The sequence below is a fragment of the Deltaproteobacteria bacterium genome, from assembly GCA_020848905.1.
Taxonomy (GTDB): domain Bacteria; phylum Myxococcota_A; class Polyangia.
The window spans coordinates 1-57,046 of sequence record JADLHG010000067.1; the positions used below are offsets into that span (position 1 = coordinate 1).

General features: G+C 71.0%; 47 protein-coding genes (1 of these 47 cut by a window edge). 31 read left to right on the plus strand and 16 right to left on the minus strand.

The genetic code is table 11. From position 1 onward, the window contains the following. The first annotated feature begins 231 nt into the window (after positions 1–231). The 3 genes from IT371_28230 to IT371_28240 are packed head-to-tail and all read left to right on the plus strand — an operon-like array spanning position 232 to position 2,506. Positions 232–582, plus strand: a complete 351-nt coding sequence (locus IT371_28230) for an STAS domain-containing protein (GenBank protein MCC6751572.1) — start codon at positions 232–234, stop codon at positions 580–582. Further along, positions 582–1,343 (plus strand): fumarylacetoacetate hydrolase family protein, encoded by a 762-nt coding sequence (locus tag IT371_28235; GenBank protein ID MCC6751573.1) that lies wholly within the window; start codon positions 582–584, stop codon positions 1,341–1,343. Before IT371_28230 ends, IT371_28235 begins: the two co-directional genes overlap by 1 nt. Next, positions 1,340–2,506 carry an LL-diaminopimelate aminotransferase gene (locus IT371_28240; GenBank protein MCC6751574.1) on the plus strand — a complete coding sequence of 389 codons (1,167 nt, stop codon included), beginning with the start codon at positions 1,340–1,342 and terminating at the stop codon, positions 2,504–2,506. The genes IT371_28235 and IT371_28240 overlap by 4 nt, the downstream gene beginning before the upstream one ends. Positions 2,507–2,510: 4 nt before the next feature. On the opposite strand, the gene IT371_28245 is transcribed toward IT371_28240, so the two are convergent. Next, positions 2,511–3,050: a hypothetical protein gene (locus IT371_28245; protein ID MCC6751575.1), complete on the minus strand. Its 540-nt coding sequence runs from the start codon at positions 3,048–3,050 to the stop codon at positions 2,511–2,513. Between the two features lie 508 nt (positions 3,051–3,558). Here IT371_28245 and IT371_28250 point away from each other — a divergent pair. Together IT371_28250 and IT371_28255 are read left to right on the plus strand one after the other, a co-directional pair. Further along, positions 3,559–7,401, plus strand: coding sequence for a protein kinase (locus IT371_28250; protein MCC6751576.1), 3,843 nt, complete (start codon positions 3,559–3,561; stop codon positions 7,399–7,401). A 14-nt stretch (positions 7,402–7,415) separates the two neighbouring features. Then, positions 7,416–8,096: a hypothetical protein gene (locus IT371_28255; GenBank protein MCC6751577.1), complete on the plus strand. Its 681-nt coding sequence runs from the start codon at positions 7,416–7,418 to the stop codon at positions 8,094–8,096. A 106-nt stretch (positions 8,097–8,202) separates the two neighbouring features. On the opposite strand, the gene IT371_28260 is transcribed toward IT371_28255, so the two are convergent. After that, positions 8,203–9,432, minus strand: coding sequence for a hypothetical protein (locus IT371_28260; GenBank protein MCC6751578.1), 1,230 nt, complete (start codon positions 9,430–9,432; stop codon positions 8,203–8,205). A 122-nt stretch (positions 9,433–9,554) separates the two neighbouring features. On the opposite strand from IT371_28260, the gene IT371_28265 reads away from it, so the two are divergent. Beyond that, positions 9,555–12,104, plus strand: a complete 2,550-nt coding sequence (locus IT371_28265; protein MCC6751579.1) for an FHA domain-containing protein — start codon at positions 9,555–9,557, stop codon at positions 12,102–12,104. Between the two features lie 94 nt (positions 12,105–12,198). Here the strand turns inward: IT371_28265 and IT371_28270 are convergent, their stop codons facing one another. Continuing rightward, complete coding sequence (locus IT371_28270) at positions 12,199–12,588, minus strand: response regulator (protein MCC6751580.1); 390 nt, start codon at positions 12,586–12,588, stop codon at positions 12,199–12,201. A 129-nt stretch (positions 12,589–12,717) separates the two neighbouring features. On the opposite strand from IT371_28270, the gene IT371_28275 reads away from it, so the two are divergent. The 9 genes from IT371_28275 to IT371_28315 all read left to right on the plus strand — a co-directional run bounded on the left by IT371_28275 (position 12,718) and on the right by IT371_28315 (position 22,380). Next, the gene (locus tag IT371_28275) at positions 12,718–13,683 is read left to right on the plus strand and encodes a flippase-like domain-containing protein (GenBank protein ID MCC6751581.1); all 966 of its coding nucleotides are present in this window, start codon (positions 12,718–12,720) and stop codon (positions 13,681–13,683) included. Positions 13,684–13,851: 168 nt separating this feature from the next. Continuing rightward, positions 13,852–14,505, plus strand: a complete 654-nt coding sequence (locus IT371_28280; GenBank protein ID MCC6751582.1) for a MotA/TolQ/ExbB proton channel family protein — start codon at positions 13,852–13,854, stop codon at positions 14,503–14,505. Positions 14,506–14,527: 22 nt separating this feature from the next. Beyond that, the gene (locus IT371_28285) at positions 14,528–15,067 is read left to right on the plus strand and encodes a biopolymer transporter ExbD (protein MCC6751583.1); all 540 of its coding nucleotides are present in this window, start codon (positions 14,528–14,530) and stop codon (positions 15,065–15,067) included. Positions 15,068–15,071: 4 nt separating this feature from the next. After that, a complete protein-coding gene (locus tag IT371_28290; protein ID MCC6751584.1) occupies positions 15,072–15,533 on the plus strand; it encodes a biopolymer transporter ExbD in 462 nt (153 codons plus the stop codon). Positions 15,534–15,618: 85 nt separating this feature from the next. Next, on the plus strand, positions 15,619–16,569 hold the full coding sequence (locus tag IT371_28295) for a lamin tail domain-containing protein (GenBank protein ID MCC6751585.1): 951 nt from the start codon (positions 15,619–15,621) through the stop codon (positions 16,567–16,569). 139 nt (positions 16,570–16,708) lie between these two features. Then, positions 16,709–18,268 (plus strand): hypothetical protein, encoded by a 1,560-nt coding sequence (locus tag IT371_28300; protein ID MCC6751586.1) that lies wholly within the window; start codon positions 16,709–16,711, stop codon positions 18,266–18,268. A gap of 9 nt (positions 18,269–18,277) precedes the next feature. Further along, the gene (locus IT371_28305) at positions 18,278–18,967 is read left to right on the plus strand and encodes a class II aldolase/adducin family protein (protein MCC6751587.1); all 690 of its coding nucleotides are present in this window, start codon (positions 18,278–18,280) and stop codon (positions 18,965–18,967) included. Positions 18,968–19,132: 165 nt separating this feature from the next. Further along, complete coding sequence (locus IT371_28310) at positions 19,133–20,806, plus strand: hypothetical protein (GenBank protein MCC6751588.1); 1,674 nt, start codon at positions 19,133–19,135, stop codon at positions 20,804–20,806. Beyond that, positions 20,803–22,380, plus strand: a complete 1,578-nt coding sequence (locus IT371_28315; protein ID MCC6751589.1) for a hypothetical protein — start codon at positions 20,803–20,805, stop codon at positions 22,378–22,380. Before IT371_28310 ends, IT371_28315 begins: the two co-directional genes overlap by 4 nt. A 13-nt stretch (positions 22,381–22,393) precedes the next feature. On the opposite strand, the gene IT371_28320 is transcribed toward IT371_28315, so the two are convergent. The 3 genes from IT371_28320 to IT371_28330 form a co-directional block, all read right to left on the minus strand. Beyond that, positions 22,394–22,603, minus strand: a complete 210-nt coding sequence (locus IT371_28320; GenBank protein ID MCC6751590.1) for a hypothetical protein — start codon at positions 22,601–22,603, stop codon at positions 22,394–22,396. A gap of 290 nt (positions 22,604–22,893) precedes the next feature. After that, positions 22,894–23,274, minus strand: a complete 381-nt coding sequence (locus IT371_28325) for a PIN domain-containing protein (protein MCC6751591.1) — start codon at positions 23,272–23,274, stop codon at positions 22,894–22,896. After that, the gene (locus tag IT371_28330) at positions 23,261–23,521 is read right to left on the minus strand and encodes an AbrB/MazE/SpoVT family DNA-binding domain-containing protein (protein MCC6751592.1); all 261 of its coding nucleotides are present in this window, start codon (positions 23,519–23,521) and stop codon (positions 23,261–23,263) included. The genes IT371_28325 and IT371_28330 overlap by 14 nt, the downstream gene beginning before the upstream one ends. Before the next feature lie 91 nt (positions 23,522–23,612). On the opposite strand from IT371_28330, the gene IT371_28335 reads away from it, so the two are divergent. Further along, on the plus strand, positions 23,613–24,530 hold the full coding sequence (locus IT371_28335) for a M48 family metallopeptidase (GenBank protein MCC6751593.1): 918 nt from the start codon (positions 23,613–23,615) through the stop codon (positions 24,528–24,530). Between the two features lie 67 nt (positions 24,531–24,597). Here IT371_28335 and IT371_28340 read toward each other — a convergent pair whose 3' ends face one another. Beyond that, the gene (locus IT371_28340) at positions 24,598–25,134 is read right to left on the minus strand and encodes a hypothetical protein (GenBank protein ID MCC6751594.1); all 537 of its coding nucleotides are present in this window, start codon (positions 25,132–25,134) and stop codon (positions 24,598–24,600) included. A gap of 207 nt (positions 25,135–25,341) precedes the next feature. Here IT371_28340 and IT371_28345 point away from each other — a divergent pair, with 207 nt between their 5' ends. Next, on the plus strand, positions 25,342–27,102 hold the full coding sequence (locus tag IT371_28345; GenBank protein MCC6751595.1) for a dynamin family protein: 1,761 nt from the start codon (positions 25,342–25,344) through the stop codon (positions 27,100–27,102). Positions 27,103–27,130: 28 nt separating this feature from the next. Here the strand turns inward: IT371_28345 and IT371_28350 are convergent, their stop codons facing one another. Next, on the minus strand, positions 27,131–28,708 hold the full coding sequence (locus IT371_28350; GenBank protein MCC6751596.1) for an MBL fold metallo-hydrolase: 1,578 nt from the start codon (positions 28,706–28,708) through the stop codon (positions 27,131–27,133). Positions 28,709–29,229: 521 nt separating this feature from the next. Between IT371_28350 and IT371_28355 the strand changes: the two genes are divergently transcribed. From IT371_28355 to IT371_28365, 3 genes are all read left to right on the plus strand, one after another. Then, a complete protein-coding gene (locus tag IT371_28355; protein ID MCC6751597.1) occupies positions 29,230–32,094 on the plus strand; it encodes a dynamin family protein in 2,865 nt (954 codons plus the stop codon). A 127-nt stretch (positions 32,095–32,221) separates the two neighbouring features. Next, a complete protein-coding gene (locus IT371_28360; protein ID MCC6751598.1) occupies positions 32,222–34,420 on the plus strand; it encodes a serine/threonine protein kinase in 2,199 nt (732 codons plus the stop codon). A gap of 208 nt (positions 34,421–34,628) precedes the next feature. Beyond that, positions 34,629–35,822: a hypothetical protein gene (locus IT371_28365; protein MCC6751599.1), complete on the plus strand. Its 1,194-nt coding sequence runs from the start codon at positions 34,629–34,631 to the stop codon at positions 35,820–35,822. Positions 35,823–35,837: 15 nt separating this feature from the next. Here the strand turns inward: IT371_28365 and IT371_28370 are convergent, their stop codons facing one another. Together IT371_28370 and IT371_28375 are read right to left on the minus strand one after the other, a co-directional pair. Continuing rightward, complete coding sequence (locus IT371_28370) at positions 35,838–36,596, minus strand: hypothetical protein (GenBank protein MCC6751600.1); 759 nt, start codon at positions 36,594–36,596, stop codon at positions 35,838–35,840. Positions 36,597–36,698: 102 nt separating this feature from the next. Beyond that, positions 36,699–37,433: a hypothetical protein gene (locus IT371_28375; protein ID MCC6751601.1), complete on the minus strand. Its 735-nt coding sequence runs from the start codon at positions 37,431–37,433 to the stop codon at positions 36,699–36,701. Positions 37,434–37,651: 218 nt separating this feature from the next. Here IT371_28375 and IT371_28380 point away from each other — a divergent pair, with 218 nt between their 5' ends. The 4 genes from IT371_28380 to IT371_28395 are packed head-to-tail and all read left to right on the plus strand — an operon-like array spanning position 37,652 to position 40,576. Next, positions 37,652–38,347, plus strand: a complete 696-nt coding sequence (locus IT371_28380; GenBank protein MCC6751602.1) for a hypothetical protein — start codon at positions 37,652–37,654, stop codon at positions 38,345–38,347. Then, the gene (locus IT371_28385) at positions 38,347–39,228 is read left to right on the plus strand and encodes a glycosyltransferase family 2 protein (protein MCC6751603.1); all 882 of its coding nucleotides are present in this window, start codon (positions 38,347–38,349) and stop codon (positions 39,226–39,228) included. Before IT371_28380 ends, IT371_28385 begins: the two co-directional genes overlap by 1 nt. Further along, positions 39,216–39,842 carry a hypothetical protein gene (locus IT371_28390; GenBank protein MCC6751604.1) on the plus strand — a complete coding sequence of 209 codons (627 nt, stop codon included), beginning with the start codon at positions 39,216–39,218 and terminating at the stop codon, positions 39,840–39,842. The genes IT371_28385 and IT371_28390 overlap by 13 nt, the downstream gene beginning before the upstream one ends. After that, positions 39,839–40,576, plus strand: a complete 738-nt coding sequence (locus IT371_28395; protein ID MCC6751605.1) for an SDR family NAD(P)-dependent oxidoreductase — start codon at positions 39,839–39,841, stop codon at positions 40,574–40,576. The genes IT371_28390 and IT371_28395 overlap by 4 nt, the downstream gene beginning before the upstream one ends. Here the strand turns inward: IT371_28395 and IT371_28400 are convergent. The 3 genes from IT371_28400 to IT371_28410 are packed head-to-tail and all read right to left on the minus strand — an operon-like array spanning position 40,557 to position 43,798. After that, positions 40,557–41,285: an ABC transporter ATP-binding protein gene (locus tag IT371_28400; GenBank protein MCC6751606.1), complete on the minus strand. Its 729-nt coding sequence runs from the start codon at positions 41,283–41,285 to the stop codon at positions 40,557–40,559. The genes IT371_28395 and IT371_28400 overlap by 20 nt on opposite strands. Positions 41,286–41,294: 9 nt before the next feature. Beyond that, positions 41,295–42,560 carry an ABC transporter permease gene (locus IT371_28405; protein ID MCC6751607.1) on the minus strand — a complete coding sequence of 422 codons (1,266 nt, stop codon included), beginning with the start codon at positions 42,558–42,560 and terminating at the stop codon, positions 41,295–41,297. Next, complete coding sequence (locus tag IT371_28410; GenBank protein ID MCC6751608.1) at positions 42,557–43,798, minus strand: efflux RND transporter periplasmic adaptor subunit; 1,242 nt, start codon at positions 43,796–43,798, stop codon at positions 42,557–42,559. Before IT371_28410 ends, IT371_28405 begins: the two co-directional genes overlap by 4 nt. A gap of 193 nt (positions 43,799–43,991) precedes the next feature. Here IT371_28410 and IT371_28415 point away from each other — a divergent pair, with 193 nt between their 5' ends. Together IT371_28415 and IT371_28420 are read left to right on the plus strand one after the other, a co-directional pair. Then, a complete protein-coding gene (locus IT371_28415; protein MCC6751609.1) occupies positions 43,992–44,915 on the plus strand; it encodes an NAD(+)/NADH kinase in 924 nt (307 codons plus the stop codon). A 104-nt stretch (positions 44,916–45,019) separates the two neighbouring features. After that, complete coding sequence (locus tag IT371_28420; GenBank protein ID MCC6751610.1) at positions 45,020–45,649, plus strand: response regulator transcription factor; 630 nt, start codon at positions 45,020–45,022, stop codon at positions 45,647–45,649. 47 nt (positions 45,650–45,696) lie between these two features. On the opposite strand, the gene IT371_28425 is transcribed toward IT371_28420, so the two are convergent. Next, positions 45,697–46,209 carry a J domain-containing protein gene (locus tag IT371_28425; protein ID MCC6751611.1) on the minus strand — a complete coding sequence of 171 codons (513 nt, stop codon included), beginning with the start codon at positions 46,207–46,209 and terminating at the stop codon, positions 45,697–45,699. Positions 46,210–46,242: 33 nt separating this feature from the next. Then, complete coding sequence (locus IT371_28430) at positions 46,243–48,150, minus strand: cyclic nucleotide-binding domain-containing protein (protein ID MCC6751612.1); 1,908 nt, start codon at positions 48,148–48,150, stop codon at positions 46,243–46,245. A gap of 253 nt (positions 48,151–48,403) precedes the next feature. On the opposite strand from IT371_28430, the gene IT371_28435 reads away from it, so the two are divergent. The 3 genes from IT371_28435 to IT371_28445 all read left to right on the plus strand — a co-directional run bounded on the left by IT371_28435 (position 48,404) and on the right by IT371_28445 (position 52,575). After that, the gene (locus tag IT371_28435; protein MCC6751613.1) at positions 48,404–50,470 is read left to right on the plus strand and encodes a PEGA domain-containing protein; all 2,067 of its coding nucleotides are present in this window, start codon (positions 48,404–48,406) and stop codon (positions 50,468–50,470) included. Between the two features lie 295 nt (positions 50,471–50,765). Then, complete coding sequence (locus IT371_28440) at positions 50,766–51,545, plus strand: hypothetical protein (protein ID MCC6751614.1); 780 nt, start codon at positions 50,766–50,768, stop codon at positions 51,543–51,545. A 16-nt stretch (positions 51,546–51,561) separates the two neighbouring features. Further along, the gene (locus tag IT371_28445) at positions 51,562–52,575 is read left to right on the plus strand and encodes a hypothetical protein (GenBank protein MCC6751615.1); all 1,014 of its coding nucleotides are present in this window, start codon (positions 51,562–51,564) and stop codon (positions 52,573–52,575) included. 24 nt (positions 52,576–52,599) lie between these two features. Here IT371_28445 and IT371_28450 read toward each other — a convergent pair whose 3' ends face one another. Next, positions 52,600–54,195 carry an Hsp70 family protein gene (locus IT371_28450; protein MCC6751616.1) on the minus strand — a complete coding sequence of 532 codons (1,596 nt, stop codon included), beginning with the start codon at positions 54,193–54,195 and terminating at the stop codon, positions 52,600–52,602. A gap of 113 nt (positions 54,196–54,308) precedes the next feature. On the opposite strand from IT371_28450, the gene IT371_28455 reads away from it, so the two are divergent. Beyond that, positions 54,309–56,342 carry a beta-galactosidase gene (locus IT371_28455; protein MCC6751617.1) on the plus strand — a complete coding sequence of 678 codons (2,034 nt, stop codon included), beginning with the start codon at positions 54,309–54,311 and terminating at the stop codon, positions 56,340–56,342. Further along, positions 56,339–57,046, plus strand: the 5' portion of a protein-coding gene (locus IT371_28460) for a hypothetical protein (GenBank protein MCC6751618.1). It continues 360 nt past the right edge of the window; 708 of the gene's 1,068 nt are visible here — the first part of the coding sequence; its start codon is at positions 56,339–56,341; the stop codon falls past the right edge of the window. Before IT371_28455 ends, IT371_28460 begins: the two co-directional genes overlap by 4 nt.

Consider the following 57,046-nt stretch of genomic DNA (forward strand, 5'->3'; position numbering starts at 1 on the left):
AAAGCGCGTGCGGAAACGTCCCGTGGCCAGCCGAGCATTTCGAGACGCTGTCCTCCGCCTGTAACCCAGGGGGGCGGACATTTTGGCTGAACAGTTAAGGGCGGACAGAATCGCTGACCATTGACACGGGACAAGGCGGTCCTTTACCGGACGGCCGGGGCCGTGTTATCTCGAACGCTACGCCCATCGTGAAGAGCGGCGCGCACGACCTTCCCCTGTGAGGAATTGCCGATGCTCGAGTTTCAGCGCCTTGACCAGGACGGCCTGGTGATCCTCGCGCTCAGCGGACGGCTCGACGCGCTCAGCGCGCCGGATTTCCGTCCCACCATCGACGAGCTGGTGCAGAGCCGCACGATGCGCGTGGTCTTCGATCTCACGGGGCTGCAGCAGATCGACAGCTCGGGGGTGGGGGCCATCGTCTCGCTCTTCAAGCGGCTGCGCATGCTCGGCGGCGAGGTGAAGATCGCCTGCCTCAACGGCCAGCCGCGCGAGATCTTCCGCTTGCTCCGCCTCGACCGGGCCTTCGACCTCTTCGACACGGTGGACGCCGCGAAGGCGCGCTTCGGCAAGCGGGGCGCCTGATGGGCGAGGCGCGGCGCCGCCTCGTGCGCTACCGCGTGCACGGGACGGTGGGACGGGCCGAGCTCTCCTCGGACGGGAGCCTGCGCGTCCTCGAGGGCCCACCTGCGACGAGCCTCGATGAGGTCGCGCTCCTGCCCCCCGTGCTTCCGACCAAGATCGTGGGCATCGGCCTCAACTACCGGGCCCACGCGCAGGAGATGGGCAAGCCGCTGCCGGCCGAGCCGCTGATGTTCCTCAAGCCGCCGAGCGCGCTCGTCGCCTCGGGAGAGCCGATCGTGCGCCCCGCGGGAGACTACGCGCGGGTGGACTACGAAGGCGAGCTCGCGGTGGTGATCGGCCGCCCGGCGCGGCGGGTACGGCGCGAGCAGGCGCTCGAGTTCGTGGCCGGCTACACCTGTCTCAACGACGTGACCGTGCGCGACCTGCAGGTCCGCGACGTGCAGTACACGCGGGCCAAGGGCTTCGACAGCTTCTGCCCCCTCGGACCCTGTCTGGCCGAGGGGCTCGATCCGAGCGACCTGGCCCTCGTGACGCGCGTGGATGGCGTCGTCAGGCAGGCCAGCCGGACCTCGGACCTGATCTTCGACGTGCCGACCCTCATCGAGGCGGTGAGCCGGGTGATGACGCTCCTGCCGGGAGACGTGATCTCGACCGGGACACCTCCTGGGGTGGGGAACCTCGAGCCCGGCCAGACCGTGGAGATCGAGATCGAAGGGATCGGCATCCTGAAAAACCGGGTCATTGCGGAGGAATCACCATGAAGAATCCCGTAGCGGACCGCGTGCGGGAGCTCCCGCCCTATCTGTTCGCCCACATCGACAAGCTCAAGGCCGAGGCGCGCCAGAAGGGGATCGATCTGATCGACTTCGGCATCGGGGACCCGGACCTGCCGACGCCGCCGCACATCATCGAGGCGCTCGCGAGCGCGGCGGCCAAGCCCGAATACCACCGCTATCCATCGTACGAGGGGATGCTGCGCACCCGCGAGGCGGCGGCGCGCTTCTACGCGCGCCGGTTCGCGGTGAAGCTCGATCCGGCGCGTGAGGTGCTGACGCTCATCGGGAGCAAGGAAGGGATCGCGCACTTCCCGCTGGCGACGATCGATCCGGGGGACCTGGCGCTGGTCCCCGACCCGGCCTATCCCGTCTACGCCACGGCGACGCAGTTCGCCGGCGGGCAGGTATACCGCTATGGGCTACTGCCCAGGCAGCAGTTCCTGCCCGATCTGGCCTCGATCCCCGAGGACGTGGCGCGGCGCGCGAAGGTGCTATACGTCAATTACCCGAATAACCCGACGGGCGGCGTGGCCACGCTCGAGGATTATCAGCGTATCCACGACTTCGCCTGCCGCTACGATCTCATCGTGGTATCGGACCTGGCCTATTCGGAGATGTACTTCGAGGACCCGGCGCCCGCGAGCTATCTGCAGGTGCCGGGAGCCATGGAGCGGGGCATCGAGTTCCACTCGCTCTCCAAGACCTACAACATGACCGGCTGGCGCGTGGCCTTCGCGGTGGGGAACGCGACGCTCGTCGGGGCGCTCGGCAAGATCAAGACCAACGTCGACTCGGGGGTCTTCGGCGCGGTGCAGGAGGCGGCCATCGCCGCGCTCGACGGAGATCAGTCGGCGGTGGACGAGATGCGCGGGATCTACCGCGAGCGCCGCAACCTGCTGGCCGAGGGGCTCAGGGCGATGGGGCTCGAGGTGCATCCGCCGCGCGGCACGTTCTATTTCTTCGTCGGGCTGCCGCCGGGGCTGAAGGCCATGGACCTCACCTCGCGCATGCTGACCGAGGCGGGTGTGGTGGCGACCCCGGGGACGGGGTTCGGGCAGCGCGGAGAAGGCTTCATCCGCTTCGCGCTCTGCCAGCCGGCCGCGCGCATCCGCGAGGCTTGCGAGCGGTTGGCGACGATCACGCTCTGAGCCCCTACCGCAGCGTGAAGGGCGGGCTCAAGAGCACCTCCGGCCCGTCGCAGGCGCGCCCCCGAAAGCGATAGAGGCCGGCCGGCGCGGGGACGCAGCGCTCGCAGGCGCACTGCGCGTCTCCGAGGGTCCCGAGCCAGGGCTGCGAGGCGAAGCGGCCGCGCGGCGGGACCACCAAGCACTGCTCGCCGAGGTCGGTCGGCACGAGCACCTTGCTCTTCGGGTCGGGCTTGCAGTCGGGGCGCAGGTAGAGCGCTACGGGGGGCGAGAGCGGGACCCAGCCGCGGCCGGTCCAGCGCTCGACGGTCACGCCGCGCCGGACCCGCTTCGGCAGACCGATATCGTTCTGCACCACGAGCGGCACCGACGAACCGGCCTTGAGCGGCGCCGGCGGTGCGAGGAGGTGCACCCGGGCGAGCGGCGCCACGGCCGAGACTCCGCCCACGCCCACGGCTAGGCCCACGAGCGACGCGCCGAGGCCGAGGAGGACGCGAGGGAGGGAGACGCGAGGGAAGGGGACGCGCGGAGCGGTGCGGTCGGACATCGCTGCATCATACGGCCGGGACCGCGCGTAGCTCCGTCCGAAGCGCGCGCCCGAAAAAAAAAGAGGCCGGTGCAGCGCACCGACCTCTTCACCGGCGGAAGCCGCCTATGTGAGCCACTGCGGGTCCAGGTCCCCATGGTCGGGATGCAGGCCGTACCGACGGGGCTCGCGGCCGTTGCTCGCGAGCTCTGACCGACCCGTGGAGTGGGTTGCCTGTTCCGGGGGCGCGCCGCACCACGCTCGTCGCCTTTCGACGCCATTGCAGCGCGTGTGCCAGCGGTCGGGCGTCCCGGGCGACCGCTCGAGGTCGAGGTTCTCGACGGTTGGAGGCCGTGGGCCCTTCTCGTGCGGCAGCTGCTCCTGCCGCGCGTTCCACTCCCTGGCCGGCGGATCGGCCGTCGACGGGTGTGCGCAGTCGCCGGGCGACGCGCGGATGGGGCTCGCGCGCTCCGCCTCGCTGTGCTGAAATGGTGAATATCGCGGCGATCAGACCGCAAGCGACGGCAGCGTGCAGGACCACGGAGCCGCGGGGACGACCCCCGAGCTCGAATTCAAAGGGACCGACCGCTTCAAGCTCCTCTCCCGCCTGGGAGCAGGGGGCATGGGTGTCGTGTACGCCGCGCACGACCGCGAGCGCAACACCCGCGTGGCTCTCAAGACCCTGCGCAAGATGGCGGGCGACACGCTCTTGCGCTTCAAGAACGAGTTCCGCGCGCTGCAGGACCTGCAGCACCCGAACCTGGTGAGCCTCGGCGAGCTGATCGAGGTGGATGGCCAGTGGCTCCTCACCATGGAGCTCGTGGACGGCGTGAACTTCCTGACCTACGTGCGGAGCGTGCCGCGCGAAGGGGGGCGCACGCACCTATCGTCGGCCATCGCCTGGGGGAGCTCGACGCAGCCCGACCAGGGGCTCGGGGACGCCACCCTGGACGATCACGCCACGCACCTCGACGCCCCCACGGGGTCGATGGGGAGCTGGCCGGTGGACGAGGCGCACATCGGCGCCGAACGCTTCGACGAACAGCGGCTGCGCAGCGGACTCGCCCAGCTGGCGCGCGGCATCTTCGCCCTGCACCGGGCGCAGAAGGTGCATCGGGACATCAAGCCCTCGAACATCCTCGTCACCCGCGAAGGGCGCGTGGTGCTGCTCGACTTCGGGCTGGTGGCGGAGCTCGAGGAGCGCTGGATCGAATCGCGCGTCGTCGGGACCTTCGCGTACATGGCGCCCGAGCAGGCGATGGTCAAGCCGGTGGGTCCTGCTGCCGACTGGTACAGCATGGGCGTGGTCCTCTACGAGACGCTCACCGGGAGGATCCCCTTCGTCGGCGAGCCGGCGGTCCTGTTGCGCAGCAAGCAGCTCCTCGCCCCGGCGCCGCCGCGCGCGCTCTGCCCCGAGGTCCCCGACGACCTCGACGCCCTCTGCGTCGAGCTTCTGGCCATCGACCCCCGGGACAGGCCGCACGGCCCCGAGATCCTGCGCCGCCTGAACGTCGAGGCGGACGTGGATCGCGCGCGCCTCGTCCCCGTGGCGGCGCTGAGCGAATCCTTCTCCGGGCCGCACCACCTCTTCGTCGGACGGCACAGCGAGCTCCACGCGCTCGAGCAGGCGGCGACCGACGCGCGCCGCGGCGCCCCGGTGGTGGCCTGCGTGCAAGGGGAGTCCGGTGTCGGCAAGAGCGCGCTCGTGCGGCACTTCCTCGACCAGCTCCTGGTGAACGTGCCCGGGATGGTGGCGCTCGAGGGGCGCTGCTACGAACGCGAGTCGGTGCCGTACAAGGCCTTCGACCGCGTCGTGGACGGGCTGAGCCGCTTTCTGGCCCGCCTGCCCGAGGCGGAGCTCGCGCCGCTCCTCCCGCCGCACGTGGCGCTGCTGGCCCAGGTCTTCCCGGTACTGGGCAGCGTGGGGCTGATCGGCAAGGCCCCGCGGACCGACGCCGAGGTGCGCGACCCGCAAGAGCTCCGGCAGCGCGTCTTCGTGGCGCTGCGCGAGCTCCTCGTGCGCCTCGCGGCGGCGCGCCCGCTGGTGCTCTCGATCGACGACATGCAGTGGACCGACGCCGATAGCCTCGCGCTCCTCGCGGAGGTGCTCCGGCCTCCCGACGCGCCGGCGCTCCTCCTCCTCGCGACGGTGCGCTCTGAGACCAGCGTGGGAGGCGTGTCGGCGGCGATGCGCCTCTTCGGGGGACTGAAGGCGGATCTCCGGACGGTGCAGCTCTCGGGGCTGCCGCAGGAGGAGGCCGAGGAGCTCGCGTCGCTCTTGCTGCAGAACGTGAGCGGCGGGGCGCAGATCTCCTCCACCGCCATCGCGCACGAGGCGGGGGGGCATCCCCTCTTCATCGACGAGCTCATCCGCCACTCGCGCGAGGGACAGCCTCGGCGGCTGCGGCTGGAAGAGGCGCTCTGGACGCGGATCTGCGAGCTCGAGCCGAGGGTGCGCCAGCTCCTCGAGCTCGTGGCCATCGCCAGCGGTCCTCTGCGTCAGGAGGTGGCCGCTCGGGCCGCCGCGGCCGACCCCCCGGAGCTGATGCGCCTCATCTCGCTTTTGCGCGTGGCGCAGCTCGTGCGCACGAGCGGGATGCGCGCCGGCAGCCGCATCGAGCCCTACCACGACCGCGTGCGCGAATCCGTGGTGGCGAACCTCGATCCCCCCACGCGGCAGTCGTGGCACGGGCGGCTGGCCCTGGCCCTCGAGGCGGACGCTCAGCGCGACGCCGAGACGCTGGCCTTCCACTGGCGCGAGGCGGGCGACGGACCGCGCGCGGCGGATTACGCGGTCGTCGCGGCCAAGCAAGCTACCGAGGCCCTGGCCTTCGACCGGGCCGCGCACCTCTACCGGCAGGCGCTCGAGCTCAAGCCGCACACCGAGGAGGTGGCGCGAGAGCTGCGCCTGCTGATGGCCCACGCCCTCTCGAGCGCGGGGCGAGGTCCGGAGGCGGCCGAGGCCTACCTCGCAGGCGCCGAGGGAACCGCCGAGGACGACGCGATGGACCTCCATCGACGCGCCGCCGAGCAGTACCTCCGGAGCGGGCACATCGACGAGGGGCTGGCGGTGCTCCAGGCGGTGCTCGCGCGCGAGGGGCTGAAGCTGCCGCAGAGCCCGCGCGGGGCGCTGGCCTCGCTCGTCATGCGTCGCGCGCAGCTCCGCTTGCGGGGCCTGTCGTTCGTGGCGCGGCCGGCTGGCGAGCTCTCGAAGCACGACCTCTCGCGCATCGACACCTGCTGGGCCGTCTCGGCCGGGCTCAGCATGGTGGACACCGTGCGCGGCGCAGACTTCCAGACGCGGAGCCTGCTCATGTCCCTCGAGCAGGGAGAGCCCTTTCGCGTGTCGCGGGCGCTCTTCCTCGAGGCCTGTTTCGTGGCCGCGGTGGGAGGGCCGGTGGCCAAGCGGTCGGCGTCGCTGCTCCGGACCGCGAGCGAGATCTCCGCCACGCAGACCGACCCCTACCTGGACGCGATGGTCACCGGCTGCGCCGGCGTGGTGGCCTTTCTCGAGGGACGCTGGCGAGCGGCGCACACGGGGGCCCAGGAAGCGGAGCTCATGCTGCGCGAGCGGTGCACCGACGTGGCCTGGGAGCACGCGAATCTGACGCTCTACTCGCTCTGGTCGCTCTTCTTCCTGGGCGAGATCGGCGAGATGGCGCGGCGCATCCCACGGCAGCGACAGGCGGCGCTCCACCGAGGAGATCTCTACCTCGCGACCAACTTGAGCACGGGGATCTTGAACCTCTACAACCTCGTGCACGACGACGTGGCCACGGCGCGGCGGCAGACCGCCGAGACCTTCGGCCAGTGGTCGCGGCGAGGCTTCCACGTGCAGCACTTCCTCGAGCTCTACTCGCAGGCGCGCGTCGACTTCTACGCCGGGGAGGGACAGGGCGCCTACGCGCGCGTGCAGCAGCACTGGAGCGCCGCCGCGTCGTCGCAGCTCCTGCGGGCCCAGTTCGTGCGGGTGATCATGCACGAGCTCCGGGCCTGCGCGGCGCTCTTTCTGGCCCGCGACGCGGGGGACAAGGGGGAGAAGCTCCTCGCCGCGGCGGAGCGCGACATCAAGCGCATCGCCAAGGAGAAGATGCCCTGGACCGACCCGGTCGCCTCGCTCCTCTCGGGGTGCGCGGAGGCGCTGCGGGGCCATACGGAGAGCGCGGTGGCGCAGTTCCAGACCTCCATCGAACAGGCCGAGGCGGCAGACATGCGCTTCTACGCCATGGCGGCGCGCCACCGCCTCGGACAGGTGGTCCGCGGAGACGAAGGGCGTGCCCTCTGCGGGGGGGCCGAGGAGTGGCTCGCCGCGCAGAAGGTGCAGCAGCCGCGACGCTGGTTCGCGCTCCTCACGCCGGACCTGGACGAATGAGGAGCGCTCGGCGAATGACGATGCGATGCGCCTACGGACTCCTGGCTCTCGTCTGCTGCGGCCTCGCCTGCACGAGCGGCGGCTCGACGACAGATCTCCGGGTCGGCGATGCCGGTCGGGCCCGTGACGCGCGCGGGGCCGAGCAGGGGCCGGACGGCGCGAGCCCGAGCTGCGCTGCCGTGACCCTGGCGTTCACCGGTACCGCCGTCACGATCAGCAAGACGCCCCTCGGGTTCGACGACTCCCTGCGCGGGAGCGCCGTTACCGGGACCCTGGCCTACCGGCCCTGCCTCGCGGACAAGTCGCCCGACGACCCGAGACGGGGCGTCTACGAGCACCAGGGGGGCGGAGCCTTCTCGCTCTCCGTCGGGGGGAAGAGCGTCACCGGTTCGGAGAGCCCGGTGCTGCACGTCGAGGACTATACCGGCGCCGATACCTTTCGCTGGCTCGACGGCCCGCAGCTGGCCGACAAGGACAAGACGCTACGGGTGATGAAGCTCGACGGAGTGCGGGATCCCGCCCTCAAGGTCACGTTCGCCGTCACCGACGGAGCCGGGAGTGCGCTCAGCGGCGACCGCGCGCCGACGAACTTCCCGTACACCGACCTGGCCACGAAGAAGTACCCGCACACCTTCTCGGTGGTGGATGGGGGAGGAACGCTCCTACTGCAGCTCTCCTCGCTCGAGCAGAAGTAGTCCGGCGACGAGACCGGCGCTAGGCGTCCCTTGTGGCGCTGTGAGCACCGGAGCGCAGGCGCGACGCCGCCTGACGGGATGGATCGCGGCCAAGGTGACCGGGCCCTTAGTTACTCATGCACATCTGGAGCTTGGTCTTCGGATCCTGCGCGCAGGTGAGCGGCGACTTGCAGTCGGGGTCGCCCGTGCAGCCGCAGTAGCTCGCCCCCTTGATGCAGGTCTTGCCGTTCGGGCTGCTCGCGCAGTCCGCGGCCCCCTCGCAGAAGCACATGTTCTTGGTGGTGTCGCACTTCGGGCCGAGCGCGCCGGTGTTCGCGGTGCAGTCCTTGGCCTCGAGGCACTGCACGCAGCGGCTCTGGGTCCAGTCCGTCGGGTGGACCTTGCACACCACGGCGAAGCGCTGGATCAGGCAGTTCGAGCTGTCCACGCAGAACCCGTCGGGGGGCAGGGTCACGGTGAGCTTGGCCGTGTCGGCCGCGAGGAACTTGCCGTCGTCTTCCTTGGTGTCCACGTAGAGCCAGCTCTGGCCGTCGTCCTGGCTGAAGCGGTAGGCGATCTGGACCGTCCCCTCGAGCGTCGGCACCACCGAGCCCGTGTAGACGTCGTAGAGGCCGTCGTCCTTGCTGAAGGTGGCCACGGACCAGCGGTAGCTGTGGTCTTGCCCGGGGATCGCCCCGGCCTTGGTGGTGAAACCCACCTCGGCGCGGACCTTGGCGGCGCCGGTCGTGGTATCGGTCACGCCCTTGACGTAGATCTTGCCCTCGAAGGGCTCGCTCTTGAAATCGCGGAAGGCCCGGGCCGAGGAGGTGACCACGCTCCCCTTGAAGTCGTCGCTGGCGGCGGCGGGGACGGTGTACTGGAAGTCCACCGTGTTCGAGGCCGAGCCGCCCAGGCGGAGCTGGATCGTCACCTTCGCCGGCTTGTCGTAGTCCGGCTTGCCGTAGGGGTTCTTCGGCAGGTTGAAGCGCAGCGAGGTGGCCGAGGAGACCTGGACCGTGGTGATGATCTCCTGACCGCCGTCCACGTAGACCGCGATCCCGGCGGCGAAACCCTCGCCGATGGCCGTGACGGGGATCGTCCCGCCGGTGCCGCCGTTCGCGGGGCCGTCGGTGGGGATGAGCTGCGTCACCTTCAGCTTCTTCGGGGGCGGAGCGTCGCTCGCGCGCTGGTCGGCCGTCGTTCCCCGGTCGGCCAGTGCCGCCGCATCGACGGTAGCGCCGCCATCGCCGGTCGCGCCGCCGTCGGCCGTGCCCGGGTCGGTCTTGCTGCAGCCCGCGAGGCAGGCAGCGGCGAGGGCGATCCATCCCCAGCTCTTCTGCGTGACGATATGGTTCATCGGTGTGCTCCTCGGGTTTTCGTTCGCGCGCGCCTTGTAACACGGTCCACGACCCGGTGGGACAAGAAGTGAAAGGTTCCCAATCCTTGTCTGACCCTGGGGGTTGGGCTACCATTTCGCAGATGTCACAGCCCAGTCGCACCGACGGGCGAGACCTGCCGTCTCCCGAGGCGGGAGAGCCTGACGACGATAACGACGGCGTGGGAACGCTGGTCGATCGGCAGATGCTGCGCCGCCTGAGCGGTCCGGGGGGCAAGACGCCCGGGGGCAAGACGCCCGCAGGAGAGCGCGCGGAGGCGGCGGTGGAGGAGCGGCCCACGGGCGAGCACGAACGCACCGGCGACGAGGAGGTCTTCGACCTCGCCGGGGACGACCTCGAGGACGACAGCCTGCCGGGGCGCACGCGGTCGTTCCCCGCGGCGGGAGCGGTGGCCAAGACGAAGGGCCTCGCGCCGCACCTGGTCGAGACGACGCTCGAAGGGAAGAAGGGGACGCCCCGCACGGCACCTTACGCCAGCGCACCGGCCCGGGCCCAGGCCGAGGAGCCCTCCGAGGCGGCTCGCGCTGTGGCGGAGGCGCTGGCCGCGCGCCCGGTGGCCCCCGTGAAGCGACTGCCCCTCCCCGCACGCGAACGCGAGGCCGACGCGCCGGCGCCCGCGCCGCAAGCTCCGCCGCCGCAGGCCCGGAGCAAGCCCGTTTCACGTCCCTTGCCCGAGCCGCTCCGCGCGCCCGCCCCGGAGCGCGACCTGGCGCCCGAGCCCGCGCTCGGCGAGCCCGACGAGGCGGAGGTGGACGAGGAGGAAGGCGCCTCGCTCGAGAGCGCGCCCACCCGGATCGAGCGCGGGGAAGACGTGGGTCTGTTCGACCAGTCGGCGGTGCGCGAGCCCCGACTGGTGATCATCGGCGGCAACAACCGCGGGCGCGAGTTCGTCCTCAAGGCGGGGGACAACAGCCTCGGACGCGGGGTGGATAACGACATCGTCCTCGCCGACATCGCGGTGTCGCGCAAGCACACGCTCGTCTGCTTCGAGGGCGACGAGGTGATCCTGCGCGACCTCGGCAGCGGCAACGGCACGCTGGTGAATGGCAAGCGCGCCGCGACGCAGGTCCTCAAGGAAGGGGACCAGCTCGAGCTCGGCAATACGCTCTTGCGGCTCCACTACCCCCCGGGTGGCGCCGCGCCGTTCCGCGTGGCCGGCGGCGGGGCGGCCGCCTCCGCGCCTTCGACGCCAGGTGCGGCGCGCGACGGGGAGCGCCAGCGGTCGGCCCCCGAGGCGCGACGGGCCCATACCACCCAGACCACGCCGCGCGTTTTCAATCGCACCGTGCTCATCGCGGTGGCCGCGGGGGTGGCGGTCGTGGTGGTGACGCTGGTCGTCGTGCTCGTGGTGAAGCTGCGTCACCGGGATCTGACGACGGCCGCGCGCACGGCGAGTCCCGACGAGCTCGCGGCCCAGCACTTCGCGGACGCGACACGGCAGTTCCGGGCGCGTAACTGGGAGCAGGCGCGCGTGGGGTACCTCAAGGTGCTCGCGGTGGCGCCGGGCTTCGATCAGGCCCGCCGCTACGCCGATCAGGCGGCCGCCGAGGCGCTGGCGCAGGAGGCGCTGCAGCGCGCGCAGACCGCGCTGCGCACGGCGAACTTCACCGCGGCGCGGCAGCAGCTCTCGCGGGTCTCGTCGAGCTCGGCCTACGCCGAGGAGGCGCGCTCGCTCAAGCTCCGCACCGACGAGCAGCAGGTGGACAAGCTCGTGGCCGACGGCCGCGCGCTCGCCGCCGCCGGAAAGAAGCCCGAGGCCCTGGCCAAGCTCGCCGAGGCGCGGCGCATCAGCCCCACGCACGCGAAGGTGCGTGCCGCGCTGGCCGGGCTCGGCGGCGCGGGGGCCGAGGAGCCCGCGCCCTCCGCGGCCACGGTGCCTGTGGCGCGCCGCAGAGGCGACCCCGCCTCGACGCGGAGCGCGAGCAAGGTGAAGCTCGCCGTTCGCGTGGCCCCGGTGACCAAGGTCCGAGGCCCGTCGAGACCGCGAGTGACCGAGGAGGAGCCCGAGGACGGAGGCGCCGGCTCGGCCGCGGCCTCGGGCGGCAAGGTGAAGGCGGCGCTCGCGCTCTACAAGAAGGCGCAATGGGGGCCGGCCTACCAGGCGCTCAAGGACGCGGCGCAGGGGCAGAAGGGGAAGAAGCGGAGCGCGGTGGAGGCGCTGGCCGAGACGGTGCGGCGCGTGGGGCAGGTCATGATGCGCGCGCAGAGCGCCCTCGGACAGGACCCCTCTCAGGCGGTGAAGTACCTGCAGGAGGCGCAGCTCCTCGACCGCAAGATCCAGAAGGGGATGCACCAGGGGACGATCAAGGCGCAGCTCGGGCGCGTCGCGGCAGCGCAGGCCAGCGCCGCGCTGGCGCGAGGTCAGTACCCCGCGGCGTACGCGGCGGTGAAGACGGCACGGCAGGCGGGCTCTCACGACCCGTCGCTCGGCAAGGTGCTCAAGGCCCTCGAGCAGCGCGCGGGAGAGCTCGTGGCGAAGGGGCTCTCCCTCAAAGGGAGCAAGCCCGGCGAGGCGCGGCAGCTCTGGGCGCAGGTTCTGCGCATGGTGCCCGCGTCGCACGCGGCCTACCAGAAGGCCTACTCGCTCCTCAACAGCTCGGGGCCTGGGCACCAGGACGAGGACGAAGACTGAAGGCTCCTCGCGCGCGCCTCGCCGGGCGGGCGTCTCGCGGCCCATGCGACCATGTTTGATCCTAGAAGCTGATTAGCGACTACGCGGCGGGGACCTACTTCGCGCGGCTCGCGAGGACCGACTTGATCTTCGCCTCGAGGTCGGCGAATTCGAAGGGCTTGTCGACGTACTCGTCGGCACCGTAGAGCGGCGAGGTCATCTCGTTGATCTTCTCGCCGATGGCCGTGAGCATCACGATGCCGATGTTCTTGAAGCGGGCGTCGTGGCGCAGCTCGCGCGCCACCTCCCAGCCGTTCTTCCCGGGCATCATCACGTCCAGGACCACGAGGTCCGGGAAGTGCTCCCGCACCGCTTCGAGCGTCTCTTCACCGTCGGTGGCCTCCAGCACCTTGTAACCCGCTCGCTTGAGGCGGATGCAGAGCAGCGACAAGATCTCGGGGTCGTCGTCAGCGACGAGCACTACCGGCTTCTGTGCCTCGGACATGCACGACCTTCCTCAGGCTAGGAGATGGAACCTCGTTCGAAGCTAGGGGAGAGGCCGCCTGACTGTCAAGCTCCTTGACATGCCGAGCGTTTCCGTCGATAGGTGGCACGCGAAGGAACCGCGCGATCGATGAAGAAGCTCCTCCGCCGTCTGCTCCTCGGGATCATCCTCGGGGTCGGGGTCTACGCCGGGCTCGCGGTCTACCTCGGGGTGCGGGACCTCGCCGCCTCGCTCGCCACCTTCGCCCTCTGGCGGCTGCTCCCCGTGCTCGCGCTGACCTTCACGAACTACCTCCTGCGCTACGCCAAGTGGTCGCTCTACCTGCGCGTGCTCGACCTGCGCGTGCCGCCCGCCATCAACCTGACCATCTTCCTCGGCGGTCTCAGCATGGTGGTCACCCCCGGGAAGATCGGCGAGCTCCTCAAGGCGTACCTCTTGCGGACCGCCTCCGGGGTGCCGATGACGCGGAGCGCGCCGATCGTGATGGCCGAGCGCATCACGGACCTCGTGGCGCTGGTGCTCCTCATGCTGACGGGCTTCTTCACCTTCCGCGTCGGGCAGACGGCGCTGCTCCTCGTCGCGACGATGGTCCTCGTCTTCCTCGCGGTCGTGAGCTCCCGTCGCCTCTCGCTCGCCCTTTTGCGCCAGCTCGCCCGCCTCCCCGGGCTGAAGGGCGTCGCGCCGAAGCTCGAGGAGTTCTACCAGGCGACCTGGGCCCTCTTTCGCCCGCTCCCGCTCCTCGTGGCGTCGCTCCTCTCCGTCGTGGCCTGGTTCTGCGAGTGCCTGGGCTTCTTCCTCATCCTGGGCGGCTTTCCGTCGGTGACCGTGCCGCTGCTCGTCGCGACCTTCATCTACAGCGCGACCACGCTCGGAGGCTTGCCCACCCCCGGAGGGCTCGGACTCACCGACGGGGGCATGACCGCGCTCCTCGGCTACACCTCGGGGCTGAAGCCCGCCACCGCCGGGGCCGCGACGCTCCTCATCCGCCTGTGCACGCTCTGGTTCGCCGTGCTGGTCGGCGTGCTGGCGCTCCTCGTCTTTCGCAAGCGCGTGGGGCTCGCCGACGAGGCCGCAGACGAGCTCGCCCGCCGCTGACCTCCCCCTACCTTGCCCGACGGGCCCTCCCCCGCCTCGTCCGACGGGCCCTCTGCTTGCGACGGCACTCGGGCCGTGCGAGAATCATCGAACCGAAAGCACGACCGTGAGCTCGCGGAGCTAGACCCCGGCCTGGCGCTAGCGTCGCGAGCGACGAGGAGATCTCGAATGGACAATATCATCGGAACTTTTCACGAGGGTGGGGTCTTCATGTACCTCATCCTCGGCATCTCGCTCTTCGGCATCGGGCTGACGATCAACAAGTCGTACCTCTACTGGATCAAGTACCGCATCTCCGAGGAGGAGCTGACGAAGGCCATCGTCAAGCAGGTCGAGGCCAACAACTACTCTCGCGCCATTCAGTACTGCAACGGCCGCGTGCACCCGCTGACCACGATCCTCAAGTCGGGGCTCATTCGCGCCAACAAGGCCGAGAAGGACATCCGTCGGGCCATCGAAGTGACCGCGAGCGAGGTCATCCCGAAGTTCCGTCGCGGCGTGCCGGCTCTGCCGCACCTCTCGAACATCTCCACCATGCTCGGGCTGCTCGGTACGATTCGCGGTCTTATCATCGCCTTCGCCGGTATGGCCGGCGGCGACGCGGTCAAGCGCCAGGACGCCCTCTCCACCGGTATCGCGCTCGCCTTCAGCGCCACCTTCTTCGCCCTCGCGGTGGCCGTGTCGCTGGTCTTCTTCTACGTGATCCTCAACTCCAAGCAGAACAAGATGATGGCCAAGATGGAGCACGCCACGAACACGATCGTGGACGCCATCGTGGAGAAGAACAAGAAGCTCGCCGCGCAGCAGCAGCGGGCGAGCTAGGGCGGCCGAGGGACACGACCGCATGTTCGGCTCGCATCACGGCGGATTGGGTGGAGGTCACCTCGAGGAGGAGCGGGACATCCACATCAACATCACGCCGATGATCGACGTGCTCATCAGCTTGCTCTTCTTCCTCCTCATCAGCTTCGGCGCCGTGATCATCGCCCTCATCAACGCCACCGTCCCGGTGCAGAGCGAGGGCTCGGCCGAGCCGCAGACGGGCAAGGTCAAGATCACGATGGGGCTGTCGATCACCAAGAAGGAGATCGTCGCTTCCGCCAGCCACGACCGTCTCTCCGAGGCGGAGCTGGCCAAGCTCAAGAAGACCTTCCCGGCCACCAAGGACGGCTACGACTACAAGGCTCTCAACGAGTACCTCTACACGGTGAAGCGGCAGTACCAGGAGTCGGAGAACGTGATCATCACTCCCGACCCGGAGATCGACTACGACACGCTGGTCCAGGTGATGGACGCTTCACGGGAGAAGGTGACGATCCTGAATCGCCGCAGCTACAAGGTTCCGCTCTTTCCGGCCGCCGTGGTCAGCACGATCGTGAAGTGAGCCGATGATCAAGGAACCGCACGAGGAACACGAGGTCTTCGTCAACCTCATCCCGATGATCGATATCCTTACGGCGCTCCTCTTCTTCCTCCTGCTCGGGTACAAGTCGCAGTCCACCATGCTCGAGGAGGCCAAGGGCCTGACGCTGCCGGCCTCGAGCTCGGAGAAGGCGCTCGAGGTCACCGTTTCGGTCGTCATCTCGCTCAAGGAGCTCAAGGTTCAGGACTCGCACGTGATGTTCCTGAAGAACGGCACGATCCCGGACAGCGAGCTCTCGGGGAACAAGATCGTGCCGCTCTACAACCGCATCCTGCGCTTCGTGAAGCTGGCGAACGATCCGAAGAAGAAGTCGGCGGTGCTGATCCTGGCTGACAAGCGGCTGAAGACCGACGTGATCACCAAGGTCATGAAGACCGTCGGCATGGCGGGGCTGCCCAACTTCCACTTCGGGGTGGCCAAACCGTAGGGCCCGCCGCGGCAGCGGACCGGGGAGGGGCCAGGGTCGGAAAGACCTTGACCCGGATCTCCGGCGCCGATATGCCAGGCGAGGCATGCGGGCTGTTCTTCCCTCTCGGATCGTGGGCACCTGGGCGGCCGCGTTCGCGCTCGCGGGTGTGTTCGCCCTTGCGGGCTGCGCGGGGGCCAAGCTTCGGGACCAAGACGGCGGCCTGGACGACGCGGCGGGCGATGCGCTGGTGGACGCGCAGGGGGCCGACGGCAGCGACGACGCGGCGGGCGCGGACGGAGCCGCGGGAGACGGCCCGGTGACCGATGCCGCGCCGGCCGACGGGCTGCGTCGCGACCAGCGCGTGGCCGACGGGCGACCCCCCGCGGACGCCAGACCCACCCCCGATGCGAGGCGCCCCGATAGCCGGGTCCCCGATGCCCGGGTGCCGGACAGCCGCGTCCCGGACACGGGTCCCGTCGGAGAGGTCTGCGACAACGCCAAGGACGACGACGGGAACGGGCGCATCGACTGCGTGGACCTCGTGGCCTGCGCGAAGAAGGCGCCCTGCCAGAGCGCCACGCGCTCGATCGTGATCCACGAGGTCTACCCGGGGACGCCCGACTACGTGGTGCTCCGGAACGCTTCGCCCGACCTGCGCAACGTTTCGGGCTACCAGCTCGAGTTTCACGGCACGGCCACGGTGACCTTCACCTTGCCGTCGCGCCTCGTGCCCACCGGGACGACCTTCGCCGTGGTGGAGTTCCAGGACGGCACGGGGAGCGACGTGAACACGAACGCGAACATCCCGTTCTACGACGGCGTGCCCACAGCCTCGAACGCGGTGATCCTGCGCAATCCGTCGGGGGCCGTGGTGGACTACGTGGGCCTCGGCGCCTCGCTCGTGGGCCTGCCGACGGGGATGAGCCAGGTGGGCGGGGCCGTGAGCTATACGGGCTTCAACCCCGCGACCCAGGCGCACTACCGCGCGGGGATGAAGGGCGCGCCGTCCACCCTCCAGAAGACCGACTGGGTGGCCTTCACCAAGAGCAAGTAAGGCGGGGTGGCCACTCGCCCCTCCCGGTAGCGGCGCGTCCTGCCACCCGGCAAGCCCCGGCGGAGCAGCCAAGTCACGAGAATTGCGACGAAGGGACTTGGCCTGGGGTGTGCACTTTCCCCGAGGCGGAGAATCCCACGTGCAACTCGTCGCGATGCGAACCCTGCGGGCAGTAGCGCTTCTCCTCTGTGGCTGGAGCACCTGGGCCAGCGCGGCCACTCCCTTCGGCTCGGATCCCCACGGACGCAAGGGGCTTCCGCGGAGCGCGCAGTTTCTGCCCCAGCACCGGCAGATCACCAACTCGAGCTGCGGGCGCGCCGCGGCGCTCGCCGTGCTCTACGGGCGGCAGGTCTACGTGGGGACCGAGCTCGCGCTGAACCGGATGACCCGGACGAGCGCGGCGGTCGGCACCGAGACCAACGACCTCATAGCGGCCTTCAGGGCGCACGGCCTCCAGGCAGGCTGGGGAGAGAACCAGACGAACGCCGACCTTCGCAGGGCGCTGCGGCGGGGGAAGTCGGTGCTCGTGCCGATCAACGCCTTTCCCTCCCCCTTGGCTGCGAAGCGGACCTGGTACGACAAGGGGATGGACCAGGGTCACTGGATGGTGCTCGTCGCGATGGACCCCAAGCGGGACGAGAACGACACCAAGGGGTATGCCTATTTCATGGACCCCGCTTCGGGCGTGGAGACGAAGATCCCTCTCAGCGAGTTCAGCGCGCGCTGGAAGACCTGGGTGAACTACAACGAGGGAGACGGGCCAGCCACGCGCTACGTGGTGAGGCCCGAGGAGACGGGCTTCTCGCTGGCCAAGTTCCTCCACGGCAGGGCGCCGCTGGCCTTCGAACGCTACGCGCGGGACATGATCAAGCAGGGGAGCGTGAAGGTGGGTCAGCGTCGCTCCTTTGACGGTGACCGGCCGGTGCGCGCGGGCCAGGAGATCTTCGCCAAGCTCGGAGCGCGGACGTCGAATGCCATGGCCCTCTACGTGGAGGGCGGCAAGCTGATGAACCCCCGTCGGGACCTCGTGGTCTGGGGGAACGACCTCTCGCGGCCCAGTCAGCGGACCGATGCGAAGTACCAGATGCCCTCCCGCTACCTGCACGTGCCCGCCTACAGCGAGCTGCACCAGGACGGGTCCGGGCCCGCGGCGCTCCTCGCGGCGCTCTACTACTGGAGGGCCTACCCGGGACGGTTGACCCAGCTCGACCGCGAGCTGCGCGTCCAGACGAAGTCGGGCAAGGGCGGCGACCTGCGGTCCGTGATGATGGACTTCGCGCGCAATCAGGGACTGCTGGCGCACCTCGCCACGGGGCTGAACGTCGTCCTGCGGCCGCACGAGAAGCGCCTCCCGCCCGCGGAGAGGGCGATGGCCGTGCACAACTCCCTGGAGGGGCTCGTGCTCGGCGGCAAGACCGTGCTCCTCGAGCTGGGCGAGCCGGCGAAGAAGGACGGCCGGTCGGGCAAGAACCACTACGTCGTGGTGGTGGCAGTGAACAAGGACTACGTCTGGGTCATGGACCCCTCGGCCAAGCAGGGCAAGTACACGGTCATGACCCACGGGCAGCTCGAGGATGCGTGGCATGGGTGGGTCGCACCCGGAGGGAGCGCGAAGGTAGCGCGGACCAATCGCCGGGCCATCGTGATCGAGGGCGCCTCCCCCTTCAATGCTCGCAACGACCTGCCACGGACCTTCTAGCCCGAGACCATGGAGCGCACCGAAGGCGTCATCAAGTTTGCAGCGCGGCACCGCGCCGCGGAGCTGGAAGCGGCGCGCTACGGCGAGCTGGCCTGCACGCTCATCGCGTGGCGAGAGGTGCTGGCCAAGACGCGCCTGGTGGGGCAGGACCCGACGCTCTACGACGGCGCGGGCTACGGCAACGTGAGCGCGCGCGTCGGTCCGCCGTCGGCACCCCGGGGGCAACGCAGCTTCCTCATCACCGGGACGCAGACGGGGGGCTGCGCCTGCGTCTCGCTCGGCGAGTTCTGCGTGGTCGAGCGCTACGACTACCGCCGCAACGCGGTGGAGAGCCACGGCCCCATCGCCCCCTCGTCGGAGTCCATGACCCACGGGGCGATCTACGACCTCGGGCCGCACGTTCGCTGCGTGCTGCACGGGCACAGCCCGACCATCTGGCGCCGGGCCAAGGCGCTACGCTTGCCGACGAGCGATCCGCGCGTGGCCTACGGCACTCCCGAGATGGCGAGCGAGGTGGAGCGCCTGCATCGGAGCTCCCCTCTGGCCGAGCTGCGCATCCTGGCCATGGGGGGGCACGAGGACGGCGTGGTGGTCTTCGGCAAGAGCCCCGAGGACGCGGGGCAGGTGCTGGTGTCCTTTCTGGCCCGCGCCTACGCCCTCGAGTGCGGCGAACGGGGCGGAGGGCTCTGCGGGGTGTGAAGGGGTAGCCGAGCGCCTGGCTCGCCTCGGCGCCGGGCCTTCGATTTCGCGAGACCCCGACGCGATCCGCATGGAAACCGAAGGCGCGCTCCGAGGGCGACGTGAAGATCCCTCGGGTTTGCGCCCGCGGCGCGTGGCACGGGAGTTGGTACTCCGTACCCCTCGATGCAGCGCTCCCGCCGTGTGCTCCCCTGGCTCGTCCTCGTCTGGCTGTTCGGTGCGGGCCCCCTTGGGGCCGAGCCGCGTCCAGCCCAGTTCAAGCGCGGCACCGCGCCCCAGCTCCGCGGCTTCGGGGCGCGACGGGTGCTGCTGCCCCGCCCGGAACCGCCGCGGCCGAAGACCGACCTCGCGCGGCTCGACGCGACACGACGCGCCGAGGTGCGCCAGCAAGGCCTGCGCGAGGCGGCGCTCGACCCGGCCTTCGTGGCCCGTCACACCCGGGACTACGCGGTGGAGATCCCCCTCGAGCGGCTGCGCCGCGCGGTGCCCGATCAGGGGCACAAGCTAGGGGACCGCTCGTGGATCTATTCCGCCTTCGCGGTTCTCGGGAGCCAGGTGGCGGCGCGCACGGGACGCGCCCCCGACCCGCTCAGCGCCAACTTCGTGACCTACGAGCTCCTCAAGTCCCGCACGCAGGCCATTCTGGCCGTCGGCTCCACCGCCGAGGGCCGCTTGAATCTGGCGGCGGCCAAGGCGCGGCTCGAGAAGGGGGGCGGCGGCCTCGATACGGTGGTGGCGATCGTGAAGCAGCACGGCCTCGTCCCCGAGAGCGCGATGCCCCAGACCCGCGACGGGGTCACCATCGCAGGACCGGGGCGGCTCGGGGTCCTGCACCAGCAGCTGGCGCAGCTCCTCTCCGGAGCCTTTCGCGAGTACGAGCGCATCAACCTGCGGGTGAAGGGAGACGGCGAGGGCGAGAAGCAGCTCCGCGAGGAACAGAAGAAGGCGGTGCGGCTCGCCTACGCCGAGAAGCTCGAGCGCCTCCTCGGCACGAGTCTCGGCCGCCCCCCCGCCACCTTCCGCGTGGCCGGCGTGGAGCACACGCCGAGGAGCTACGCCGACCAGGTGCTCGGTCTCACCGGCGCCGCGCTCGAGCAGGTCACGCTCATCTCGAGTCCCGATCTCCCCTACGACCGGCGCTTCGACTGGCTCACCAGCACCTTCTACAACGTGGCGCCGGAGACGCTCGCGCGGCTGATGCGGCGCACGGTGGACCAGGGGCAGGCGGTCTACGTCACCACGAACCTGCAGCGCGGCCTGCCGCACCGTGCGGCCGAAGGACGCGGCACCACGCCCGCGGCGCGGGGCATCCTGAGCCTGGAGGCCTTCAACTACGACGCCCTGGTGCCGCTGCCGCGCTTCACCGCGGCCGATCGCAAGGCGGCCGAGCTCTCGCTCCCCGAGGACGCGGTGGCCGTCACGGGCTACGACCCGGATCGCGCGACGGGCGGCGTCCGCAAGTGGAAGGCGCTCGGGAGCTGGGGCGAGTCCGTCGGGGACCGGGGCGTCTTTCACCTCTATCCGGACTTTCTCGCCCACTACGCGGGCACGGTGACGGTGCCGCGCACGGCGGTGCCCGAGGAGCTCTTCGCCGCGTGGCAGGTCCGCCCCGAGGCGGCGCCCGAGCCTGCGCCGCGCCCGGCCGAGGCCTACACCGCCGACCAGCGCGCCGGGATCGCGCTCCGGGTGCTGGGCGGCGATACCACCGCGGTGAAGGCCGCGAAGCGCACGGGGCTCGCGCCGGAGGTAGTGACCGGCTGGGTCGACGCGGCGAGGCGGGCCCTGCGGGGGGCGCTCCGTAAGGCGCCGGCGCCCGAGCTCGAGGAGGTGGCGCGATGAAGCGAGCCCTCCTCTTCGCGCTTTTCGCGCTTGGATTTGTCTCCTCGGCGGCGTCCGCGCGCCGGCCCACGCCGGTGGTCGCGGCCCGCGAAGAGCTGCCCGCCGATCGCGTGCGCTTCGCCTGGACTGAGGCCGAGAAGGCCGCAGCGGTCCAGCGGCACGGGGTGAAGGCGGTGGCCTTCCGGCGCGACTTTCTCGCGCAGCATCGACCGACCTACGCCTGCGAGATCCCCCTCGAGGGGACGCGGCACCGGGCCCGCGACCAGGCCGGCAGCGGACGCTGCTGGATCTTCTCCTTCGAGCACGTGCTGCGCAGCAAGCTCTACGCGAAGGGCAGCCGCCGGGCGCTGCACCTCAGCCCCTCCTTCGTGAACTACTATGCGCTTCGGAGCCGCGCCCGCCGCATGCTCGCGCGCGTGGCGGTGCGCGAAGGGGTGACCGGCGCGGATTACGTGAACGAGAACCTGGGCGAGGGGGGCTGGTATCCGCTCGGGGTGGAGCTGGTGCGGCGCTACGGCCTGGTGCCGGAGCAGGTCATGCCGACCACCCGAGACGGCGCGCGCTCCGACGAGGACTATGGCGTCGTCTTGGGGCAGCTCAAGCGCGTGGTGGCCGCGGCGTACCAGGAGATCGGAGCGATCAACGAGAGCGATCGCGAGGACCGGCACGCGGCGCGGCTCGAGGTGATGAAGCGCGCCGGGGGGCAGATCGACGCGCTCCTCAAGACCACGCTCGGCGAGCCGCCCCAGGAGTTTACCTATTACGGTAAACGCTATACGCCAAAGTCGTTCGTCACGGAGTATCTCGGACTGAAGCCGGCCGACCTGGACTACGTCCTGCTCTCGAACAACCCGCGCATGGGCTTCAACCGGCGCTATCGGTATGACGTGGCCGAGGGGGGGCTCGAGCTGGACCTCTACAACGTGAGCGCGGAGGTCATCGCGCGCGCCACGCGCCGCACGCTCGACGGGGGCGAGGCGGTGAGCTTCTCGATCAACGTGAGCGGGGCGAACCCGCACCGGGTCCCCGAGGCGGGCGTGCCCAGGGAGGCCAAGGGGATCTTGAGCCTCGCGGCGTTCAACTACGGCGCCTTCGTCCCCGAGGAGAAATTCGCCAAGCGCACGCGCCTGCGGGCGGGCCTCGGGCTCGCGAACCACGCCATGGTGATCACGGGCTACGACCCGGCGGGCGCGGGGGGCGGGGTGACCAAGTGGAAGGTGGACAACAGCTGGGGGCCGGAGGCGGGGGATCGCGGTCACTTCCACATGTACGACGACTATTTCCGGCAGTACGGGGCCACCGTGGCGGTGCCGCGCTGGGCCCTGCCCGAGGAGGTGCGGACCCGTCTCGAGGGACTCGCGCCGTCGAACGATCGGCCGGTCGCGCGCTGGACCGCGGGGGCCAAGCAGAAGGTCGTGCTCGAGCTCCTGCGCGAGGAGCTCACGCTCAACGAGGCCGCGCGCAGGTACAAGGTGCCGCAGCCGATGCTGGCCGGCTGGCTCGAGGCCGGGGTCGCTGCGGTCAAGCGCGCGCTCGAGCCCGCGCCGCCGGTTCCTGCGCCGCCCGCGCCGTAGATCCCGCGGCGGGTCAGCGCAGCTTCACGGGACTGAGGGGTTCGGCGCTGAGATCTCCGCGCTGGCCGTGCTTGCCGTCCTTCCCGTAGTTGCTGTCGTAGTCGAGGCTCAGCGGCTCGCCGGGGACGAGCGCGCGGCCGGCGAGGATCACCCAGACCCAGCCCTTGGGCGTCATCACCGAGAGCTCGAAGACGTTGTGGCCGTGGGCGCTGTCGTTGATCATCGCCGAGAGGTTCCGTTCGTGTTTCCCGTCGACGTATCGACCTTCGGGTCGAAGGTGATCGGTCGCTGGCGTCCGGTGTAGAGGGCGAGGAACTGCCCGGCCTGCTTGGCGAGCTCCGAAGCGACGCGCGTCCGGGGCGGTGCTGACGAAGCGGCCGTATTTCGCCCCGCCGGTGAGCTGCGTGAACCGGGGCAGGCTCAGGCGTGTGATGCGCGCGGGGCCGCCGGCCGCCGTGCTGGAGACGGTAGACCCCTGCACCTCCGTCGGGGCACGAGCTTGGGGTGGGCGGGTCAGACCTTCTCGGCCCCGTCGAGCTTGGCGAGCGCGCGGTCGAAGGTACCCAGTGGCAGGTGGCCGGCGCGGCGGGCGAGCTCGACCATGACGCAGTCGGAGAAGCCGACCTTGGGGTGCGCTCGAAAGGCGGCGAGGGCCGCGGCGACGAGCTCGCCGTCCTGAATCGCCAGAGACTGGTGATCGAGGAGCATTTCGAGGGCCGCGGCGAGACTCCGGGGTTTGAGCTCGTAGACGGCGTCCAGCACCCAAACGGTCTCGACGAGCGCGAGGAGCGAGACCCAGGCGCCGCCCGCGACGTAGGCCTCGGCCGCAGCGACCTGCTTCGGGTCGTCGCGCACCAGGAGTCGCACGAGGACGTTCGTGTCAATGGCGCGCATGGCGCCTCCTGATGCTCTTGCGTAGGCCTTCCTCGAGCTCCTCGAGCGAGCGGCGCGCAGGGGGCTCGTCGAAGATCGCCTCGTGAATCTCCGTGGAGCTGAAGGACCCCACGCGCCGCACGACGGCGTGGTCCCCTTCAACCTCCCATTCGAGAACCGCTCCGGGCCCCATCCCGAGCTGCCGCCTTACCTCGGCCGGGACCGAGACCTGACCCTGAGAGGTGACGCGCGAGCTGGCTGTCTTCATGCTGAGTATATTACCATGGTAATGCTGGCGCCGCGAAGGGGTCTGTCGGGTGGCGTGGTCTACGAGCGCGGTTTGCGCTAGCCTCCGTCCTATGCCGGAAATCAGCTTCGACTTCGCCGAGTACGTGGCCCAGCGCAAGGGGGCCGAGGAATCCACGATGCGCAGCGGGTCGGCCTACGCCTACCCGGGGGACCATCGCGTGCTGCGCACCCTGGGCCGGGTCACCCCCGTGAAGCTCGCCACCGAGGCCTCGGTCAGGCTCTGGAAGAACCTGGCCAAGAGCCAGATCCTGGGCAGCGCGGTGAAGGTGACGGACAAGCAGTTCCCGGAGCTCTACGCCTTGACCGTGGCCTGCGCCGAGAAGCTGCAGATCGCCGTCCCCACGGTCTACGTCGCCCCCGAGGTCGGAACGCTGAACGCGCACACCTTCGGCACCGAGGACGACGCGTACATCGTGCTGAACGGCGTGCTCGTGGACCATCTGAGCCGCGAGGAGCTGGCCTTCGTGCTCGGGCACGAGTGCGGCCACATCCAGAACAACCACGTGGTCTACATGACCACCCTCTATTATCTGACCTACGCGGCGAACGTCTTTCTGCGCTGGATCGTGAAGCCCGCCGTGCTGGCGCTGCAGAGCTGGGCCCGCCGCGCCGAGCTCACCTGCGACCGCGCGGGCCTGCTCTGCGTGGGGGCGCTCGAGCCGGGCGTCTCGGCGCTGGTCAAGCTCGCCCTTGGCAGCCAGAAGCTGGCCGAGCAGGTGAACGTCGACGAGTACCTGAAGCAGCTCGACGAGAGCCGGCAGGGCCCGGGGCGCATGGCGGAGCTCCTGCAGAGCCACCCCTACCTGCCGAAGCGGGTCGCCGCGCTCAAGCTCTTCGCCGCGACGCACTACTTCCGCAAGGCCGCCGGCGAGGCGCTCACCGAGGGCGAGGGGCAGAGTCTCGACGCGTGCGACGCCGCCGTGGGCAAGCTCGTGAGCGTCTTCGGCGGGCGCAAGGCGGGCAAGTAGCGGGGGAGCCGTCGAGGCGCGCGGGAGGCTACCTCGTGGCGCGGGAAGCTACGTCGTCGCCGGGAAGCTACTTCGTCGCGCGGTTGAGGCCCTGGGCCTGCTCGGCCTTCAGGAAGGTGCTCCAGGCGTTCTGCAGGGTGCCCGGGATGCCGTAGTACTCGGACCTGCGGTCCTTGAAGATGAGCAACGGCCGCTCGTGCACGTAGAGCACGTTCTCGGCTTTGTGGTAGGCCGTGCTCAGTTTCTGGGCCTCGGCCGTGAGCTCGGCCCACAGGCCGCTCTCGGCCTGCTTGACCCCCTTGTCGAGCTCTGCGATGCGCCGCGCCGCGCGGTCGAGCGTGCGACCGGCGCCGATGAGCGACCAGAGGCTCACCCGATGCAGCCCGCGCACGAAGGGGTTCCACACCACCTCCGCGCGCCCGAGCTGACCGCCGCGGTCCACCGCCGACTGGAGCGAGCGGTTCACCGCCTTGAGCTCCTGGACGGCGCTGCGGAGCTGCCGCGTCTGCGCCGACTCGGCCTGCGAGGCCGGGGTAGCCCGGGCCAGGCCGGGGACGAGAAGGAGTGCGGCCAGCGCGAGAGAGCGAGAGGGGAGAAGGCGCATCGAGGGACTCCGGTGGTTTCCGTCGGAGGACCCTAGTGCACGCCTCGTGCCTTCGCGGACGCGGATCCGGCCCGCGCCGGGATCGTGATTACGCGGGCTTGGCCGAGGCCTGGCGGCTGGCCCAGCGGCCGGTCCGGGGTCGAGAGGCCGCAGAGTGTCCGCAGCAGCAGTCCGCTGCGCTATGCTGCCCCGCGTAAAGGAGGCCCCATGCTAGAGGCCTATCGGCAGCGGCAGGAGCAGATCGGCGCGACCCTCAGGCAGCTCGCCGAGGCGGCGGCCGAGCTCGGCATGCGCTCGCTCGAGCTCGAGCTCGTGGGGGTCCGCATCCCGAAGCTCGCCGAGGGGCGCTTCAACCTGGTCGTGCTCGGGGAGTTCAACCACGGCAAGAGCACCTTCGTGAACGCCCTCCTCGGCGAGGGCATCCTGCCGGTCGGGATCACCCCCACCACGGCCACGATCAATCACATCGTCTGGGCCGAGGCGCCGCGCGTGCGCGCCGTGCTGCGGGACGGGACGGCCAAGGAGATCCCCCTCGCGGAGCTCGCCGACTACGTCACGCTCGAAGGGGAGCACGCCGCCGAGATTCGCTACGTGGAGCTCGGCTTTCCGGCGGACCTCCTGCGCGACAAGATCACGCTCGTCGACACGCCGGGGGTCAACGACATCAACGAGGCGCGGGCCGAGATCACCTACAGCTATATCCCGCGCGCCGACGCCGTGATCTTCCTCCTCGACGGTACGCAGGTGCTCAAGCAGAGCGAGAGGGCCTTCATCCAGCAGAGGCTCCTCCGCCGCACGCGCGACAAGCTGCTCTTCGTGATCGGCAAGGTGGACCTGCTCTCGCCCGAGGAGGCCGAGGAGACGCTCAACTTCGCGCGGCAGCACCTGGCCGCGCTCGTCGAGGACCCGGTGATCTTCACGGCCAGCGCGCGCCGCTACCTGCAAGGGGAGCGCGAGGCGAGCGGGATGGAGCCGCTCCTCGCCTTCCTCCAGCGCCACCTGCACGAGGAGCGGGGCAAGATCCTCCTCGACAACGCGCTCGCCGACGCGGAGCGCACGCTCGCCTACCTGCGCTCGAGCGTGGGGCTCAAGCGCGGCACGCTCGAGCTCTCCGTCGAGGAGCTCACCGAGCGCGTGTCGCAGGTGCGGCGTCAGCTCGAGGGCTCGCGCCAGACGCTCTCCGAGGCGCTCGAGCGGATCGGGCACGAGACCGAGGCGGTGAAGGCCACGATCCGTCACGACCTGCGCCTCTTCGCCGAGGCCTTCTCCGAGGCGCTGCCCGCGGCGATCGACGCCGTCGAGGCCACCGACGTGAAGCGCTACCTCCAGTTCTTCCTGCAGGACAAGTTCAAGGAGTGGGCCGAGCAGGAGGGGGACAAGGCGGCCGAGCTGCTCGAGAAGCTGGCCGAGGAGATCATCCAGGTCACGAACGAGAACGTGCACGCCGTGCTCGAGGCGGTGGCGGGGCGCTTCGGTCCGGGTGAGGTGCGCGTGGAGCTGGAGGTGGACACGCTCAAGTACGACGCGGGGGTCTTCGCCCTCGGGGCGCTGGGCACCACGATCTTTCTCTTCATGAACACCTTCGTCGGCGGGCTTTTGACCATCGCCGCACCGATCCTGGCCGTGGTGCTGCGCGAGAAGGTGGGGGCGCAGATCAAGGCCCAGGCGAAGCAGCACGGGCCCGAGGTGATTCGCCGCGGCGCCGAGACGATCCGGCCCCGCTTCGAGGAGATCGTGGACCAGTTCGCCGAGCGCCTCACCGCCTTCGTCGAGAACGCGGGGGACGCGCTCTACAAGAACATCTCGGAGGTGCTGGACCAGGCGCTGGCCGAGCGGCGCGTGCGCGAGGCCTCCGCCGAGGAGGCGCAGGGGGCGCTCGCGGCGCAGGATGCACGCCTCGTGGTGATTGGGGCGGAGCTCGAGCGGCTACGTGGCAGTGTGTGGAGCGACGAGGGCGGGGGCGCGTAGCGGGGCGAGGCTTCCCTAGGGGGTGTCTCTAGTCCAGGTCGTACGTCGCGCCCTCGGTGTTGATCGTCACGTTACGACGACCCTGCTGGCCGGTGAGCGCGCCCTTCAGCGCCTGGAGCTGATCGGTGTCGCCGTGCACGAGGAAGAAGCGGCTGACCTGCTCGCCGAGCGAGCCGCTCCACCAGAGCAGGTCGCGCTGGTCGGCGTGGGCCGAGATGCCGCCGATGCGCTCGATCTTGGCCTGCACGGGGACCTGCTGACCGAAGATCTTGATCGAGCGGGGGCGCTGCTCGGCCGTGAGCTGGCCGCCCAGGCTCCAGGGGCTCTGGTAGCCGGCGAGCAGGATCGTGTTGTTCGGGTTGCCGAGGTTGTTCTTGAGGTGGTGCACGATGCGGCCGTTGTCGCACATGCCGGAGGCGGCGATGATGATCTTCGGCCCCTGGACGTTGGCGATGGCCTTGCTGTCGTCGGCCGTGCGCGAGAAGGTCAGCCCGTTGAACTCGAAGGGGTTGCCGTTGCGCTCGGCGAAGGACCGCACGTTGGCGTTGCAGATGCCGATGTTGCGGCGGAAGGCCTCGGTGACCGAGATGGCGAGCGGCGAGTCCACGAAGACCTTGACCGGCTGGCCGTTGTGGGTCAGCCGTCCTTCAGCGGAGAGCTGCTTGAGCGCGTAGAGGAGCTCCTGCGTGCGCCCCTGCGCGAAGGCCGGAATGACCAGGTTGCCGCCGCGGGCGAAGGTCGCCTGGATCTCGGCCAGCAGCTGGGTCTTCACGTTCTCCGGGGCGGCGTGCACGCGACCGCCGTAGGTGGCCTCCATCACGACGTAGTCGGCGCGGGCCGGGACCGTCGGGTCGTTCAGGATGCCCGAGTTGCGGCGACCCAGGTCGCCCCCGAAGACCATGCGGCGCGCCCGACCGTTGATCGACATGTCCATGATGGCCGAGGCCGAGCCGAGGAGATGCCCTGCGTCCACAAGGTGCGTCGAGATCCCCTCGACCGGGCTGAAGGTCTGCCCGTAGGGATGGGTCACGAAGCGTCCAACCGTCGACTCGACGTCGGCCGTCGTGTACATCGGGACCTCGGGGCGCCAACCGCGCTGGCCCTCGCGCAGGCTGTACTTGACGTTGGTCTTCTTGGCGCGATCGGCGTTCATCTCCTGAATCTTCGCCGAGTCGAGCAGGATGGCCTTCGCCAGCTCCGCCGTGGCGGGCGTCATGTGAATCTGCCCGCGATAGCCGTTCTTCACCAGCAGGGGGAGCATTCCACAGTGATCGATGTGGGCGTGCGTGAGCACCACGGCGTCAACCGTGTGGGCGTCGGGGCGTAGGATGCCGTTCTTCTCGGCGGCGCCTTTGCCCTGGAACATGCCGCAGTCCACCATCACGCGCTTGTCGCGGAGCTGCAGGATGTGCTGGGAGCCCGTGACCTGACCGGTGAGCGCGCCTCGAACTTCGTACGCGGCGCCGCCGTACGAGGTGAGCCGGGCGATGTCCCGCTCGACGGGGGTGCCCCGCACGGGCTGACGCGCGGAGACCGCCGCGCTCGACAGGAGGAGCGGCAGAAGGAGCAGCCGAAGAAGACCTGCTCGCGTGGTGTGACGGCTCATGGGCTCTCCTTTGCGACCGAGGGACTGCGTCGACCCTCGTGGGTGTTCCGTCGTTTGCGGACGTGGGTCCTGGCCGCCTTGAGTGCAGGGGACGTGCCGCAACGCTCGGCCTCCCCTCGCGAGCTCGGCCGGGAAGGCTCCGTGGACTGCGCGAGGCGGGGGCCGGCGAGAGATCTCTGCGCAGAGCTGGGTAGAGCTGGGGACACGAGTCCATGCCACGCTTGTATCACCAAGAAATTTCAGGATGCGGTCGGCGGTTCGCGCGGCGTGCCCGCATGTCGCGCCGATCCGGGCCGCCATGAGCGGGGTCTATTGACCCGTGGCGGGCCGGGCGGCCGGAGGCTCCGTGAGGTGCGGCCGTGCGGGGGGGCGGCGCAGGGTTGCCGCCCGCTGGGCCGGATGCTGGCGTGGCCATCCGCTGATCTTCGAATGACCACGTTCGCTCGAGGGATCGGCCGGAGGATCTTTGCCCGGCTACGCGGGAGATGTCGCCCTGCGCGCCGAGGCGGTATGGTCGAGAGATGGGATTCTGGGACCGGGTGGGCCAGCGCCTCGAAGGGTGGGTGGAGGAGCTGGCGGCCCCGGACGCGGTCAAGGACGCGCTCGAGGCGGGGCAGGCGGCGCTCGGGGCGGGGGAACTCGCGCGCGCCGAGGAGCTCCTGCGGCAGGTGGTGGCGCAGGCCCCCGAGCACCCGCGGGGGGCGTTCCTGCTCGGGCTGGCGCTGCTCCGGCAGGGGCGCTTCGCCGAGGCGCGGGTGGCGCTGGAGGCGGCCCGGGCGCTCCGCCCCGACGAGGGGGAGGTGCTCGCGGCCCTCGCGCTGGCGCAGCGCGGCCTCGGAGAGGACGAGGCGGCCCTGAAGACGGCGCGGCAGGCGCTGTCGGGGCGTCTCGAGGAGGGGCTGCTCGCCGACCTCTACGCGCTCCGGGGCGAGGTGTTTCTCGCGCGCGGCGAGCTCGACCGCGCGGTGCGCGAGCTGCGCAAGGCCGTGGCGGCGAGCGACGGCAAGGACGCGCGGCTCCTCGGGCTGCTCGGGCGCGCGCTCCAGCGGGACGGGGACCTCTCGCTCGCGCGGCACTGCCTCGAGCGCGCGGCGCTGGCGCCCGTCCCCGACCCCCCGTCGCTGCTCGCGCTGGTGGAGGTTCTCCTCGCGCTCGGCCGTCCCGACGAGGCGCGGCTCGCGGCGCTGCGGCTGACCGAGGCGGCGCCCCGACTCGGTGAGGGGCGGCTGGCCCTCGCGCGGTGTCTGCTCGCGAGCGGTCGCGGCGGCGAGGCGCGAGACGCGGTGCTGGCCCTTCTCGCCGAGTCGCCCCGGCTGCCGGCCGCGCACCTCGTGCTGGCCGAGGTCCACCTCGCGGTGGACGACGCGGCGCAGGCCCTCGCCCACCTCCGGATCGCGCGCGACCAGGGCGAGGCCTCCCCATCGCTTCTCGCACGCATCCTCGCGCTGGCAGTGGAGGAAGCGCGTAGCTCTCTCCTCGCCGCCGAGGCGGAAGCGCACCTGCGCGCGGAACCGAACGAAGCCCTGGCGCTCGCTGCCGCCGCGTGGGGCGCGAGCGACCCCGCGCGCGCCTTCGAGCTCGTCGCCCGGTCGCTGGCCGCGGGGGAGACCTTCGCGGGGCGACTGGTCCTCGGTCGCCTGGAGCTCGAGGCCGGCAGGCCCGAGGCGGCGATCGTCGCGCTTCGTTCGGCGCTGCGGCTGCGTCCCGCGAGTCGCGTGGCGCGGCGCTGCTTCGAAGAGGCCTGCCGCGCGCTCGTCGGAGGCGAGGTCGCGGCGGCGGAGGAGAGCCTGCATCCGGTCCTGCGGCGAGTCGAGCGGCTGCTCGCGGCCCGGCCCGCACTGAGCGCGCTCGCCGCGCAGACGGCGCGTCTCTCGCAGGAAGTGGACCTGCCGCTCCTCCTCGCGGTGATGGGAGAGTTCAACAGCGGCAAGTCCACCTTCGTGAACGCGCTCATCGGGCGCGAGGTGGCGCCGATGGGGGTCACGCCGACGACGGCCACGATCAACGTGCTCAAGTACGGTCGCGAGCCGGGGGCGCGCGTGGTGTGGCGCGACGACCGCGAGGAGCTGCTCTCGTTCGAGGAGCTGGGCCCGTTTCTGCGCCAGCTCGAGCCGGCCCGCGCGCGCGGGGTGCGCGTGGTGGAGATCCTCGTGCCGGCCGAGGAGCTGCAGCGCGTGAACGTGGTCGACACGCCGGGGCTCAACTCGCTTCTCGAGGAGCACGAACAGACGGCGCGGGAGTACCTCGCGCAGGCCGACGCCGTGGTCTGGCTCTTCTCGGCCGGCCAGGCGGGGAAGCAGACCGAGGAGGAGGCGCTCGCGCTCATCGGGCGGCAGCGCCTCAAGACCGTCGGCGTGCTGAACAAGGTGGACCGCCTCACCGTCGAGGAGCGCGAGGCGGTGCTGGCCCACCTGCGGCAGGGCTTCGGGGAGCTCGTCGACGACGTCCTGCCCGTCTCGGCGCGGCAGGCGCTCGGTGCGCTCGCGCACGGGGCGGGGGAGCCGGCTCTCGAGGAGAGCGGCTTTCCCGCGCTGCGCGCGCACCTCGAGACGCGGATCTTCGCCCGGAGCCGCGCGCTCAAGCGGGCGGTGGTGGCGCGCCGCCTGGGCGAGACGCTCGGGCAGGCGCTCGAGCAGCTCGAGGGCGAGCGGGTCGCGGTCGCCGCGGGGCGCGAGCTCGCCGCGGAGCTGGACGAACGCTGCCGTACGGAGCGGCCGGCCGCGCGCCTCGACGCGGAGCTGGCCCGGTTGCGGGTGGAGCTCGGCGAGCTGCATCGCCGCAACGCGGGCGAGGTGGTGGACTTCGTACGGCCCCGCAGGTCGCGCTTCGGCGAGCACGCGGTGAGTCGCGCCGACCGGGACTTTCTCCTCGAGCTCTGGAGCCACGGCCTCGCGCAGCTCGGTCAGAGGTCCCAGGCGCGCGTGGCGGCGGAGGTCGAGAGCCTGGCCGAGACGCTCCACGCGGCGCTGCGGCGGGAGGCCTCCCCGGCCGCGTCGACGGTGCTGGCGCGCACCGCCGAGCTCGTGCTCGCCCGGGCCGCCGAGCGACGCGCGCTCCTCGAGCAGCAGGTCTACGCGCGCTTCGCCGCCTACGCGCGCGGCTACCTCGCCGGCGGGCGGGTGGAGCGCTTCTTCGCCGTGGAGCTGCCCGAGCTCGAGCTCGAGACGGCGCGCGTCGCGGCCGTCCTGGCCGAGAGGCCCCTCGACCTGGAGGGGGAGCTCTTCGCGCCGCTGCGAGAATGGGACGCCGCGACCACCCAGGTCCTGCGCGAGGTGGTGCGCGACGCGGGACGGGAGCTCTCCCTCCTCGAACAGGAGCTCGAGCTGCGGCTCCTCGGGCCCCTCTCCGCGCTGCGGGCGGCCTTGCCCCGGGAGGCGCCGGCCTGACCGCCGCGAGCCCTCTTCGCCGCGGCGGATCCGGCTGCCTTCCAGTCGGTTCCCGGGTACAATGGCCGGCGGCGCGACGAAGCCCTCGCGCCGAGAGGGTGACGCCGCTCCGGGGAGGCCGATTCGCATGCTCCGCCCATCTGACCGAAAGCCGAAAGGCCCGCCTTCGGGAGCGCTGCGGGGCGCCGGCGGCGGAGGTGCGCCCTTCGAGCCCGTCACCTTCGGCCGCTACCGGCTCGTCGAGCGCATCGCCCTCGGGGGGATGGCGGAGATCTTCAAGGCCAAGGTCTTCGGCGCGCACGGCTTCGAGCGCACCCTCGTCGTGAAGCGCATCCTGCCGCAGCTCGCGCAGGACGCCGAGTTCGTGCGCATGTTCATCGACGAGGCCAAGGTGATGGGCCAGCTCAACCACCCGAAGATCGTGCAGGTGCTCGACTTCGGCGAGGTGAACGGCCAGTACTACATCGCCATGGAGCACGTCGACGGCATCGACGGCCTCGCGCTCCTGCGTCTCTGCGCCGACCGGCGCTGCCGCCCGACCACCGCGGTGGCCGTGCACGTCATCTCCGAGGTGCTCGACGCGCTCGACTACTCGCACGCGCTGAAGGACGAGCAGGGCGTGCCGCTCGGCATCGTGCATCGCGACATCACGCCCTCGAACATCTTCATCTCCACGCGCGGAGACGTGAAGCTCGGCGACTTCGGCATCGCGCGCGCCGCCCTGCGCGAGGAGAACACGCAGGTCGGGGTGCTCAAGGGCAAGTACGGCTACATGTCCCCCGAGCAGGTGAGCGGCGACATCGTGGACCACCGCGCCGACGTCTTCTCGGCGGGGGTAGTACTCGCGGAGCTCCTCATCATCCGGCGCCTCTTCACCGCGCGCAACGAGCTCGACATTCTCTTGCAGGTGCGGGACGCGCAGCTCGACCGCCTGAGCCGGTACGGCGAGCGCATTCCGAAGGACCTGCGCGCGATCCTCGAGGCGGCCCTCTCGCGCGATCCGGCGCTGCGCTACCAGAACGCGGCCGACTTCCGCGACGCGCTCTTGCGCTACCTCTACGACAACCGCCGCATGGTCAGTAACGGCCACGTCCGGCGCTTCCTCGACCGCCTCGGCGACGACCAGGCCATGGTGACGGGAGCCGACGACGACGGCGGCGCGGTGGAGATCCCCGCGCTCGGCGAGGGGCGCGTGCGCAGCGACTTCGCCAGCAGCAGCATGGACCTGACGAAGACCTCGATGGAGGAGGAGCTCTTCAAGAAGGCCGCCGCCGAGACGCGGCAGGTCGATGTGCCGCCGGAGCTCGAGGGGACCACCGGAGTGGAGCGCCCCCGTGAGGTGGGGAAGAAGCGGCGCATCGTGCTCGCCCCGCCGCCGAGCGCGCAGCCTCTGCCCGGGGAGCTGCCGGTGATGCAGGAGTCCGGGAGGTCGCAGACCGACGACCGCCTCGCCGCAGTGGCCGACCCGCGGCGCTCTCTCGACTCGCTCCCCGACTTCGACGACCTGCAGGACCTCGTCGAGGCCCCCGCGCTCCCCGAGATCCACGAGCTGCCCCCGGCGCCGGCTGCGGAGCAGGTCGCGGCGCGCCTGGCCGCCACGGGGCTGCCGCAGACCAGCTCCGATCAGCACGGGGACCTCGAGCGGCAGAGCCTCTTCAAGGTCATCTTCCGCCTCGCCGTGAAGGAGGAGACGGGGCTGCTCCTGCTCAAGCAAGGGGAGGCGCAGAAGAAGATCTTCGTGGTCGACGGACACCCGCGCTCCATCAGCTCGAACCAGGCGGAGGAGCTCTTCGGTCAGTACATGGTGCGCAAAGGGGTGATCTCCGACGGCGAGCTCTCCATGGCGCTGGCCATGTTGCCGCACTTCCAAGGGCGCCTCGGGGACACGCTCGTCTCGCTCAAGCTGGTGACGCCGGTCGAGATGCTCCGCCACCTGACCTTCCAGGTACGGCAGAAGCTGCTCGATACCTTCACCTGGACCACCGGCACCTTCGAGTACTACGCGGGGCGGCGCAACACCGAGGAGTTCGCTCCGCTCGGGCTCGACGCGTTCGAGCTCCTCGGTGCGGCGATCCATTCGATCGCCCTGGAGGTGCTCGTCGAGCGGCTCCAGCCGCTCATGGGGGTGCCGCTCCGCCCCGCGAGCCTCACGCCGGTCCCCCCCGAGGTCTTTCGCCTCGGACCCTTGCCGGCGCAGCTCCGCCAGCGCTTCGATGGGCGGCTCACCGTCGGAGAGGTGCTCGGCCGCTTCACCGAGGTCGTGCAGAAGCAGACCGCCACCCGCCTGGTCTACCTCCTCACCGAGACGGGGTTGCTCGTCCCCTGAGGGCCCTCGGGCCCCACCGCGTCCTTGCGAAATCGGAAAGCTGGCGGGCGGATCGTCGGATCTCGGTGTTCGGGTGCCTCCCGGTCCGCGGCGAGGCGGTCGATCCCTGTGGGACCATCGCGTGTTGGAACGCCACGACGCGCCGGTCGGCCGTGGCACGGGAGCTGCTCCTGCGCACTCTTCGGACAACCGTGTTTGGAGAGGACCCATGTGGCGGACGCGTGAACTGACCCTGGCCCTGTGCGTGGGCCTGACCCTGAGCCTCGTGGCCTGCGGCGGCGAGACCCCCGAGGCGGGAAACGAGGAGCGCCCCGAGCTCGCCGAGCTCGGCGGGAAGGCCGACGTGCCGAGCTGGCTCCGGCACATCCCGGCGGAGTTCAACTGCACGACGGCCGTGAGAGGCCGCTTCACCCCGTGGGATAGCGCGCACCTCTACAGCTTCCCCGGTACGCAGGGGACGGCGACCACCTTCGCCTTCGAAGGCACGTACGCTCCGTCGGCGGGGGTGGGCCTCGCGGTCTACGACGCCGAGACGGGAAAGCGCCTGGCGTCGACCCGCGTGCGCAACGCGAACAAGGCCACGCTGGCCTACACGCCCGAGAAGGAGGGCAAGCTCCTCGTGGCGGCCTATTCGCTGCGCGCCTGGACCTGGGGCAACTACACACTGACGGCGAGCTGCGCGGCGACGAGCTGCGCGAGCAACGACGAGTGCGCCAAGGGACAGTTCTGCGCCTTCAAGAGCGGGTGCGGGCTGGACGGCACGAAGGGGACCTGCACCGTGCACCCCGACGCGTGCATCGCCCTCTACAAGCCGGTCTGCGGCTGCGACAACCGCACCCACAGCAACGGCTGCATGGCCGCATCCGCGGGCGTGTCGGTCCAGCACGACGGCGCGTGCCTGGCCATCCAGGTGACGGGCGCGGTGCAGAAGGTGGGGCAGCCCTTCCCGGCGTCGCTGACCAACACCAGCTCCGAGACGATTTACCTCGGCGGGTGCTCCGCCTTCGACTGGCAGAAGCAGGAGGGGAAGACCTGGGTCAGCACGGGTCCCGACCGGATCTGCGTCTGGGAGGGCCTGGCGCAGCCGGTGAAGCCCGGCACCACCTTTAACCAGACCATGTTCCCGAAGGCGGCCGGGACCTATCGGCTCGTCGGGGAGTACGGCCTCGGGTGCGTCGCCGACCAGCCGCTGAGCCGCGCCAAGTGCACGAGCTTCCGCACGGCCGTCTCGGCCCACTTCACCGTGGCCGCGACGTGCGACTTCACGGCGGACCCGAGCAAGAGCTACGTGGGCAAGAGCAAGGAGGAGTGCGCGCGGATTCGCTTCTTCTGCACGGCGGACTCGACCTACTTCTCGGACGACTGCGGGTGCGGCTGTCAGAAGCTCGTCGCGCCCAAGTAAGGGCCCGACGGCGCGCTAGCGATCTTTCGCCGCGCGGAACCCACCCAGCTCGAAGACCTGCTTCTTGTCGCCGATCTCCAGGTCCCCCTTGATCATCCCCACCATCTTGCCGTCGGCGGAGAGCGCCGCGAAGACCACGTCGTCCACGCGCAGGTCCGCGCGCGTGAACTTCAGCGAGGCGAGCTTGTCGCACTGGGTCGGGAGCATCGTCTTGGCCTGAGCCAGGTCCTGGGTCGCCCGGTCGCGCATCTTGCCCGCCGGCAGGAAGGGGAGCTCGCCGATCTCCACCACCGGCAGCGACTTGCACGCCGCGCTGGTGACGGCCTTGATCGCCGCCTTGGCGGCCGCGCCGAGCGGGGCGAAGGCCCCCTTGAACTTGGCCGGGGAGAGCCCCTTCACGAACATCTTGCCGTCGGGCACCTCGCGCCCCTGGAACGAGAGGAGCTTCGGGCCGCCCTCGCCGAAGTTCAGCGCCGTGCGCAGGTAGAAGACGGCGCGGTCCCCCTGGTAGAAGATGAGCTCGAACTCGAGGGCCAGAAGGCGCGCCGAGGCCACGGTGGCCCCTTTCAGCGATTCGGTGAGCGGGGTGCGGGTCTGCACCTCGATGGGGGCGAAGGCGGCCTTGGGGTCCTTGCCCTTGAGGGCCGCGTTGACTCCCTTGGTCAGGTGATCGCCGAGCTTCTTGGCCGGGGCGAAGGGGTTGGCCGCGCTGGCCGGGGCGGCGAGGAGGCAGAGCGAGGCCACGACGAAGAACGAGCGGACGGTAGCGCGCACGAGAGGGTCTCCTTGAGCTGGGGTCCCCACGCCGGAGCGAGGGGGACGGTGGTACGGCGGGTCGGGGAGCGCGCTAGCGTAGATCGGCGACGACGGGGGAGGCTACTGGATCTTCGCGGTGAACTTGGCCGCGGGGGGCAGGCGGGTCGGGGGCGGGCAGCTCTCGCCCGTGGCGAGCTCGGCCGTGTGCGACCAGTCGCTCAGCTTCACGTAGCCCAGGGAGACGCGGACGCCGCAGCTCGTGTGCGCGATGATCTGGGCCACGCGCTCGAGCTGGGTCGTCTGCCGGTAGAAGACGGCCTTCTGCCCGGCCGGGATCGTGCCGTCCTGCCGCAGCGTCGAGGAGTCGAGCGCGGTGGAGGGGTCCACGCCGAAGGTGCGCTCGAGCTCCAGACCCACCGCGAGGGGGTCGCGCGGCAGGCCGAGCTCCCGCGCGCGCTGCCCGTCGTAGGAGTACTGCACGGACCGCATGCGGAGCTCGTGCGCCTCGGCCTCCTCGGTGTAGGAGATGGCCAGGTCGCTTGCGCCGCCCGCCAGGCACAGGCTGACCTGCATGGGCGACAGGCGTTCCACCGCTCGCGCGGTGCCGCTGTAGTAGAGCCGGACGGAGGTCGCGCGGCAGCGGGGGCTGAGCTCCTCGGAGGGCTGGGGGAGCGCCGCCTCCTCGGACGGAGTGCCGCCGCCGGTGGCGGGGAGGCGGTCGTGGTGCTCGAGGGTCGGCTCCGTCGCCTCGCCCGGCTCGTCCATCGTCCCGCAGGCGCCGGTCGTCAACCCGAAGAGCGTCGCCACGATCACCCGACCTCGAATGCGATGGCTCTGGCACGACCGACTGAGCATGGTTTCCGCTCCCTGCGTAGGCACCCGTTGCGAACGAAGGTCGCTAATGCAGCTGCGATGCCAAGTCTCGTTTCCGCGTAAGCCACTTGTATTACACCCGTTACCTGGAGGTCGGGAGCGGTGCTGGGGTCAGGGGATCCCCCCCGCTGGCTGGCCGGCCAGCCGGATCGCCCACCGCCGTCTACTCCGCCGGCCGGGCATCGAGTATGGTCCGGGGCGTGCGGCACGGACCTGGCGCGGCGACGGAGGAGAGGCCCGGGGACCCCCTCGTCCTGGGGATCGACGAGGCGGGGCGCGGTCCTCTGCTCGGGCCGCTCGTCCTCTGCGGCGTGCGCGCCTCCCCTGCGGCGCGGTCGACCTTCGCGCGCCTCGGGCTCCTCGACTCGAAGGCCTACGGCTCGACCGCGGCGGGAAAGCTCCGGCGGGCCCGGCTCGCCGAGGAGATCCGCGCGCACGCCGAGGTGGCCGTGCGGGTAGCCGAGGCGGCCGAGGTGGACCGCTGGGTCCAGGGGGCCGGGCTGAACGCGCTCGAACAGGACCTGGCGCGGGAGCTCATCGCCGACGGGGCGGCCCCGACCCGTATCGTGGCCGACGGGGCGCGGCTCTTCGGGCCCCTGCGCGCGGAGCGGCCGGAGCTCGAGGCGCTCGACCGGGCCGAATCCGTGGAGCTCGCCGTGGCCGCAGCCTCGATCGTGGCCAAGGCGGAGCGCGACGCGCGGCTCGCGGCGGAGCTCGGCCCCTACGAGGCCGAGTTCGGCCCGATCCGCGGCGGCGGCTACTGCAACGCCGGGACGCTGAGCTTTCTGCGAGCCTACGGGCAATGCCACGGGGTGTTTCCCGCGTGCGTGCGCACGAGCTGGCGCTGGCCCGAGCTCCTCGCGCTCCGGCGCGAGCTCGGCCTGGAAGACGCGTGATGCGGGCCGAACACCTCCCCGGGACCGTCTCGGTGATCGTGCCGACCCACGACCGCGCGGCGCTCCTCGGGCGCGCGCTCGACTCGGTGCGGGCGCAGACCCGCCCGGCCGACGAGATCCTGGTCGTGGACGACGGCTCCACCGACGGCACGCGCGAGCTGCTCGCCCGCTATCCCGAGGTGCGCGTGCTCTCGCAACAGCAGCGCGGTGTGAGCGCCGCCCGAAACGTTGGGCTCCGGGCCGCGCGCGGCGAATGGCTCGCCTTGCTCGACTCCGACGACGAATGGCGCCCCACGAAGCTCGCCCGCCAGCTCGACGCGCTTGCTCGCGCCCCCGAGCAGCGCCTCTGTCACACCGACGAGGTCTGGATCCGTCGCGGCCGGCGGGTCAACCCGATGCGCAAGCACCAGAAGCGCGGCGGCTTCATCTACCGGCACTGCCTGCCGCTCTGCTGCATCTCTCCCTCGTCGGTGGTCCTGCACCGCGAGGTGCTCTGCCAGGTGGGCCTCTTCGACGAGTCGCTCCCGGCGTGCGAGGACTACGACCTCTGGCTGCGCATCTGCCTGCGCCACCCGGTGCTCTTTCTCGACGAGCCGCTCCTCGTGAAGTACGGCGGCCACGCCGACCAGCTCTCGGCGCGCTACCCGGGCATGGACCGCTTTCGCATCCAGGCGCTCGAGGGGATGCTCGAACTCCCCGAGCTCGTCGGTGAGGAGCGCGAGGCCACGCGCGCCACGCTCCTCGAGAAGCTCGAGATCTACCTCGCCGGGGCGCGAAAGCGCGGACGGCACGACGAGGTGGCGAGCTACGAGGCGCGACGCGCGCGCTGGGCCGACGCTCAAGCGCGTCCACCGGAGGAGGGCGAAGCGTGCTCCGCCTAGTCGTGGCCCTGCCCCCCGAGGCGCGTCCGCTCGTGCGGCACTACGGGCTCAAGCCGCCCGCTGAGCCCGAGCCCTTTCCGATCTACCAGGGCGAAGGGATCTGGCTCGTCGTCTCGGGACTCGGCAAGCTCGCGGCGGCGGCGGCGACCTCGTACCTCTACCTGCGCAGCGGCGGGCAGCGCCAGGCGGCCTGGCTCAACCTGGGCGTCGGCGGACACCGCGAGCATCCCCTCGGCACCGGCCTCCTCGCCCACAAGGTGATGGACGAGGCCACCGGCTGGCGCTGGTATCCCCCGCAGCTGCCGGAGCTCGCCATCCCCTCCGCCTCGGTGCTCACGGTAGAGCGCCCCGAGACGGAGTACGCGGGCCCCTGGCTCTACGAGATGGAGGCCAGCGGCTTCTTCGTCGCGGCCAGCCGCTTCGCCGCACCCCCGCTCGTTCATTGCTACAAGGTGGTCTCCGACAACCTGCACCAGCGCACGGAGAAGGTGGACGCCGCGCTCGTGGAGCGCCTGATCGACGAACGGCTGGGCGAGCTCGACCTCCTCGTGCGGCAGCTCGCCGCGCTGGCCCGCGACCCGGCCTCGGCCGGGAGAAACGAGTCTCGCCGATGATCACGCGCAAGCTCGCGCGCGCCGACGGCCCGCGCACCATCCTGCTCACGGGGGCCACGGGAGGGATCGGCGGCGCGATCGCCGGCCGCCTGCTCGAACGAGGCCATCGCGTCCTCGGCGTGGGACGCAACTTCCAGCGGGGGGCGATCGTGCACGAGCGCTTCGTCCCCGTCCCGGTAGACCTCGGCGCGCTCGACGCGCTCCCCGAGGCGCTGACGGCCCTCGCGCAGGCCCACCCGGAGGTCTCCGCGCTGGTGCTGGCCGCCGGCCGCGGTCACTTCGGTTCGCTCGAGGAGTTCTCGTACGACCAGATGCGCGAGCTCCTCGAGCTGAACTTCCTCAGCCAGGCCTTCGTGGTGCGCGCCTTTCTCCCGGCGTTGAAGTCGCTCCATCGGGCGGACCTGGTCTTCCTCGGCTCCGAGGCGGCGCTCGCCGGAGGGAGGCGCGGGGCGATCTACTCGGCGAGCAAGTTCGCTCTGCGCGGCTTCGCCCAGTCGCTCCGCGAGGAGTGCTCGCGGAGCGGGGTGCACGTCTGCCTCGTCAATCCGGGGATGGTGCGCACCCCCTTCTTCGACGCGCTCTCATTCGGTCCCGGTGACGAGGAGGAGAACGCGGTCGACGAGACGAGCATCGCCCAGGCCGTGGAGCTGGCGCTCGAGAGCCCCTTCGGTACGGTGCTCGACGAGATCAACCTCTCGCCGCTGAAGAAGGTGGTCAAGCGCCGGCGGCCGTAGTTCCGCTGGCCCTAACCCCCGAGCCTTCGTCGGCCACCACGCGGCCGTCCCGGAGCGTGAGCCGGCGACCCGCGCGCTCCGCGAAGTGCGCGTCGTGGGTCACCATCACGATCGTCATGCGCTGCTCGACGTTCAGCCGCTCGAAGAGCGCCACCACCAGCTCGGCGTTCTTGCTGTCCAGGTTCCCCGTCGGCTCGTCGGCCAGCAGGATCGCCGGCTGGTTGGCCACGGCGCGGGCGATGGCCACGCGCTGCTGCTGCCCCCCCGAGAGCTCGTTGGGACGCCGCTTCCAGAGCTCGCCGATCTCCAGGAACTCGAGCGCGCGCTCGGCGAAGTCCCCCGCCTCGTCCTTCGAGAGGCCGCGCCGCAGCATCGGCACCATCACGTTCTCGCGCACGTTGAACTCGGGGAGCAAGAAGTGGAACTGGAAGACGAAGCCGAGCTTCTCGTTGCGTAGGTGGGCGCGGTCGTCGTCGTCAAGCTCGCTGGCGTCGACCCCGTCGATGATCACGCGCCCCGCCGAGGGGCGGTCGAGCGCGCCGAGCAGGTAGAGGAGCGTGCTCTTGCCCGAGCCGCTCGCGCCGGTCAGCGCGACGAAGTCCCCCGGCAAAAACGTCAGGTCGAGCGCGTGCAGGATGGTCTGCTTGACCTTGGCCCCGAGGACCCGGCTCAGCTTCTGCGTCTCGAGGATGGGGGTCTTCGAGCTCACGGCGCCGCCTCAGGTAATTTCGCCGCGCAAGACGGCCACGGGTTCGACGCGCGAGGCGCGCCAGGCGGGGAGGATGCTCGCGGCGATGCCGACGAGGAGGGCGAAGACCGCCCCGTAGACGTAGAACATGGGGTTCTTGGCGATGAGGAACTTACGGCTCTTGACGATGCCTTCCATCGGCAGGTCGAGGTCGGCGAGGAACTCGACCAGGCGCCAGCCGACGAGGTCGCCGAGGGCCGCGCCGAGGAGCGAGATCACCGCGCCCTGCAGCACGAAGATGAAGAGGATGTCGCGCGAGCGGAGGCCCACCGCGCGCAAGATCGAGATGTCCCGCGTCTTGCCGAGCACGATCATGAGCTGGATGGCCAGAATCCCGAAGCCGCCGACGGTCAGGATGCCGCCGATGACGAGCGCGATGATCAGGTCCTGGATGCGGAACAGGTCGAGGAAGTTCAGGTTCGCCTCCTCCCAGCTCTGCGCGTCGTGCCCCGTCATGCGCTCGAGGCGCGCGGCCCAGGCCTCCGAGGTGAACGGGTCGTCGAGCCGCACCTCGAGCTGGCCGATCACGTTCGGTCGCCCGAGGACCGTCTGCGCGGTGAGCAGGTCCACGTAGATGCGCGACTTGTCGACCGCCGGGATGCCGACGTCGAAGATCGCGACCACCTTGAGCGAGATCGCGCGACCGCCGGGGACGGCGAGACGCACCTGGTCGCCGAGCTTCACCTGCAGATCCTTCGCCACGCCCGAGCCGAGGGCCACGCTGTCCGGCGTCGCCGCCAGGTCCCTCCACGCCCCGTCCTGCACGTACCCCGAGACGGGGGTGCAGCGGTCCTGCGTCCTCGGGCGCACGCCGCGCAGGTCCACCCCGAGGTCCTTCGTCCCGTAGGAGAGGATGGCCTGTCCGACGAGGCTGTCGCAGACGGCCTGGATGCCGGGGAGCGCCTCGAACTCGCGGATCAGGTCGCTCGGTCGTTTGATGCGGGTGAAGCGCGAGCTGGCCTGCTCGTGCCAGATCTGCGCCACGAGGTCGAGCCGTCCCTCGTACTGCTGCAGCACCGTCTCCTTCTGCCCCAGCTCCTTGCTGAAGAGGATCACGTGCGGCGAGATGCGCAGCATCTCGATCATGAACTTGTCCTGAAAGCCCTGCATCAGCCCGTTCATGGTGATCAGCGTGATCACGCCCAGGGCCACGCCGCTGATGGCGATGGCGTTGAGCAGGCGCCGATCCCAGAGTTGCCGCAGCGCGACGAAGACGCAGAGCTTCAGCGAGCTCATTTCACGTTGGCCGCCAGGCCGGCGCCCGAGCCTTGGCCGGCGGAGGGACTCGTCGGCACCTCGGTCGGTGCGACGCGGCGTCCGGTCTGGGGCGCCCCCTTCACGCCGAGCACCACGCGCTCCCCGTCGGCCAGCCCGCTCACCACCTCGGCCCGCGTGACGTCGCGAATGCCGAGCTCGACCTTGCGCTCGGAGAGGCGACCCTCGGTGTCCACGACCCAGGCCACCCCGTCGCGCAGCGCCTCGATCGGGCAAAGGAGCACCGCCTCCTTGCGGCGGATGATCACGTTCACCTCGGCGGTCATGCCGGGACGGAGCCCCTCGACCTTGTCGTCGAAGTCGAAGTGGACCGAGAAGGACTTCCGCTCGCGGTCGGCGGCCGGAGAGATGCGCGAGACGTGGGCCCTGATCGCCCGGTCTCTGAAGGCGTAGAGGCGCACCGCGGCCGGCATCCCGAGGCGCACGCGGCCCATGTCCGCTTCGTCCACCTCGGCCTCGATGCGCAGCCGCCCCGCGTCACCGATGCGCAGCAGGTTCTGATTCATGGCCACCGTCTCGCCGCGTTCGACGTGCAGCTTCAGGACCTGGCCGTCGAGCGGCGCTCGGAGGTCGCGTTCGTTGGCCCGGGCGCGCAGGCTGGCCACCCCGGCCTTGGCCCGGTCGACGTCGCTGCGCATGGCGATCTGCGTATCCCGCTGCTGCGCGCGATTGGCGGCGAGGCGCGCCTCGTTCGTTTGAACCTGCGTACGCGCGCGTTCGAGCTCCTGCGGGCTGAGCACGCCCGACTGGCTCAGGCGACGCACCCGCTCGAGGTCGCGCCGGGCCTGCGCGAGTTCGGAGGTGAGGGCCTTCTCGTTGCTGCGCAGCATCTCGAGCTGCGGGGCGGAGCTGGCGCGCGACCGCGCGGCCCGGAAGTCGGCCTGCCCGCGCTCCACGTCGAAGGCGAGGCCGGGGGCGTCGATCTCGGCGAGGAGCTGGCCGGCCTTGACGGGGTCGCCCTCCTTGACGAGCAGGCGCAGCACGGGCCCGGAGACGCGCGCCTTGAGGTTGGCCACGTCCACCGGCTCGACGGTGCCCACCGCGTACACGGCCTCGATCGCGGTTCCCCGGGCCACGCGCGCGACCTTCACCGCCTCGAGGCGCGTGACCTTGTAGAGGATGGCGCCCGCCACGAGGACGAGCAGGAGCAAGGCTAGCAGGCGGCCCTTCTTACGAGGGCCTCGCGGACGGTCGCTCACGATTCACTTCGCCGACGGAGATAGAGCGCGAAAGATACCACGCGGGCGCCGCGCGTCGAAATTCCGCGCGGAGCCGGGCCGCGCGCTGCGTCAACCGCTGCCGCGGGGCGCGACGCTTCACTTCCCCTCGAGGAGTTGAAAGCCGACGGGGTTGTGACATTCTGGAGCCGCCCATCTGCCGGAGCTCGGGTCGGTGCAGATCCAGCGCGTGCTCGTCGTTCATCGCAAGAGCCTCTACCAGATCTATGTGCGCGAGCACCGCGACCGCGCGGTGAAGAGCGCGCTTCGCCGCGGGGATCCGGTGGCGCAGCGCCTCCTCGCGAGTCATCGGACGCAGGAGGCCTCGCTCGCGACGACGCGCCGCACGCTCCGCTCGCGGGGGGTGCGTGCGGAGTACTGCTGGCGCGGGGAGGCGCGAGGGGTGAAGGGGTTCGATCTGGTCATCTCCGTGGGAGGAGACGGGACGGTCCTGGATACGGCCCAGCACATCGTGGAGGGGCCTCCGCTGCTCGGGCTCAACTCCGATCCTCCAAACAGCGTCGGGGCGCTCTGCGCCGGCACCGCGGACCAGCTCGACGCCCTGCTCGACGCCGTGAGCTCGGGGGCGCTCGTGCCCACCCGCCTTACCCGCCTGCGCGTGCGCCTCGAGGGGCGCGACCTCTTCGGGCCGTGCCTGAACGACGTGCTCTTCGCCCACGCGTGTCCGGCGGACATGACGCGTTTCGAGCTCGGGGCGCTCCCTCTCGACGAGCTGCCCGAGCGCGGGCGCCTGCTCCCCGACGGCGTGCTCGTGCCCGTGCGCAGCTCCGGGCTCTGGGTGGCCACGGCCGCCGGTTCCACGGGGGGCATCCATTCGGCCGGTGGGCGGACCTACGCGCCGCACTCGCGACGGGTGCAATACCTCGTGCGCGAGCCCTACGCGGGACCGGGACGGGCGCGAAGGAGCCGCGGGTCGGCGAGCTTCGGCCCGAAGGAGGCGCTCGTGGTGGTCTGTCACGTGCGCCGCGGCATGATCTGGGCCGACGGGGCGCACCGCCGGCACGTCGTGCCGTACGGACAGACGCTGGTCATCGACAGCCATCCCTCCTCCCTCGAGCTGGTGCTTCGCCGGGGATAGGGCCCTTGTCCGTGGCTCCAGGACACGAGGGGGCGCGCCTCCTTCTCGGGCTTGTTTCCCACGACGGAAAGGCACTAGAACAGAGTCCATGAAGAGGGGGATTCATGTCGTACCGCGTGCTCCTCGTTGAGGACGAGCCGCTCGTCGCCGAGCGGCTCTCCCGCGCCCTGAAGGGGCAGGGGCACGAGGTGGCCGTGGCCAACACGCTCGCCGACGCGGGGGCGTGGCTGGAGAGGGCCGCGGAGCCGACGAATTCTCCCTGGGACGTGGTGCTGCTCGATCTCCGCCTGCCCGACGGGGACGGCGAGACCCTCATCGAGGGTCTCCAGAGGCTCCCGGTACCCCCCGCCGTGGCCGTCCTCTCCGGGGTCATCGACAGCGAGCGCGTCCTGCGGCTGAACCTGCGCGGCATCATCGCCATCCCGAAGCCGCTCACGCCGGAGACCCTGCTCAACCTCGTGGATACCCTCGGCGCAGGTGAGCGCTGCCTTTTCGAGGTGGAGGCCTTCGCCAAGGAGCATCGCCTGAGCCAGCGCGAGAGCGAGCTCCTGCGGCTGGCGGCCGTCGGGGTCGCCGACCGCGAGGCGGCCGAGCGCATGAAGTGCGTGCTCGGCACCATCGGCACCTACTGGAAGCGCATCCTCCGCAAGACCGACTCGGCGACGCAGCGCCAGGCCCTGCTCAAGCTCTGTCAGTTCTCGCTCAGTCGGCGCTTCCCGCTCCGCGCCAAGTAGCGCGCGCGGAGGGCGAGCCGTCCAAGCGCCGGCAGCCGCATGGGCCCCTACTTCTTCTCCGCGGCGTCGAGGGCGGCCAGACGGGCGAGCACCGTCGGGTGGTCCCCCACCAGGTCCTTCGCGAACTTGTAGTGCAGGCGGGCGGTCTTCTTGTCGCCCCGGCGCTCGGCCTCCTGCCCCATGAGGAAGTACTTGCGCCCCTGCGGGTGGTCGATGGTGTCTTCCGCTCGCTTCGGACCCGTGCGCTGCCGCTCGACCTGCGCGAGCCGTTTCTCGCCGCGCCCGAGCGCCTCGCCGTAGGCCTTGCGGCTCTCGGGATCCATGAGCACCCGGTAGGCCTCGGCCACGCGCTTGTAGATGGCGTAGATCTGCCGGCGCAGCTCGCCGTCCGCGTGCGTCTGGTAGCGGTCGGGGTGCATCGAGAGCGCCATGCGGTGAAAGGCCGCCTGCACGTCGTCGGGCGAGGCCGCGGGGTCCAGGTTCAATAGCTCGTAATAGGTGTAGTCCTCGAGATCGGCGTGGATCTGCCCGATGCGGGCCTTGAGCTGTTCCTCGTCCATGGCGCCGCCAGCATAGCCGCGCCTCCCCGGCTGCTACAAGGGCGCCTTGGCCCCGCCGTGCGCCGCGAGGACCGCCTCGCAGGCCCGGTACCGGGCGTCGAGCGCCTCCTGCAGGCTCTCGGGGAGGCGGCCGAGGCGGCGTCGGTCGATGACCAGCGCCGAGGTGTGCGTCACCGCCGTCACCGCCACCGGCGACGGGGAGAGCTCGCCCACCAGATCGCCGGCGCAGAGGTGGCCGAGCACCGCCAGCCCGTTCGCCCCGTCTACCGCCACCTGCGCCACCCCCGAGAGCAGCACGAACAGCTTGGCCGCGGCCCCCGGGACGACGAGCGACTGCCCCGGGGTGAAGGAGACCAGCCCCTCGTCGTCGGCGAGCGTGGCTTCCTTCTTGCGGCAGTGCTCGAGGATGGGGGAGATGCGCGTGACCGTCTCGAGGTACCAGCCGCGCAGCGACTGGACCATCGCCGCCAGGGCGTCGTTCGCCTCGCCCATCAGGGGGCGCAGGCGCTCGCGCGAGATCACCTTGAGCTCGCAGGGCTGCGTGGTCCAGATGCTCACGGTGCTCGGCATGCGCGCGATCGACCCCGCCTCGCCGAAGAAGCACCCCGCGGGGATGGTGCCCAGGTCCTCGAGCCTCCCCCGCTCGCGCCCGATGCGGAGGTCGCCGTGCTCGAGCAGGTAGAGCAGCTCGCCGGGGGTACCCTGGCGGTAGACGAGCGCCCCCTCGGCGAGCGACACCGGCTCGGCGAGTTCGAGCAGGCTCTCCGGCACCACGTCGTTCATGCCGACGAAGAGGAGGCAGTGCTGGTCGAGCACCGTGGGCCAGGGCTGCGTCTCGCAGACGAAGCGTGCGACGGTGGGCGCCCCCTCGCTGCCCAGGTCCGGGTTGGCCGGGGCCCACTGCGTGTTGGTGTCCTCGTCGAGAGACTGGAGCGCGTCGGTCTCGTCGAGCTCGGCCTCGAGCGCGCTGACCCCCGAGCTCGGCGCGCCGTGGCCGAGGCGCGTGAAGGTCGTCTCCTCCCAATCGAGGTCGTCGCCGCGCTCGTCTTCGCGAGCGTCTTCGCGCTCGTCTTCGCGCTCGTCTACGTGGTCGTCACTTGGGTCCACGCCCTCCTCGGAGGGCTCCTTCGTGGGCGAGCTGGGCGTCATCGGCTGGTCACGGCTCTCGGGCTCGGCGGCGCTCGCCACCGCCGCCGCGTCGGGCGACGCTGGTTCGGCGGCGGACGCGGGCTCCGCGGTGGGCGGCAGTGGAGGTGGTCCGTCGAGAACGCGGGTTTCTTCTTCGGCGCGACGGACTTCGTCGGCCAGCTCGTCCATGGTGGTTGCCACGGGGGCCGGCGTCGACGAGGCAGGCGAAGCGCGGTCGGGGGTCGGGGTCGGCGTATACGACGAGGCCGGGGTGGACGAGGAGCCTGGGCGCGACGAGGCCGGGGTGGACGACGAGCCCGGGCTCGACGAGGCGCCGTCGAGGCTCGGGGAGCTGCCGGAGCGCGCCGTGTTCGGGCGTCGGGCGGCCCCGTCGTTCTGCGCTTCCGCACGCGCCAGCCGGGCCTGCACCACCTGACGGATCCGTCGCGCGGCCTGATGGTCCGGGTCGAGCGCCAGGACCTGGTCGAAGAGCATGATCGCGCGTCGGCTCTGACCGAGGGTGGCGCAGGCGTCCGCCGCGCGGAAGCGCGCGTCCATCGCGTCGCGCACGAAGCCCGCCGCCATGGCGCGGTCCGCGAGCGCCACCCACTCGTCGGGGCCCACTCTCTGGAGCTTGGAGGCCTCGAAGCGCGCCGCGAGCTCGAGCTCCGTCACGCCGGCGGCGCTGGCGAGCTCGGCGAGGCGTTGCCACTCGTCGGCATTCTTCGCGTCCGACTGGCAGATCTGCCGCTGCAGCCCAATGGCGTCCACGAGCTTTCTCTTGGACCAGAGGCGCTCTACCTTCTTGCGCAAGCTCGCAACCGCCGCCATCGGCACTCGACGCCCCACCGTCTATCGCCCGTCCCGTGGGCTCCTTCCATCATATCACGACCGAGGAAGGAGGTCGCAGAACCCCGCGCTGTCCCCGCGTCGAGGACGCCGGCGTGGCGGAGAATTTCGGCCGCGCCTCGGCCTCTGGTACCATCGGCCTACCAATGACCCAGGTCGTCCGATGATCAGTCCGCGGAGCAGTGTCTTTGCGGCCGACCGCACGGTGGCGCGGTCCATGGCCAGCTGTCTGACGGCGGTGGGGAGTGTGGTGAACGTGGCTACCAGCCGCGCCGAGCTCGACGCCTCGGCGGATCTGCTCCTCGCGGAGCTGGTGCCGCCCGCGGACGAGCTGAAGGCTGTTCTTGCCCAGCTCGGCGCGGGGGCGGCCGCGGCGCTGGTGGTTCCGAAGCCGGGGCTCCCCGCCATGCTCGGCCAGTTCGCCACGCCGGCGGTCAAGGCGCTTCTGGCCAAGGACCACGTGACGGACGCGCGCCTGGCCTACGTCGGGTCGAAGCTCCTCTTCGGCAACATCTTCGGCCTCTCCAAGCTCATGCCCTGGGGGGTGAAGGTCTACTCCGAGGTCGTCGGAAGCCACGAAGAGCGCGGGCAGGCGCTGGCCGCGGTGAGTCAGCTCGCGCGCGTTCTCAAGGTGCGGCCCAAGGCCAAGGAAGCGATCGAGCTCGTGGCGGACGAGCTGCTCATGAACGCGCTCTACGACGCCCCGGTGGACCCCGAGGGGCGCTCGCTCTTCGGTGAGGTGCAGCCGCGCGACCGCTCGACGCTGCGACTCGAGCGCCCGACGGTGCTCCAGTTCGCCTGCGACGGAACCTTCTTCGCCGTCTCGGTGCGGGACAGCTTCGGCTCGCTTCGCCGCGCCACGGTGCTCGACTACCTGAACCGCTGCGTGCGTTCCGCCGACCCCATCGAGCGCAAGACCGCGGGGGCGGGGCTCGGGCTCTACCTCGTGGCGAGCAACGTCACGGAGCTGGTGATCAACCTGCTGCCGGGGGTGGCGACCGAGGTGGTCTGCCTGTTTGACCTGCGCACGCCGGGTCACCGGCTCATGCACTTCGGCATCTACGAGGAGAGCGGACGTGCTGCCGGCGACGGGGACGAGGACCGTCCGACGCACCTCGTGAGCACGGCTCCGGCGGCGGCGCGCGAGCGGCGCGGGCAGAGCCCGATGGTGGGGCTCACGCTGGCCATGGCGCTGGCCCTCTTCGTGGTCGCGGCGGCCCTCTTCGCGTGGCCCATTCTGCGGCGGCCGGCGCGGAGCTCGCTCACGATCGAGACCGAGCCCCCGGGAGCGACGATCTATCTGAACGGCGCGCAGAAGGGCGTGGCGAGCGGTCCGCTCTCGCTCCCCGAGCTGGACGTGTCCAGCCCCTACGTGGTGACGGCGCGACGCCCCGGCTACGGCGAGGCCCGCGAGGTCGTGTCGCTGCGCAAGGGGGCCCCCTCGACGGTGCGGCTGGTCCTGCCCCGGCTCAAGGCCAAGCTGCGCGTCACCTCGACCCCCGAAGGAGCCGAGGTCTGGATCGACGGTCGTCAGACGGGGCAGAAGACGCCCGCGCTGCTCGACGAGGTGGACCCCGACAAGGCGCACGCCGTGCGCCTCACGCTGCACGGCTTCAAGGAGGTGCAGGAGGCGGTGACCGTCACGGCCGACAAGACGGCGCTCTACCACGGCACGCTCTCTCTGGCCCCCGACTTCGCGGTGATCGCCGTGACCTCCGAACCCGTCGGAGCGCGGCTCTGGGTCAACGACGTGGACACCGGGCTCGTCACCCCCGTTGCGGCCTACGCGGTCCCGGCCGGGCGTCCCTATCGGGTCCGGCTCACCGCCGCGGACCGCGTGCCGTGGGAGCAGTCCTGGACCCCCTCGTCGGGTGGGTCGCTACGAGAGACGGCCGCCTTGCCCCTCGGCGGAAAGCTCACCGTGCTCTCGAACGTGAAGGCGCGGCTGCAGGCAGGGGATGGCCCCGTGCTCCGGCTGCCGGTGCGCGATCTGATCCTGCGCGAGGGGACGCACACGCTCACGCTCCGGAACAAGGACCCCTATCTGGATCAGCGCGTCGAGGTGGTCGTGAAGGCCGGCGGCACCGTCACGCGCGAGCTCGTCTACGGGTTCGTGGCGGGAAAGACCCGGCGGCAGCGGCTGCGCCTTGGAGACCACAAGCCGGTGGCCACCCTGGCCCTGCCGCGGGGGGAGCACGAGGTGACGGTCGTGGACCTCGAGAGCGGCAAGACCTATCCCCAGACCGTGCGCGTGGAGCCGGGCAAGACCGTTCGCGTGCCGTAGTCCCGCCCGCAACCGAGCGCGGCTCGTACGTGAGCACGGCTCGCACCTTAGTATCGTTTTCTCCCCTCCGCGCCGTCGGCGTGTCCTAAGGCCTGTGAAGATCTTCATGGCCCGTCCCCGACCCCTCTCACCGACCGGGGCCTGGAGAGGTTCGTGTCCCGCGCAGTGCGCCTCCGCCGTCGCTCCTTCGTGATTGCGCCCCCTTCGCCCGCCGAGAGGGTCCGGCACGCGGGTTGCTCGTCTGCGCGCTTCGACCACCGGGAGTGACCGGGGTTCGCACACGACGGAGGCCGCCATGAGGACGCATCGACCGAGAGCATCATCCCCCACGAATCGCCGCGCCGCGCGCCCCCGGCAGGCCCTTGCGGCGCTGGCACTCGCGACGACCGCGGCCTTTGGTGCGCCGGCCCACGCCGCCGACCCGGCCGCTGCCCTGGGGCAGGTCACGGAGGTGCGCGCCATGCGCCGGCTGGCCGCGCAGGCGCTCCGGCCGATGATCGGCTTCGATCGGCTCGAGGGGCAGCCGGAGCTCCAGCAGCACGCGATCGCCGACTTCTATCGGCGCGTGGTGCGCGTGCAGCAGGCCACGCGGGCCTACGCTCGCCGCGGGGGACTCGCGGGGGACTTCGCCTACCAGATCGACGCCGCCTATCAGAACCTCGTGCACCGCGACTACCGCGGTCCGCTCTCTCCGAGCGTGGAAAAGACGCGGCTCGCCGCACGCTACCTCGTACGCGGGCTCTACCTCTCGGGGGTGGCTGCCCCGCCCGCGGAGGAGGGGCTGGGTGGGCGCGTACTCCGCGAGCTCCGCGAGCTCGAGCGGGTAGATCGGGCGCTCACGAACCTGTTCACGCTCGACGCTCCGCAGACGCGCCGGACGCCGCCCGTGGTCGTCGTGAACCACGGGCAGATCGGCGACGTGGTCAACCTGGGCCACATCGGCGACGTGACGCAGGTCGGGCAGCTCGGCGACCGCATCGCCATCGAGCAGCGGCAGACCGTGAACCGGACCGTGAACCAGACCGTGAACCAGACCGCCAACCAGGCCTTCATCCGACCGGTCGTCGGTCGCTAGAGAAGGGAGGACCACCATGCGACGCCACCACCTGATCCTCACCCTCGTGGCCCTCTCGGGCCTCGTGCTCGGCGCGTCCCGCGCGTCCGCCGAGCGCGTCGAGTTCGACCTGCGGGACATCCCCGACCATCCGTGGGCCAAGCCGTACTTCCTCACCGAGGGAAAGCACGTGGACGGGGTCTTTTACGACCACATCCCCGTGGATGACCCGCGTCGCCCGACGGTGATGTGGTGGACCTCGGACCTGGCCTCCGTGGGCTACGACGCCGCGAGCCGCACCTGGACGCTGACCGACAAGCGCGGGCGGACCTACCAGGAGCAGAACCTTTCGGTGCACGAGCCGCTGGCCCGCCAGACCTATCGCCTGAGCCCCGAGACGGCCCAGGCCGCGATCGACGGGGTGAAGCACGCGCGCGACCACCTCTACCCCTTCCACTTCGAGATCGATCCCGCGGCCGCCTCGCCGCTCACCGCCGTGGCCCGGATCGACGACAGCTCGGTGCGCGTGCGCTATCCGCTGCACGAGCTCCTGCACGTGGGCTGGGACCCGCGGCGCGAGACCTGGCGCCTCACCCCGCGCCGGAGCAACGCGTTCCCGTGCCGCGACGTGACGATCGAGGAGAACGGCCGCCCGGTCTGCCGCTTCAACGAGCTCGCGCCCGCGGCGCTCATCGCGCGCCTCGGTGAGGGGGGCGTGGCCTTCACGCGCGTGCGTCTCCCCGAGGCCGAGCGGCCGCTCGGCGTGCAGGAGGAGCTCCGCTTCTCGGTGCGGGACGCGCACGTGCCGTTCCTGCCGGAGCTGCGCGGCGACGGGCAGTACGTGCCGGTCGAGCACCTCGCGTCGCTGCGCTTCGATGCCCCGGCGAACGGGTGGGTGGCGCGCTACCGCTCGGGCAACGAGGCGCGGCTGCCGCGGACTTTCACGCTCTGGACCAGCGGCGGCACGATGACCGTCGGCCCGGGCAAGCTCCCCGCGGCGCTGGGACTGCTTCGGTCGTACGGTGTGACGGCGACGCGCACGGCGCGCTGAGACGCGGCCGGGCGGATTCCGGGGTCAGGGCATCGACCGGTCCACCGGGGCCGGCAGGTTCTGCTGGCGGCGCATCATGGCCTCCAGGTCGGCCTCCGAGGTGGTCCCGAGGATGTTGACCTTCGCGCGCTGCTGGCGGCCGGTCTCCAGGTCCACGGCCTGCACCTGCATGATGCCGTTGGTGTCGATCTCGAAGGTGACCTGGATCTGCACCTGACCCCGTCCGGCGGCCCGCAATCCTTCCAGCACCAGCTCGCCGAGCGGCTGGTTCTCGGCGAAGACGCGCGATTCCCCCTGGCAGACCTGGATACGGACCACCTGCTGGTTGTCTTGCCCGGTCGTGAAGCGGCGCGTCTGCTCGAGCGGGATCTGCGCGTTGCGTGGAATGATCGTGTCCGCGTAGCCCCCGACGGTGGCGATGCCGAGCGCGCGCGGCGTGACGTCGAGCAGCACCGACCCGACGCTCTCCTGCTGGCTACGTCCGAGCGCGGCTCCCTGGATCGCGGCCCCCACCGCGACGACCTCGTCGGGGTTGATGTCCGTACGCGGCTCGATGTCGAAGTAGGCGCGCACGCCGTCGCGCACGATGGGCATGCGCGTCGTGCCGCCGACGAGCACCACGTCGTCCACCTGCGTGGCCGCGAGGCGCGCGAGCTTCATCGCCTCGTCGCAGATGAGAAACGACCGCTGCACCAGGTCCCGCGACATGGTGTTCAGCGCTTCGACGTTGATCGTGAACGAGAGGTCGAGCGGCTGGCCGGCGTCGCCGTGGGCGATCTCCTGCACCTGGACCACCGCCTTGTTGCGCGACGAGAGCTGGCACTTGACCTGCTCGGCCACGCCCCGCAGGCGCGCCATGGCCGCCTCGTGGTAGCTCAGGTCCACGCGCGTCTGCTCGAGGAAGTTCTTCACCATGTATTCCACGACGCGCACGTCGATGTCGTCGCCGCCGAGGAAGCTGTCGCCCGCGGTGGAGAGCACCTCGAAGACGCGGTCGTTGAGCTGGAGCGCCGTCACGTCGAAGGTGCCGCCGCCGAAGTCGTAGATCACGATCCGGCTCGTCATCCCCCGGCCGTAGCCGTAGGCCAGCGCCGCGGCGGTGGGCTCGTTCAGGATGCGGAGCACGTTGAGCCCCGCGATGCGTCCCGCGGCGCGCGTGGCCTCGCGCTGCGCGTCGTCGAAGTTGGCCGGCACGGTGATCACCGCGTTCGTGACCTTCTGCCCCAGGTACTCCTCGGCGACGCCCACCACGTAGCGCAGCACCATCGCCGAGATCTCGGGGATGGCGAAGGACTGGCCGCGGGCCACCACCATGGCCTGCTGGTTCTCCCCCTCCACCACCTGATAGGGAAGCCGCTTGATGGCGTCCTGCACCGCCTGGGTGCGGAAGTTCCGCCCGATCAGGCGCTTCGCCGAGTAGATGGTGTTCTTGCCGTCCACGATGCGGCGTCGCTTGGCCTCCTGCCCCACGAGCGTCGCGCCGTTCGGATGGAAGGAGATGACCGACGGATGGATGCGCCGCCCCTGCGCGTCGGGGATCACGATGGCGTGGCTGTCCTGCACCACCGCCACGACGCTGTTCGACGTGCCGAGATCGATGCCTACGACGGGTTCGTCCATGGTGCCGTCTGCGCTCTGGCGAGACCGCCGGGGGGGGCGGTGCCTGCCTGAAGGAGTCCTAACCTGCGATCCTACTTCACCGCTCGCGCCGCTCAAAGTATGCTCCGCGGCTCATGCGTGCCCAAGGCGAAAAACACGAGGCACCGGCGGTGCGGGTGGGGCCGAGCGGGCTTCTGCTCGAGCGACCCGGCCAGAGCACCGAGACGCTCCCCTTCCTGGCCGGGTCGATGCACTACTTCCGGCTGCAGCCCGCGGCGTGGGGCAAGTGCCTCGACCATTTCCGCCAGCTCGAGCTGCCGATCGTGGACACCTACGTGCCGTGGGCCGTGCACGAGCGCGAGCCGGGGCGCTACGACTTCGAAGGGGCCCCGTCCGAGGCCGGCTACCAGACGGACCTGCGCGGTTTCCTCGAGGCCTGCGCCCAGTGGGGACTGAAGGTCGTCTTGCGCCCCGGACCGCAGGTCAACGCCGAGCTCACCGCCTTCGGTCTCCCCACGCGCGTCCTCGCGGAGCCGGAGTGCCTCGCCGTCGGCGGCGGCGGGAGTCCCGTCTGGCTCGGCGTGCCGCCGCGGGCCTTCCCCGTCCCCTCGTACGCGAGCGAGCGGTATCACGCGCTCGCGGGCGACTGGCTCGCGGCGTTCGCGCGCTTCGTTGCGCCGTACGCCTGGCCCGACGGGCCCGTGGTGGGCGTGCAGGTGGACAACGAGGCCACCTTCTTCTTTCGCACCGCAGCCTACGACCAGGATTACCACCCGGACGCGCTCGCGCTCCATCGCCGCTACCTCGCCGAGCGCTACGGTGGGGCGCTCCCCGCCGGCTACGGCGCGGGCGCGACGGCGGCCTCCGTCGAGGCGCCGCGCAAGCTGGACGCCACGCGCCCCGAGGAGCTCGTGCGCCACCTGGACTGGGTGGCGTTCAAGGAATGGATGCTGCTCCGGGCGCTCGAGCGCTGGGGGGGGCTCCTTCGCGCCGAGGGCCTCGCGCACCTGCCGCTCCTGCACAACTTCCCCGCCACCGAGTTCGGCGAAGCCTGCAGCCTCGCCGCGGCCGAGCGCGCGGTGGACGTGGCGGGGCTCGACCTCTACCTGCGTCGCCGCGACTACGCGACCGTGCGGCGGCACCTCGCGCACCTCGCGGGTTCGAGCCGGCTGCCGGTGGTCAGCGAGCTCGGCTGGGGGGGCTGGCTCTGGTGGTGGCCCCAGGCGCTCGAGGACCAGCTCCACACCGCGCTCGCCGCGCTGATGCACGGCGCGAAGGGCTTCAACCTCTACATGCTCGTCGAGCGGGACCGCTGGTACGGCGCTCCGGTGAGTCCCGACGGGCGGCCGCGGAGCGAGCGGTACACGACGACCCGGCAGCTCGTCTCGGCCGTCCGGCAGTGCGCGCTCCCCGAGCTGTCGCGGCGCGTGGAGGTCGGCCTCGTGCGCGTGCGCGAATACCGCCACCTGGCGCTCTGCGCGAGCCTCGCCGACCCGCTGCCGCTGATGGGGCTATCGCTCTTCGGGCTCTCGGGCGACGAGCTCTGCACCGAGGAGGATTTCGGTCTGGGGGGCCCGGTGCAGGTGGAGCACGAGCGCTACGTGCACGCCGCGGAGGTGGCGCTCGACCACCTCCGGCTCCCCTACCACCACGTCGAGTCGGATGCCGGTCCCGAGGCCCTTCTGCGCTACAAGCTGCTCGTGGTGCCGCTCTTCGACTTCGCCGACGCGGAGCTGCTCGCGCGGCTCGGGGACTACGTCGAGCGAGGGGGCGCCCTGCTCGTGGGGCCGAGGTGGCCCTCGCGGGATCGCACCATGCAGCCGCTCGCCTGCCTGATGCCCGCGCACACGCTCGCGGCGGAGGAGGACCTCGCCGAGGCGCTCGAGGAGCTCGCGGCGCAGCTCGAGCTGGCGCGCGACCCGGTCCCCGACGCCGAGGAGGTCGAGCTCGTGCTCTACACCGACGGAGAGCGACCGCGAGCACTCTTTCTGGCCAACCGCAGCGACGCGAGCGTGACGACGCGCCTCCGCGCGCTCGAGGGGGCGGGGCTGCGCATGTGGGACGCGCTCACGGGCGAGCCCGTCAACCCGCGGCTGGTGCACGTCGAGGCGAACGCGGTGCGGATGCTCTGCTGCGCGCCGCGCGAGCTCGGCGAGGGTGCGCCATGATCGCCAAAGAGCTGCGCATCGTGGACATCGACCCCCAGCACCTGGCGAACCTCTATCGCCTGGTGGACCCGCCCGGGGGCTCGGACACCATGCCTCCGGGGTTTCTGGATCGCCTCGCCCCGCCGCCGCCGGGCAAAGAGAAGGACGCGCTCTATCAGGGGCGGCAGCGGCCGGTCCTGGCCTTCACGCGCCGGGGCCAGGTGCTGCGCGTGGTGCAGCTCGGCGGCGGCACTCTGCCCGCGACCTCGTTGCGCTCGGCGGCGCCGACCGACCTGAAGGCCTTCCGCACGGCGCACAACCTGCCGCTGGTCGTGGCGGTGGACGTGGACGAGCTCCCCGGGCTCCTCGCGCAGGCGCAGAACAAGGTACGCCTCGACGAGGATCTGGTCGCGCAGGCGCTCTCTGCGCTGCGGGTGCTGAGCGACGCGCTCGGCGGGGCGATTCACGTCGAGCCGCGGCTCTGGGAGGCGCTGCCGATCCCCCCCTACGAGCTGCTCCAGGCCACCTTCGACCGGCTGCTCCCCGACGACCGCAGCTTCGTCTTCTACGTCGTGGATCGCGGGCGCATCTGGACCTCGCTCATCGTGCGCAAGCGGCAGGGCGACATCGATCTGGTCACCACGCACCTCTCCATCGCCGAGCAGGTGCCCTTCTCGACCATCCGCCAGGACGCGCCCAAGATCGTGGCGGCGGTGACGAAGCGC

What these genes read in the sequence shown, in the direction of transcription:
- IT371_28375 (MCC6751601.1), bottom strand. Translation starts at nt 37,433, where the DNA reads ATGCTCAGTCGGTCGTGCCAGAGCCATCGCATTCGAGGTCGGGTGATC.
- IT371_28280 (MCC6751582.1), top strand. Translation starts at nt 13,852, where the DNA reads ATGGACAATATCATCGGAACTTTTCACGAGGGTGGGGTCTTCATGTAC.
- IT371_28325 (MCC6751591.1), bottom strand. Translation starts at nt 23,274, where the DNA reads ATGCGCGCCATTGACACGAACGTCCTCGTGCGACTCCTGGTGCGCGAC.
- IT371_28345 (MCC6751595.1), top strand. Translation starts at nt 25,342, where the DNA reads ATGCTAGAGGCCTATCGGCAGCGGCAGGAGCAGATCGGCGCGACCCTC.
- IT371_28255 (MCC6751577.1), top strand. Translation starts at nt 7,416, where the DNA reads ATGACGATGCGATGCGCCTACGGACTCCTGGCTCTCGTCTGCTGCGGC.
- IT371_28230 (MCC6751572.1), top strand. Translation starts at nt 232, where the DNA reads ATGCTCGAGTTTCAGCGCCTTGACCAGGACGGCCTGGTGATCCTCGCG.
- IT371_28235 (MCC6751573.1), top strand. Translation starts at nt 582, where the DNA reads ATGGGCGAGGCGCGGCGCCGCCTCGTGCGCTACCGCGTGCACGGGACG.
- IT371_28360 (MCC6751598.1), top strand. Translation starts at nt 32,222, where the DNA reads ATGCTCCGCCCATCTGACCGAAAGCCGAAAGGCCCGCCTTCGGGAGCG.
- IT371_28365 (MCC6751599.1), top strand. Translation starts at nt 34,629, where the DNA reads ATGTGGCGGACGCGTGAACTGACCCTGGCCCTGTGCGTGGGCCTGACC.
- IT371_28450 (MCC6751616.1), bottom strand. Translation starts at nt 54,195, where the DNA reads ATGGACGAACCCGTCGTAGGCATCGATCTCGGCACGTCGAACAGCGTC.
- IT371_28385 (MCC6751603.1), top strand. Translation starts at nt 38,347, where the DNA reads ATGCGGGCCGAACACCTCCCCGGGACCGTCTCGGTGATCGTGCCGACC.
- IT371_28440 (MCC6751614.1), top strand. Translation starts at nt 50,766, where the DNA reads ATGAGGACGCATCGACCGAGAGCATCATCCCCCACGAATCGCCGCGCC.
- IT371_28245 (MCC6751575.1), bottom strand. Translation starts at nt 3,050, where the DNA reads ATGTCCGACCGCACCGCTCCGCGCGTCCCCTTCCCTCGCGTCTCCCTC.
- IT371_28265 (MCC6751579.1), top strand. Translation starts at nt 9,555, where the DNA reads ATGTCACAGCCCAGTCGCACCGACGGGCGAGACCTGCCGTCTCCCGAG.
- IT371_28445 (MCC6751615.1), top strand. Translation starts at nt 51,562, where the DNA reads ATGCGACGCCACCACCTGATCCTCACCCTCGTGGCCCTCTCGGGCCTC.
- IT371_28240 (MCC6751574.1), top strand. Translation starts at nt 1,340, where the DNA reads ATGAAGAATCCCGTAGCGGACCGCGTGCGGGAGCTCCCGCCCTATCTG.
- IT371_28305 (MCC6751587.1), top strand. Translation starts at nt 18,278, where the DNA reads ATGGAGCGCACCGAAGGCGTCATCAAGTTTGCAGCGCGGCACCGCGCC.
- IT371_28395 (MCC6751605.1), top strand. Translation starts at nt 39,839, where the DNA reads ATGATCACGCGCAAGCTCGCGCGCGCCGACGGCCCGCGCACCATCCTG.
- IT371_28295 (MCC6751585.1), top strand. Translation starts at nt 15,619, where the DNA reads ATGCGGGCTGTTCTTCCCTCTCGGATCGTGGGCACCTGGGCGGCCGCG.
- IT371_28310 (MCC6751588.1), top strand. Translation starts at nt 19,133, where the DNA reads ATGCAGCGCTCCCGCCGTGTGCTCCCCTGGCTCGTCCTCGTCTGGCTG.
- IT371_28260 (MCC6751578.1), bottom strand. Translation starts at nt 9,432, where the DNA reads ATGAACCATATCGTCACGCAGAAGAGCTGGGGATGGATCGCCCTCGCC.
- IT371_28275 (MCC6751581.1), top strand. Translation starts at nt 12,718, where the DNA reads ATGAAGAAGCTCCTCCGCCGTCTGCTCCTCGGGATCATCCTCGGGGTC.
- IT371_28420 (MCC6751610.1), top strand. Translation starts at nt 45,020, where the DNA reads ATGTCGTACCGCGTGCTCCTCGTTGAGGACGAGCCGCTCGTCGCCGAG.
- IT371_28350 (MCC6751596.1), bottom strand. Translation starts at nt 28,708, where the DNA reads ATGAGCCGTCACACCACGCGAGCAGGTCTTCTTCGGCTGCTCCTTCTG.
- IT371_28315 (MCC6751589.1), top strand. Translation starts at nt 20,803, where the DNA reads ATGAAGCGAGCCCTCCTCTTCGCGCTTTTCGCGCTTGGATTTGTCTCC.
- IT371_28405 (MCC6751607.1), bottom strand. Translation starts at nt 42,560, where the DNA reads ATGAGCTCGCTGAAGCTCTGCGTCTTCGTCGCGCTGCGGCAACTCTGG.
- IT371_28330 (MCC6751592.1), bottom strand. Translation starts at nt 23,521, where the DNA reads ATGAAGACAGCCAGCTCGCGCGTCACCTCTCAGGGTCAGGTCTCGGTC.
- IT371_28340 (MCC6751594.1), bottom strand. Translation starts at nt 25,134, where the DNA reads ATGCGCCTTCTCCCCTCTCGCTCTCTCGCGCTGGCCGCACTCCTTCTC.
- IT371_28455 (MCC6751617.1), top strand. Translation starts at nt 54,309, where the DNA reads ATGCGTGCCCAAGGCGAAAAACACGAGGCACCGGCGGTGCGGGTGGGG.
- IT371_28425 (MCC6751611.1), bottom strand. Translation starts at nt 46,209, where the DNA reads ATGGACGAGGAACAGCTCAAGGCCCGCATCGGGCAGATCCACGCCGAT.
- IT371_28355 (MCC6751597.1), top strand. Translation starts at nt 29,230, where the DNA reads ATGGGATTCTGGGACCGGGTGGGCCAGCGCCTCGAAGGGTGGGTGGAG.
- IT371_28320 (MCC6751590.1), bottom strand. Translation starts at nt 22,603, where the DNA reads ATGATCAACGACAGCGCCCACGGCCACAACGTCTTCGAGCTCTCGGTG.
- IT371_28270 (MCC6751580.1), bottom strand. Translation starts at nt 12,588, where the DNA reads ATGTCCGAGGCACAGAAGCCGGTAGTGCTCGTCGCTGACGACGACCCC.
- IT371_28435 (MCC6751613.1), top strand. Translation starts at nt 48,404, where the DNA reads ATGGCCAGCTGTCTGACGGCGGTGGGGAGTGTGGTGAACGTGGCTACC.
- IT371_28285 (MCC6751583.1), top strand. Translation starts at nt 14,528, where the DNA reads ATGTTCGGCTCGCATCACGGCGGATTGGGTGGAGGTCACCTCGAGGAG.
- IT371_28335 (MCC6751593.1), top strand. Translation starts at nt 23,613, where the DNA reads ATGCCGGAAATCAGCTTCGACTTCGCCGAGTACGTGGCCCAGCGCAAG.
- IT371_28290 (MCC6751584.1), top strand. Translation starts at nt 15,072, where the DNA reads ATGATCAAGGAACCGCACGAGGAACACGAGGTCTTCGTCAACCTCATC.